Genomic DNA, 57,671 nt, shown 5'->3' with positions numbered 1-57,671 from the left:
GGTTGCCGCGCCGTCGCGCTGGCTGCAGCAGCGTGACAGCTGCCGGGAGGTCGATGCCCGGTGGGATCCAGCCGCTGGCTAGATCGGTGACCAGCACGGTGGTGTTATCGGCGCGGTCTCCGGCTGCCCAGGCCAGCCGAGGTTGTTGGCGGGCCACCGCGTTGATTAGCCGCTGCAGACGTGCCCGCGCGGTGGCGTCGGCCGAGGCAGCCCCGGCCACGGCCCCGGTGGCGGTGGCGGCGACGGTTTGGGCACCCAGGCTCGACGGTGCTGGCGTGGGTTTGGGAGGTGGGGTTTGCCGCACCACCGCGGGTTGACCGGTGCCGGCCTGCCCGGCCGACGGATGCACCGGCGCCGAACCGGGTGCCGCGGACATTGGTGGGCTCGGCGTCGCAGCCGGTGTGGTGGCCGCTGAGGTCGTAGGTCTCAGATCGGAGGCGTAAGCCGGTAACGGACCCGCGGGTGGGGGTGTAGCTGTCGGACCGGCTGGGGTGGGTGGCGCTGCCATCACGGGTGATGGTGGTGCCTCGGGGACAGGTACATGCTGCGCTGGCGGCGGAGTATCAAAGACCGGTGTGTGGACTTGGGCTGCTGTGGCCTGCGTCGTCGGTAGCGGCAGCGGCGTTTGTGGCTGCGTCGGTGACATCGGGGCCGGCGGTATCGCGTTGGCGGTTGTCGAGAGCGGCCCGCCGGCTTGCATGCCCTTGTCGAAGCTGTGCATCAGTTCGGTCGGGGTGAAGCTTTGGGTTGGGCTTGTTGGCGTGACCGGTGCGCTGGCTAGAGACGGCGTACCAGGAGGAGCAGCGCCAGCGTTAACTAGCCCCGAGGCTCGCGTCGGCGAGGTGGTAGAGAACGTCGATCCGGGTGGCGGCGGCGGGACGGGAACAGTTCGGGCAGAATTAGGGCCTGGTAGCACCTGGCCGCCCTGCAAATATGCTTGCGGTAGCACGGGTCCCGTTTGAGGGGCCGGCGTTGCAGCAGTTGCAGATTGGACTGGTGTTGGTAGTTGGCCCGCACGCAAAACCGCCGGTTCACTTGCTGCCGTTTGAGGGGGCGCAGTCTGATCAGGCGCGGGCTGGAGTCCTATAGGCGCTTTGCCCCCCGACCGGAAAGCTTGCGCTGAATCGGGACTGCCGAGCACCCTTCGTACCTGATCCTCGATTTCCTCTTGTCGATCTGGTTGTCGGAATATGTCTCCTGGGTCGATTCCTTGGGTTAGGGCGAATTGTCGGGCCGACTGCCCCGTTGCTTCGACGTCGAGGATCCTCTGCATCGCATCGAGCACGTTGCCGCCGTACTTTGCCGCGGCCAGACTAGACAGCGCTCGATGCTGATGTACCACGGCGACAATCTGTGACACTTTGGTTTCAAAGGGCTGTTCCGAACCTTGGATCTCTTTAATTTCTTTATTGCCCTCCTCGGCCAAACCGTTCAAATCCTGCTGGAGGTTTAACATGCTGTCGTAGGCGGTACCGTAAGCGCTCGCCTTGATTCCGTTCTTCTCGGCCACCCGCCGGGCCTGATTCTCGCCCTGGCGGAAGGTGCTGCGGAGATCATCGGCCGTATGGCCCTGCTGCCCGGTAAGCGGACCGGTGTGTGCGGCGTGCAGTACGTCCCCAAAATGGGAAAAGCCGGCCTCGATCAATCCACGATTGGCCTTGCTGTGCAATAGTGTGATCAAGTCATGGTCGTCGGGCCATTGATCACCGACAAGTAAAAGCGACCATTCGCCGGGAGGGAATATCACTTGCACATCCTGCTGACTTTCGAACCAGTAGTCTCAACGGCATGAAATGATGATTCAATTTCGGGATCGGTTGCTTCAGCCAGGTAGCCAATTGCGAGCTCTTGATATGCGCTCGCAAGCGCTCGCGTTGCCGCCGCGAGGTCAGCTGGGGTGGCGGGCTCCTGCGTCAACGTTTTCACCAGATATTCGCCGCCGTCGTACAGTGCGATCCGCGCGTTCGCAGCTACAGCGAGAGTTGCAGTAGGGTCGCTACCTCCGCTTCGACCTGTGTTGGCGAGGACGGCGTGATGTACCTTGTCGTACGTGGCACATACCTTAGTCTTTGCGTCGGCGACTTGTTGGTCGGTGTAGGTAGGTGGTGGGGGCGGTTTGTTGTTGGGCAAAGGCTGAAACCAGCCGAAGATGGCGACGCTGAGCGTCGCCAACAGGGCGACCGTCAGGACCGCGAACATCGGCCATTGTCGTCGCGGCGTGGGTGACATCGCGGGCGACGAGGCAGACGGCGCAGTTGGGGGCAGGGGCAAATCCGACACGGGCTGATCGTATCGCCCACTCGCAATTGCGGTAGTCACCCTCCATCGTTTGAACCTCGGTGCGCTGTCTGAAGTCGCTTAGCAGGCTCTGGCGAGAATGATCTAGATTTGCAAAGCGGGAGTTATTCATGATTCTTGCGTCATGTCGATATCGTATGCGACTTCCAGTCATTGACGGTGTGACCTCTATGAGTGGTGGCTTCAGCATCCCTAGTCGGTATTATGTCGATAAACACCGTAATCGACATGCTATACCGAAAAAGCTATTAAGCGCATCTGGCTGATTTTATATCAGTCTCTATTGATAATATCAATGATTGTGTCTGGCCTGATATGCTAGCCAGATTCCCGGCGCTTTACCAGAGTTCTCGGGAAGATGGCTAGCATAACTTTATGCACCACGATTTTGCGTTCACGTCAGGACTGCAATTAACGGCTTGAGTCAGCTCCGTCATCGTCGCGTTTCTGATCGGGCAGGAGGATGCGTCTCGTCGTAATCGGTTTGCCGTCAACGCGTTTGATCACCTCTGCTGTAGGAGGCGGCGTGGTGATACGGCCCTGCACCGGGGCGCCGTTCTTCACTGTCGGCGCGACGATGCGTTTGGTGTCGGGCTTGACGTCACTTCCCGTGCCCGCGGCACCATGCATCGCACCCGGCGGCACCATCGGCATCGCACCCATACCGCCCCTTGGCCCTGTCGTCGGTTCCGGTGCGGTCGGCGGCACAGGTGACGCGGTAGGCGACGAGGCAGGGACGGTTCCAGCCGACGGAGCCGGCAGCGGCCCGAGCATCGCGGTCGGTGTGGTGGTGCTGAGACCTCCGCTACCACCACCAGCCTCGCCGAGCTCACCCACGCCACTGTCAAGCCCACCTTCGGCGCCCAGCAGTTCACCGGGTGTCGCCATGCCGGTTTCTGTGGCGGCACTGGCACTTTGCTGCAGCAGACCCATTCCCATCTGCATGGCCTGTTGGCCCGCCTGGGCGACCTGCTGCGGGATCTGGCTCAGTGGTTGCAGTGCACCACCGAGTGCACCAGCGATTCCACCGGCGACGCCCGAGGCCATCTGCGGCATCTGTTGCAGCATCTCGGCCATCTGGCTTTGATTGCCGACGCCGGCCAACTGCGCGGCTGATTGATCCTCATTGGCTGGGAATTTGGTCAGTGCGTCGCCGATCTTTGCTCCGCGTTCGGCATGTCCGGTCTGCGAGTCGGCATTGTCAGCGGGATCGCCGCCGTTTGCTGCTCCGCCAAGCGCCCTCAGCAGCTGGCTGATGTTTGAGCGCCCTGTGGCTAGGGCATCAGGCATGATCACTGGCGGCGGTGGCAACCCAGCCAGCTGCGCAAGCTGGTCAAGGATGATTTTCAGCTCGTCGTCGCCGCTCACTATGGCCTCGCTGGCAAGGTGGCTGACCAGCACGGTTGTGTCGGCGGCAGCGCACAGGGCACGCCAGCGACAGCTGACGCAGGACTAACTCCAGCCGAGGGCGTATCCGACATCGGCTGATGGTATCGCCGATTGGCGATTGCGGTAATTCAGCCCTGTCGGGCAGAGACTGGCTCGAGGAGCCGTATGCCTGCGGCAGCCCGCCTCAACTCGCGCCCTACACCCAATACAGCACACTGAGCAGTGCGACAAAGACAAACACGCCAAAGAATGCAGCGTAGGCGCCCATCGAGAATGCAGTTGCACGTTGGAATGCCATTGTTACTCCACAAAGCATAAGGGGGCAGATGGGCGCGAAGAACCAGAGGTAGCCGAACGTGAGCAGCGTCGATAACACGCCGACAAACAGGCCGGCCAGGAGCTGAACCGGCCGTTTGCGCGCATAGTCGAAGGGGCCTTCGGGATTGGGCGACGTCATATCAGCGGGCCTGAGAAGGGAGAACGATGGCTATGAGACAGAAGAGCAAGATCGACCATCCGGTAAGCGGTGCGAGAATAATTCCGATCGCTGTGCTGCGCCAAAGGGAAGTCCTCGAGCAGAAATACAGGACAAGGCCAACGATGAGAACGCATAGCGATACCCAAGAAATGAAGGTAAAGGAGTATGGAGCTGGAAAATGTTCGTGCGTGATAACCGATATCACCTTTGCCATGACCGCCCACAATATTCCTCCAGATATTGCTCCAGTAAAGGCGGCTCGTATCCAGTCGATCGACTCTTTCATGTGAACCTCGCTAACGTCACTTATTTGGGCGGCAATAGCGGCAGCTTGACAACCGGATCATGCAGGCCTATTTGCGGCGGATGATCGACGGGCCCCAGGGGATAGGTGCCGGGTGGACTCGCAACAAGTGGCGGAGCGATGGTTATGGCCGCCATGGGGGCATGCGCGGAACCGGGCAGGGCCGGAATCCTCGGAGCCGGATACAAGTCATTGAAGTGCAGTTCAACGGCCCGATCTCCGATGGGTTTGTGCCACCACAATCCCGCTGCGGGCCCTAACGCGTCGTCTTTGAAGAGAGGCCACGCCTGTACAAGCGTTGTCGTTGGCGCACCGGGCCGCTCGCTGTAGATCTCGAGCGCTGGGAAATTCGTCGCGGTCCCACCCACGCGTGGGCCTCCCGCAGTCGGTTCGATGGCGATGGTGCCGTTCACATCAAACGAGATCGCCTTGGCTAGTCCTTCACCGCCAGGTGAGAACGGGTCGGCCGCGCTGTACTTGATCAGAACGGAGCCTTTACTTTGCTGCACGGCAGACACAGTGGGCGTCCCGGCTCGAATCTGACCGATGTTCTCGTCGATTGATGGGTTTTGCCGGGCAACGATGATGCCGTTTTCGTAATCGACATATATTGCGACCCTCGATGCCTCAGGATCAGCCGTGGGTGAGAAACCTCGGTTGTCACCGAGGTTATCGTGCACTGGCGGGAAGTCGAGCTGGGGGTCCCATACCGCGCGGCCCGGGATGAAAAGGTTTGTCCGCACCACGCCCTGTCCGGGTACCGGCTTGATTCGACCAAGGACGATATTAGGCTGCACACCACCGTTTTTGGGGTCGTAGCTGTGCGGATCGAGGGCAGCGGCTGTTTTCCAGTCCGACGTCGAACTTGGTCGTCTACCGAAAACTCGTGTGAATGCCTCGATTTGGTTCTGACTTCGCTTGGCTTCAGGTTCGGCCTTCGTCGGGGTTCCCGGCGAGTCAAGTCCCTGGATCGTTGCTGGGTCGCATCCGTCGGTGCGTAGGGTCGTCAGCAGTTTCTGTAATTGGTCCGAGTAGCCGCCGCGTATTGACTGGACGCGACCCAGGGTGGCCTTGGTGTCGTCAACGGCTTGATGCTCCATAGCAGAGATCAGTTGGGCGAGTGCAGATTTGTCATCGTCGGTGAGGCGTACATCTCTCTCAAGATCCAGTGCATCACCAAGTTCGTTGTCGATCTGCTTTAGCTGTGTTTCTAAAGTCGAGATGACTTGCCCACAGATGCGTTGCGTGGCAGCCAACGCAGCCGCGATTGTCTCCAAGTCGACGCTGACCTTGGGCAGTTGTGCGCTCTGAACGCCGAGCGACTGGGCGGCGCGTTGCACTTCGTCCCCATCGTTGATGGGGTGATCGCCGGTCTCTCTATTCCACGACGCCTCAAAGCGACGACGCGCTTCGGCGAATGCGGTGTTGGCCTCGGCGGTGCAACGCCCTGCACGGTGAAACGCCTCGGCCAGATCGGAAATCTGGGCTGGGCGACCACATTGAAGACTGTTATTGATTGCCCAAGGATCGCCGCCGGCTTCGGCGATCAGCAGCGGGATGCTTATGTGTTCGAGCCGCATTGCACCGCCTGCAGCCTTGTGGCATTGCGGTCATCCATGTCGGTGAACTCGGCGGCTGCCATCTGTGCCTTGCTGGCGATGGTGGCAAGCGTCTCCCGGTGGGCCTGCAAGCTTCTCGCGTGTCGAGCGCACGCCGCACCAATGGCGTCGTGAAACGCCTCAGCTACCGCGAAGTCGCCGAACATCCCCGATAACAGTGGTGCCCGTGAGAGGTGATCGGCCCCGACGTGTGCGTGGTCACTGGCGCGGTGCGACACGTTGGCTCCCGAATGCAACAGTCCGGTATCGACGAACATCGTTGTCCTTTCCGAGCTGTCAAGGTTCCGAGATCGTGCCTGTTGGTGAAGCTAGCCACAGCGTTGTTGGTGGTCAATTCAGCTGCGGGCGCGGCTAGGTCGCTCAATCCTTTTCGGCAAGGACTAGTGAGATCCGCCGACGGCCGTAGGATCAGGCGGTCTTGTGGCGGAACGCTTCGGTGAAGTAGCAGCTGGTACCCCCACCTGAGGCCTTCGCTTGGTACATCGCGATGTCGGCGTCGCACAGAATTTGGCTTCCGTCGCGGTGGTCCTCATCGTCGACCATCACAATGCCGATGCTCGCGCGTAAGGCGATCGCGTCATCGGCGATACGCATCGGCTCGGCCAACGCCGTCTGGATCCTTTTGGCGACTTCGTCGAGCTTAATAGCAGTGATCCGGCCCAGGATTAAAGCGACGAACTCGTCGCCACCTAGCCGGCCCACGACATCTGACGAACGTAACGCGACGCTTAGGCGTTTAGCTGCTCCCTGCAGCACCTGGTCGCCGACGTGATGGCCTAGCGAGTCATTAATGGGCTTGAAGTTGTCCAAGTCGATGAACAACACCGCGCCCAATGTATCTGTGCCGGTTGAGCCGAGGTGGTCGTCGATGCGGCCGACGATGTGCGCACGGTTGGGCAGCCCCGTCAGCGCATCATGGGTAGCGTCGTGGGCAAGCTGCTCGCGGGCCATGTGTTGGGCGGTTATGTCCGTCAACGAGATGAGCATCGCCGAATCATGGGGGTCTTCCGGATTGAGCAGTCTGGAGTTCGCCGACAGCCATCGCCGCTGGCCATCGGCGCGGCGATCAAAACTGAACACGTGGCCGGTTTGAGGCTCACGCAACCGAATAACGGTGCAAAGCTCGCGCTGCCCGCAGTCGATCGCTTGATCGTCGGATTCGCAGCGGGGAAACGTTGCAGCACAAGTGAAATGCTTATCCACAAGGTCTCGATCGTCGATGCCCAGCACACGCTGGGCCGCCGGGTTCACCGAACCAACGCGGCCGTCGCTGCCCACGATCATTACCCCCTCCTCTAGGGAGGCCACGACGGTTTGGAAGTGCTGTTCGGCTCGGCGCCGCGCTGTTTGGTCGCTGCACAACAGCACAAAACCCTTGTCCATTGCGGTCACTGATACCCGGACGGCCAAGGCAGCTCCATCTGATCTGTGGTGGGTGGTATCCAACAGACCGCCGTTAACGACGACCGCAAGGGGGTCAAGCGGCGCGCCGACAGCCTCGCGGACTGGCAGCCCCAGCGCTTCTGCCGCGGACCGGCGATAGATGACCTCTGCGGCGGGATTCCAGCTCGTCACGATGCCGTCGAATGTGGTGGCTATCACCGCGTCGCTGACATGGTCGACCAGAGCGGCCTGAAAGCGCAGTGTGGCATCGGCCGCTTTTTGGGCGCTCAGGTCACGAAGGATCACCTGATAGGCCGGATTGCCCTCCCACATGGTGCGTACGGAGACCGATTCCACGCAAAGCGGAGTAGCATCCAAGCGCAGCATCACCAGCTCAGCCGGGCTGGAAGCGTCCCCGATGTGGCGCAACGACGCGATGCGGTCCAACACCGCCGGAATCGAGTCGGAATGCACGAATTCGGTGATCGGGCGGCCGAGGAACTGCGCTTCCGACGTCCCACCTAGCGACCTGACCCCGGCCGGGTTCATATATACCCATCGGCCGCCTTGGTGCACACAGATCAAATCGGGGCAGTGGTCAATCAGTTGCCGGTATCGTTGCGTCTCCTCGGCCGCTTTATGGGCGCTCAGGTCACGAAGGATCACCTGGTGGGCCGGCTTACCCTCCCAGACTGTGAGCACGGAGACCGATTGCACGGAGAGTGAAGCGCCATCCAAGCGCAGCATGGTTGCCTCAGCGGAGTTGGTGGTGTCCCCAATGTGGCGAAGAGAGCCAATGCGGGCCAACATCGCCGGAACTGAGTCGGAGTGCACGAATTCGGTGACCGGGCGGCCGAGGAACTGCGCTTCCGACGTCCCACCTAGCAATGTGACCCCGGCCGGGTTCATATATACCCACCGGTCGTCTTGGTGGACACAGACTATCTCGGGGTAATGGTCGAGCAGTTGTCGATAACACTGTTCGACAAGATGGCCTGTACAGCAATGACCTTCATCCGGAAAATCAGGCATGTGCGGGCGGATTCTCGCACCGACATGATTTGCGCGCTACGTCCAAGCCCCCGCCACCCTGTTCGCTCGATGCTGTGACATCACCGAGTAGTCCCTGCCTAAGCAGGCTCAGTTACGAGATCGTACACGTCCGTCACAGTGCTATCGGGACGTGCCGTACAACCCTTATGGGGGGTATCCCTTCGAATGAAACAAATGAAAGGGTAAGGGAACACATGCTCGAACAAGCCACGGCAATCAGCGGGATCGGCGCGGTAAGCGGATACGGATGGGGCAAGCGCCACCTGTGGGAGGGTTTATTGAGCGGAAAACCTGCCGCCACGCTGGTACCGGGATATGGGCAGTACCGGGACGAAGATGCCTGGTTGGCTCTGGTGTCTGACGAGGGCGATCCTGCCGACGGGCCGAGCCGCTCGGCACGGGCCACGCGCGCTGCCGCCCGGGAAGCGATCAACGACGCGGCTTCCCGCGGATGGAGCCCGGGCCGGCAAGTGGGTGTGCTGTACACGTATTTCATGCACGAAATGGATGATTGGCGTCGCTTCTATTGCGACGATGGTGGGCACCGGCGAGTCCGTGGCTATCTAAACCTGATACCGTCCACCGCGGTCTCTCTGCTGATGCAGGAGTATGGCTTCCATGGTCCGGCAATGAACATCTCGGCCGTGTGTGCTTCAGGAAACGCCGGACTGATTACCGCGAAGATGTGGCTGGACTCCGGGATCGCGGACGACGTGGTGTTCGTCGCCACCTGCCTATCCGGGACTCCCGAGTTTGTGGACCACTTCGTGCGATTAGGAGTGACCGTCACCGATACCGAGCCGCTGGATGCGTGTCGACCATTCCAAGAGGGCAGCCGGGGATTTTCCTGGGGTGAAGCATCGGTGGCATTCGTGCTGTCACGCGGTAACGGCCAGCCATACGCCAACGTGCTCGGCGGGGCCATGTCTCACGACGCCTACCACGTAACATCGCTGGACCCGTCGCTCACCCACTTCACCGCATGCGTGCACAACGCACTCAGCAATGCCGGGATCGACGCTGGCCAGGTTCGCTACTTCAATGCCCACGGGTCTGGCACCCAACAATGCGACGTTACCGAAGCTGCCATCCTCGACAACGTTCTCGGCGAGCAAACGGAGGTGTACTCCGTCAAACCGCTCGCCGGGCACTGCCAAGGCGCGACGGGTGCCGTCGAACTGGCTGTTGCCGCACTCGCCTACGAATACGGGGTCATCCCGGCGTCGCCGCGCGTTGCGCCCGGACATCCGCGCCTGCTCGATGGCGCCACACCCATCGACGAGGGGATAACGCTCAAAACCTCGCTTGGCATTGGTGGCCACAACACTGCTGTGGTCCTCGGGGCACCGTAGTGGTGCACGCTTGGAGGGGCCCGAAAGTTATTCCCCGCCGCGGTCGAGCAGAGCAGCCGATCCGAGCACCCGCTCCACCTGGACTTCAATAACCACTCGTTGTGGGTTGGCCCGCGGAGTGCGGTAGCGCTGCGCATAGCGCAGCTCGGCGTCGCGGACGGCGTCGAGCTCGCTGTTCACACACGCCCGGCCCTCCAGCGACAACCATCGGGCGCCGTCGACCTGGCTGAGCACAGCGATCCCACCGCGGTCGGCGTTGACCGCCTTCTGGGAGCCGCCGGTAGTGATGACCCGTGCGATGTGCGTCTTGGGATCGAACGTGAAACCCACCGCCACTACATGCGGCGAATTGTCGGCCCGCAGCGTGGTCAGCATCGCCAGATGGCGTTCGGTGAGAAACGCCAGCGCGTCGTCGGTGAGCCGGGTGGTGGTATTCGCCATCGCTCCTCACGCTAGCGCAGGCAATAATCGCAGCCGTGGATGACACGGGCGCCGCTCCAGTAGTAATTCTGGGCGGCCGCAGCGAGATCGGCATCGAGCTCGCGCGGCGCCTGGCACCGGATGCGACGATCGTGCTGGCCGCGCGTCAAGCCGACCAACTCGCCGAGCACGCCGCCGCCCTGCGTGCCGCCGGGGCCGCGGCCGTGCACACCAGGGAGTTCGATGCCGACGATCTGGCCTCGCACGGCCCGCTAGTCGCCTCGATCGTCGACGATTACGGTCCCATCGGTACCGCGGTGTTGGCCTTCGGAATTCTCGGCGATCAGGCCCGCGCCGAGACAGACGCACAGCACGCGGTCGCCATCGTGCACACCGACTACGTGGCGCAGGTCAGCCTGCTTACCCATTTGGCGGCAGCCATGCGTCGGGCCGGCAGGGGGTCGCTGGTGGTGTTCTCCTCGGTGGCCGGGGTGCGGGTGCGCCGCGCCAACTATGTCTACGGCAGCGCCAAGGCCGGCCTGGATGGCTTCGCCAGCGGGTTGGCCGACGCGCTGCACGGCAGCGGAGTGCGATTGCTGATTGCGCGCCCAGGATTTGTCATTGGGCGCATGACGGCGGGCATGACGCCGGCGCCGCTGTCCAGCACCCCGGAGCAGGTGGCCACCGCGACCGCGCGGGCGTTGGCCAAGGGGCGGCGCACCGTCTGGATCCCGTGGGCACTCCGGCCGATGGTCGTCGCGATGCGGCTGCTGCCGCAGTGTGTGTGGCGACGGATGCCGCGATGATTGTCGTTGTCGGTATCGGCGCCGACGGCATGGCCGGGTTGTCGGCGACATCTCGTTACGAATTGCAAAGTGCCACAGTTATTTATGGGTCAAAGCGACAACTTGACCTGCTCGACGACACGGTGGTTGCACCGCGCCGGGAGTGGCCGTCGCCAATGCTGCCCGCACTGCAAAGCCTGCTCGACGGTTCGGCCAAAGACATCCACGTGCTGGCTAGCGGTGACCCGCTGTTGCACGGCATCGGCGGCACCCTGATTCGGCTCCATGGGCCTGACCGGGTCACCGTGTTGCCGCACGTGTCGGCCGTGACGCTGGCGTGTGCCCGGATGGGTTGGAACGTCCACGACACCGAGGTGATCAGCCTGGTCACCGCGCCGCCGCGCATCGCGGTACGACGCGGCGGCCAGGCGATCGTGTTGTCCAGCGGCCGGTCCACGCCGACGGCGTTGGCAGAGGTGCTTGACGCATACGGACGCGGCGACTCTGAGTTCAGTGTGCTCGAACAGCTCGGCGGCCCAGGCGAACGTCGCCGTGACGGCAGCGCGCGAGAGTGGGCCAGCGCGGCGCCCCCGGATGTCGACGATCTCAACGTGATCGCGGTCCGATACGTGCCCGATGAACGCACCTCATCGGTGCCTGACGACGCCTTCGTCCACGACGGCCAGATCACCAAACACCGGATCCGGGCGGTGACTTTGGCGGCATTGGCGCCGCGTCCTGGGGAGCGGTTGTGGGACGTCGGCGCGGGTTCGGGCAGCATCGCGGTCGAGTGGTGCCGAAGTTGGCGGACTTGCACCGCGGTGGCCTTTGAACGCGATGAGCGGCGCCGCGGCAACATCGCATTCAACGCCGCGGCCTTTGGCGTAGAAATCGCCGTACGGAGGGAGGCGCCACAGGCGTTTGACGGTGCCCCGGAACCGTCCGTCATCTTCCTCGGCGGCGGCCTCACCCAGCCCGGGCTCCTGGACGCCTGCCTCGACAAATTGCCCGCTAATGGACGTCTGGTTGCCAACGCTGTCACTGCGGAGTCTGAAGCCGTTCTGGTGCAGTCATATTCGCGGTTTGGCGGCCAGCTGCGACGCTTTCAGCATTATCGTGGCGAGCCGCTAGGCGGCTTCACGGGTTGGCGCCCGCAGCTGCCGGTCACCCAGTGGGCGGTAACAAAGTGACGGTGTATTTCATCGGCGCGGGGCCGGGGGCCGCCGATCTGATCACCGTCCGCGGTCAACGGCTCCTGGAAAGATGCCAGGTGTGCCTTTACCCGGGTTCGATCATGCCCGACGATCTGCTGGTGCAGTGTTCACCCGGCGCGAAGGTCGTTGACACTGGTCCATTGACGCTCGAACAGATCGTCACCGAACTCGCCGACGCTGACGCTGCCGGCCACGATGTAGCGCGCCTGCACTCGGGGGACCCGTCGCTGTATAGCGCGCTGGCCGAACAGTGCCGCCGGCTCGACGCACGGGGCATCAGCTACGAAATCGTGCCTGGTGTACCGGCTTTCGCCGCGGCGGCGGCCGCTCTGCAACGTGAGCTCACCGTCCCGGGAGTGGCGCAGACGGTGACGCTGACTCGGGTGGCGACCTTGTCGACCCCCATGCCGCCGGGCGAAGACTTGGCCACCCTGGCTCGGTCTGGTGCTACCTTGGTCCTGCACCTGGCTGCCGCGCAGATCGACGCCATCATCCCGCAGCTGCTGGCCGGCGGTTATCGGCCCGAAACCCCCGCCGCTGTCGTCGCTTTCGCGAGCTGGCCGCAGCAGACCGTACTGCGCGGCACGCTGGCTGCTATCGCCGACCAGATGCATGAGGCCCTGATCACCAAGACTGCCGTCATCATCGTCGGCGACGTACTGGCCGCCGAAGGATTCACCGACAGCTACCTGTATTCGACTGCGCGCCGCAGAAACAGCGCCCACTGATGCGGGTGTTGCTGCTGGGTGGCACTTCTGAAGGCCGCGCGCTGGCGAAGGCATTGCACCCGAAGGTCGAGATCATCAGCTCGCTGGCAGGCCGGGTGCCGGACCCGGCACTGCCGGTCGGCGCGGTACGCATCGGCGGGTTCGGCGGCGTCAACGGTTTACGGACTTGGCTGCGCGACGAGGGGATTGACGCCGTCGTCGACGCGACTCACCCGTTCGCGGCGACCATCACCGCGCATGCCGCCGAGGTGTGCCGCGAATTACGAGTGCCCCATCTGGTGCTGGTTCGTCCGCCGTGGGATCCGGGTGATGCTGTCGTCGTCGTATCAGATGTTGAAGCAGCAGAAACAGTTGCAGAGCAACGCTATTCGAGAATTTTCCTCACGACTGGCCGCTCCGGCGTGAAGGCTTTCACTGACAGCGGGGCGTGGTTTTTGATCCGGGCGGTCATGGCGCCGGACGCTGCGTTGCTGCCGCGTCATCACCAGGTGCTGCTGTCCCGGGGGCCGTATCGCTACGACGAGGAGTTCGAGCTGCTGCGTGAACACCGCATCGACGCGCTGGTCACTAAAAATAGCGGCGGTGACATGACCCGAGCGAAGTTGGATGCCGCTGCCGCGCTGGATGTCCCGGTGGTGATGGTGCAGCGGCCGCCACTACCGGACGGGGTGACGAACGTCGGCACCGTTCAGGAGGTGGCTGACTGGGTAGCCCGACTGTGCTAGCCGGTCAGATGGTCGTGTTCGGTGTCGGCCAGCAACGCGTCGCGGGCGCGGGCGACGCGGGATCGAATGGTGCCCACCGGGCAACCGCACACCGCGGCGGCATCGGCGTAGGGCAGCCCCAGAACCTGGGTGAGCAACAGGGCTTCGCGTTGTTCGCTAGTGAGGTTGGCGATCATCGTTGTTACTTCAACGAGGTCTTCAAATCCGCGGGTGTGGTGGTCGGCGTTGAGCGTGCGTTCGGGATAGGCGCCGAAGGTGGTGCGGGGCCGTGATTGGGCGCGGCGGATGTGATCGGCGACCACCCGACGCGCAATGGCCAGCAGCCAGGTTCGGGCGCTGGAGCGTCCGGAAAACCGCTCGATGGCGCCGATTGCCCGCAGGAATGTCTCCTGGGTCAAATCGTCGGCATTGCCCACATCCGACAAGTAGGCGACAAACCGCCACACATCTTGTTGGGTGGCTTTGATCAACGCCTCCAGCGCACGTTTGTTCCCGCGTGCAGCTGCTAGGGCGAGGTCGGTAACAGCCTCGTCGTCGCCAGACGCGGTCATAGGGATCCACCTTAAATGCGCGAGCTCAGTCAGTCTACGACCAGTTGTCGTAGACCGCTGGTGGGCCACTAACCGGGATAGTGTCGAGGGGTGAATACTCGGTCGCCGGAATCGGTTAAGTACCACTGGGTTTGCGAAGATCCGACGATTAATAGGCAGCTCATGTCGATGTCGGCAGGGTGTAGATCGGCCAGCCGCACCACGCGGACATCCTCGCCCATGCCCGGCACAGGGCCGGACACGTTGCGGCCGATCACCACCGGTGTGCCGGGTTCGCGATGGGCCAGCAGCACCTCCCGCATCGCACCGACCTGCCAGGTCCGCGTCTTCGAGGCCGGGTTGTAGATGGCCAGCACCAAGTCGGCGGCGGCCGCAGCGGCGAGGCGCTCGGCGACCACCTGCCATGGCTTGAGCCGATCGGACAACGAGATCACCGCATAGTCATGCCCCAGCGGAGCGCCGACCCGGCTGGCGACGGCCTGAGCGGCGGTCATCGCCGGAATCACCCGGATCCGCACTCCCGGCCACTGTTTTGCCTCTTCCAGAACGGCGGTGGCCATCGCGAACACTCCCGGATCGCCCGACGACACCACCGCCACCGCGTGGCCTTGCTCGGCCAGCGTGCACGCGAGTCGCGCACGAGCGGGTTCGTCGGTGTTGTCGCTGGGATGACGCCGCTGACCGTCCCGGACTGGGACGCGGTCTAGGTAGCGGCCATAACCGATCAGATCAGTCGCGGCGGCTAGCTCGCGTCGACTCTGCGGCGTCATCCAAGCACTGCCGCCGGGCCCCAGACCCACCACCGCGACGGTGCCGGTGCCAACGAGCGAAGAGCGCCGCTGCATCCGGCCGCCCGGCAGCATGGCCAGCGAGAAGTAAGGCACGCTGGTCTCGTCGACGTCAGCGGCGGGTAGGACGCGCTGTCCAGGGGTGCTGGCCCGCTCCACATAGAACGTATCGTCAAGCTGGCCGGACGCCGAAAGCGCTTCCCGCACAGCATGATACGAACGTCCTAGTTTGAGCACCACGGCCGCGTCGGCGTCAATGAGCCGGCGGGTCAGCTCGGCCACCGGCAACGTTCCCGGCAGCACCGTGAGAACCTCGTCGCCGGCTACCAGCGGTGTCGCGATGGCCGCCGAGGCGGCGCTCACCGACGTCACCCCCGGCACGATGACGGCGTTGAACTGATGTGTGAGCCGGGCGTGCAGATGCATGTATGAGCTGTAGAACAACGGGTCGCCCTCGGCTAGCAGAGCGACACCGCGACCGGCGTCTAGATGCGCCGCAATCCGTCGGGTGGCATCGGTGTAGAAGTCCTCCAGCGCACCGGCATAGCCGCCGGGATGGTCGGTCGCTTCGGTGGTCACCGGATAGATCAGGTGCTCCTCGATCTGGCCGGGCCGTAGATAGGGTTCGGCGATCGCACGTGCGATGCTGCGGCCGTGCCGGGCGCTGTGATAGGCCACCACATCGGCCTCGCCGATCACCCGGGCGGCCTTGACGGTTACCAACTCCGGGTCGCCGGGTCCCAAGCCGACGCCCCAGAGCGTGCCGCGAGTCGTCATTCGCGGTTGGTCGCGATCGCGTTGACGGCGGCGGCCGCCATGGCGCTGCCGCCGCGGCGGCCCCGCACCACCAGATAGGACATCCCGCGCGGGCGGTCGATGAGCTCCTGCTTGGCTTGCGCTGAGCCGACGAATCCGACTGGTCCGCCCAGCACCGCAACCGGCGCCGGAATCCCGTCATCGATCAATTCGAGCAGCCGGAACAGCGCGGTGGGCGCGTTGCCGATAGCGAGTACCGCGCCGGCCAGCCGATCGGCCCACAACTCCACACCAGCTGCCGAGCGAGTGGTGTGCCGGCGGGCGGCCAGCTCAGCCGCGCGCGGATCGGCGACCAGCGACACGATCTGATTGTTGGCGGGTAGCCGTGCGGTGGTGATCCCGGCGGCCACCATCGACGAATCGCACAGGACCGGGGCGCCGCTGTGCAGGGCGGCACTGGCCCGAGCTACCACGTCGTCGGTAAAGGCAACATGTTCGACGAGGTCCACCTGCCCGCAGGTGTGGATCAGCCGGACCACGACGTGCGCGACGTCAGCTGGGAACCGGGTTAGGTCGGCTTCGGCGCGGATGGCCGCGAACGATTGGCGATAGATTTCGGCCGCGTCGCGCAGGTAGTCGAGCACGTGCTCACCCTACGGCCGTAGCAGTCGATACCCATCGCCAGTAGCGAGCAGCACCTCACCGGTCTGCGGGCTGCCGCAGGCGCGTTCGCAGCCGACGAAGTGACGGTGGCCGGCCGCCGGCGCGTCCCGCGACAGTGCCGCGTCGGCCCGCACATCAGCGGCCGCATGCGCGCATCCAGGGCTGCCGGTGCAGGCGCTGACGTTGAGCCAGGGGGAGTTTTCGTCGAACACCAAGCCCAACGGAGCCAGCACTCGCAGCGCGGCGTCCGCCACCTCTTCGCTGAGGTCGCACACCAGCACCGAGCGCCAGGGTGTGATCACCAACGGGGCGTCGACTGCAGCGAGGTACGCCGCGACTCGTGCGGGCAGCACCCCTAGCGGCACCGCGGCGCCCAGCGCGATGCCGCCGCCGTCTTGCTCGATCCAACCCATCGGCGGCCGGGTGACGGCCGGTATGGCAGGACCCAGCTTCATCCCTGGCCACAGCGCAGTGACATCGGCTAATTCGCAAATCCGCCACGCTCTTCCGCGTACCTCGACGAACCGCATTGCAACGCTAACCAGCGCATTGACGATGTCGCCAGCGGCCAGTCGAACACCGGTGTCTCGTCCGGCCAGCAGCAGTCCTGCGCCGTCCTCGAAGATGTGCACACCGACATCTGCACCCAACCCGGACACGTCGGTGCGGCCGTCGTCGAGACTGAACCAGAACCGCCCGCCTAACTCCGCAAGCCTGGGCTCGGCGCAGATCGCCGCGTCGAGTTCACCCACCCAGGCTTGCACGTCGACGTTCCCGCCGACCCGGCCGGATAGCGGCGACGCGACGATGTTGCGGACCCGTTCATGGGTTGCCGACGGCATCAGCCCGGCTTGAGTCACCGTGTCGGCAACCGAGGCCGCGTCGGTAATCCCGCGCAGCTGAATGTTGCCGCGGGCGGTCAGCTCCAGTGTTCCGGAGCCCACTTGCATCGACGCCTGGGCCAGCGCGGCCAACTGCGCCGCGGTCAGCATCCCGCCGGGCAGCCGGACCCGCACCATCAAGCCGTCAGCGGCCTGGTGCACCTGCAGCGCGCCGGGGCAAGCATCAGCGTCACGGGCTCTGGTCACCGGTTCACGGTACGACGTGCGTCTAGAAGGGTGGTCGTTGGTTTCGTTCGGCGACGTCAACGGCGTTGAGTGCACGTTCGGCGTTGATGCGGCAGCTGCGGTCTTGTTCCCGAGTGCGGCGCCGTTTGGGCATCATTACCCCGCGAGCGTTGGGGGATCGGTCTTCGGTTGCGGCGGTGGGTAATTCGCCTGTGGGCAGGCACAGACTAGGAAAGAGCAGCCGACTGCCCGGACGGGTGATGTACATGTGTCCGGTCGGTGAGGTCCAAATGACCGTCCCGTCGGGTAGCTGTATGTCGCGCCATGCGGTCCAGAAGGTTTTGAGCAGGTGGTGCTTTCTGCAGAGGCATTTGAGATTTGAGGGATGCGTCCGACCGCGCGGATAGGGAACCGTATGGTCGACATCGCAGAAGTCGGCTGGCCGGTCGCAATTGGGGAATCGGCAAGTCAGGTCGCGGCACCGCACGAACGCGTCTAGCGCCGCCGACGGCCGGTAGCCCGACTCCGGTGCGACGTCACTGCCTGGGTGGCGCACCGGTCGGAGCAGCGCACCATTGTGGATCAGCTCGGCCAGCAGCGGCGCGGGTACCGCACCGCCACTGGTGATCACCGCGGTTGGCCGCGGCTGCGCTGGTGGCTCGGGTTCGGGGTCTGGGGCTAACGCCTCGCGCAGCGTGGTGTTTGAGCTGATGGTTGGTGGCGCGGTCTCGCCGGACATGTGCGGGTCGGATTGGCCACCAAGCGCCGAGGCTTCGGCGACAACGTGGATGACCACGCCGGCTGCCCGGTTGTTGCCATCAGCGCTGGCGGGGCAGTCCGCATGGTGACAGCCGCAGCTAAGTCGGGTGGCGCCCGCGGCCAGCGCGCCCAACGCGTCGGCGCGGCGCTGGGCGATCGTGCGTGGATCGTCATCGCACACGTCGTGGGCCATCTGCAATAGCCGCCGGTTTAGTACGGCGGCGTCCGTCGCGTATAGCCGGCCCCACAGCGCGGAGGTGCCGCAGTCATCCTTGGCCAGATCGATGACCACGTCGCGACTGCGCGCGGCGACGCGCGCGCGTCGCAGTGCGCCCGGGTCGTAGCGGTTCACCACTGCGTCGATGGCCTGGGCGGTCTTATTGACCGACAGCGGTCCGAACTGTGTCGCGTCCCCGGCGAGCGTCATATCGACCAATCGCAGCGTGTCCGGGTCTTTGATGAGATCGGTGTGCCACACGATCGTCGCCGCCAAGCGCGCGCTGATTGTGCCGTCAGCGAACAGTGCTGCCACCCGCGGCAGTCGATCACGCAATGCCACACCCAGATACATCTGACTCGACGCCATACCGTGGCTAATCCCTTGCGCTGCAGCGACTTCAGCGGCTACCGCATCCCAATTATCGCATGACCACTGGGCCCAGTCGGTGGGGCCATCAGCGCGGCGGCGGACTAGCTCGGCGATTGCCGCTAGCCGGCGCGAGGACGCGGCAGCCTCCGCCCGGGCCCACCCAGCGATTGCTGTGACCACCGTCGCATCATCGGCACTCGTCAGCGCCGCGCCTTCCGGCGGCAACTCATCGAACATACCTTCGAATAATAGTCTTTTGTGCCGGCGCCAGGCCGGAACCGACGGCGTCAAAAGCCTGTGGCTGTGGGCAAACATCCAACTGTGGATAACCCTAATGACAGTCAAGGGATGCCGGCCGATGGTGGTGCGTAAGCCCGAAATTTTGGACACGCCCGATGCGGCCAATTTTGAGTGAACCAACATGTGCTGGCTACGCTCCGCTGCATGGGTGATGCGCCACTGACAATCGAACCGGGCCTGGCTCAACCCGCTACGCCCCAGGGGAGTCGACAGCTGTCGCGGCAGTTGTCCAACCGTCACATCCAGCTGATCGCGATTGGCGGCACCATCGGTACTGGCCTCTTCATGGGGTCAGGCAAGGCCATCTCGCTCACGGGTCCATCGGTAATTTTCGTCTACTTGATTATCGGATTCATGCTGTACTTCGTAATGCGTGCGATGGGCGAGTTGTTGTTGTCTAACCTGCAGTACAAGTCATTCGCCGACTTCGCCGCCGACCTGCTAGGACCGTGGGCGGGCTTTTTTACCGGCTGGACTTACTGGTTCTGCTGGATTGTCACGGCTACCGCCGAGGTCATTGCCATCGCTGGATACGTGAGCTACTGGTGGCATGGCTTGCCGCTGTGGATAACCGCCCTGGTGGCAGTGGTGCTGTTGATCACGCTGAACTTGCCTACGGTCAAGGCATTTGGGGAAGCCGAATTCTGGTTTGCATTGATCAAGATCATCGCGATCATTTCGCTCGTCGTTGTTGGACTGGTGATGATCTTCAGCCACTTCACCGCACCTGGAGGAGCCACTGCGGGTCTGGCGAACTTGCACAACCACGGCGGCTTCTTCCCAACTGGTTCAATGGGTTTCGCCGCCGGATTCCAGATTGCGACTTTCGGGTTCGTTGGGATCGAGTTGGTTGGCACTACCGCGGCGGAAACCAAGAATCCGCAGCGCAATCTTCCGAAGGCGATCAACTCGATTCCCATTCGGCTGATGCTGTTCTATGTGGCAGCATTGACGGTCGTTATGGCAGTGACGCCGTGGCACGAAATCAGCGCCGAGCGTAGCCCGTTCGTTGCCATGTTCGGTCTTGCTGGCCTGGCGACCGCGGCGTCGGTGATCAACATCGTTGTGCTGACGTCGGCGGGGTCCTCGATTAATTCCGGAATCTATTCCACCACACGCATGGTTTATGGCCTGGCCCAGGGAGGTGACGCACCGCGTTGGTTCGGCAAGCTCACGGCACGGCGGGTACCGTCGCGTGCGTTGCTGCTCTCGGGGGTGTTCCTGCTGTCCGGGGTAGTGATGGTCGCCGTAGGCGGCTCGATCATCGAGCCGTTCACCGTCGTCACCACGATTTCCTCGCTGTGCTTCATATTCGTCTGGTCGATCATCCTGATCAGCTACTTGGTGTACCGCAAGCGCCGGCCGCACCTGCACCAGACGTCGACTTTTAAGATGCCGGGCGGGATCGCCATGTGCTATGCGGTGCTGGCATTCTTCGGATTCCTAGTGTGGGCGTTCGCCCAGAAGCAGGACACACTGCACGCCATGCTCCTGACACCGGTCTGGTTCGCCGTCCTCGGCATCGGTTGGCTGGTGTCGCGCCGCCGGTCGGGCAAGTTCGTTCGTGAGGCGGCCGATACGGTACGAATGGTGGGTGGCTGAGCCGACCATCGTGTTGTTGTCGACGTCGGACAGCGATCTGATCAGCGCTCGTTCCAGCGGCAAAAACTATCGCTGGGCCAACCCGTCGCGGTTATTCGAAAACGAGCTGCCCGACCTGCTGGCCGATGCGTCGATCGCAGTAGTCCGGATTCTCGGCGGCTACCGTGCTTGGCAAAGCGGCATCGACACAGTGATCGCCAGCGGGATCCCGACCGTGCTGGTCAGCGGTGAGCAGGCGGCCGACGCTGAGCTAACCGACCTCTGCACGGTTTCAGCCGGCATCGCCGTGCAGGCACACATCTACCTGGCTCACGGCGGTACGGACAACCTTCGTGAGCTGCACGCGTTCCTGTCGGACACCGTGCTGATGACCGGCTTTGGGTTCACGCCGCCGGTGGTGACCCCGACCTGGGGTGTGCTGGCCCGGCCAAAGCCTCGGAGCACCGAAGGCCCGACGATTGCGGTGCTCTACTACCGCGCGCAACACCTGGCCGGAAACACCGCATATGTCGAGGCGCTATGCCGTGCGATCGAGGATGCCGGCGGGCAGCCGCTACCCGTCTACTGCGCCTCGCTACGCACCGCCGAACCCGAACTGCTGGGGCGGCTTGGCGACGTCGACGCCATGGTGGTCACGGTGCTCGCTGCCGGGGGGCTGACGCCCGCTACGGCGGCAGCAGGTGGTCATGATGACAGCTGGAACGTTGAACACCTGGCGGCTCTGGACATCCCAATCTTGCAGGGTTTGTGCTTGACCAGCCCGCGGGATCAGTGGTGTCAAAACGACGACGGTCTTAGCCCACTCGACGTTGCCAGCCAGGTGGCGGTACCCGAGTTTGACGGCCGCATCATCACAGTTCCGTTCTCGTTCAAGGAGATTGATGGCGATGGGTTGATTTCCTATGTCGCCGACCCGGAACGCTGCGCGCGGGTCGCCGGGCTGGCGGTACGGCACGCGCAGCTGCGGCACATCGCCGCCGCCGACAAACGGGTGGCACTGGTGTTCTCGGCGTACCCGACCAAGCATGCCCGCATCGGCAACGCAGTTGGGCTGGACACTCCGGCTAGTGCGGTCGCATTGGTGCGGGCGATGCGTGAACGCGGATACCAGGTCGGTGACCTGCCCGGTGTCGAGGCCGCCGACGGTGACGCTCTGATGCATGCACTGATCGAACGCGGCGGGCAAGACCCGGACTGGCTCACCGATGGGCAACTAGCCGGCAACCCGATTCGGGTGTCCGCCAAGGACTATCGTGACTGGTTTGCGACTCTCCCCGCGGAGCTGGTCGAGGCCGTGCAGGACCACTGGGGCCCGCCGCCGGGGGAACTGTTCGTAGACCGCTCAAGCGATCCTGACGGTGAGATCGTTATCGCGGCAATGCAAGCGGGCAACCTGGTGCTGATGGTCCAGCCGCCTCGCGGTTTTGGGCACAACCCGGTTGCCATCTACCATGACCCCGACCTGCCGCCCAGCCACCACTACCTTGCCGCTTACCACTGGCTGGACGCGGGCTTTAACGCCGACGCGGTGGTACATCTGGGTAAACATGGCAACCTGGAATGGCTGCCGGGAAAGACGCTGGGCATGTCGGCGTCCTGCGGATCCGATGCTGCGCTGGGCAACCTCCCGCTGATCTATCCCTTTTTGGTCAACGACCCGGGCGAGGGAACCCAGGCCAAGCGGCGAGCCCACGCGGTACTCGTCGACCATTTGATCCCGCCGATGGCGCGCGCCGAAACTTACGGCGACATCGCACGTTTGGAGCAGCTGCTCGATGAGCATGCCACTGTCGCCGCGCTGGATCCCGGCAAGCTGCCGGCCATCCGCCAGCAGATCTGGACGCTCATTCGGGCCGCCAAGATGGACCACGATCTAGGGCTGGCTGAGCGGCCCGCGGAGGACTCATTTGACGACATGCTGCTGCACGTCGACGGCTGGCTGTGCGAAATCAAGGACGTCCAGATCCGCGATGGATTGCATATTCTTGGCCAAAAGCCAACGGGGGAAACCGAACTCGATCTGGTGCTGGCTATCCTGCGGGCTCGCCAGCTGTTCGGTGGTGAGCACGTTCTCCCCGGCCTACGCCAGGCGCTCGGCCTATCGGAAGATGGTACCGACGAACGCGCAGCGGTCGACCAGGCGGAATCGAAAGCCCGGGAACTGGTCGCGGCGCTGCAAGCCGCCGGCTGGGATCCCGACGCTGCCGTGCGGATCACCGACAATCCCGAGGTGACAAGGGTGCTGCGGTTCGCGGCCACCGAAGTGGTGCCCCGACTCGCGGGCACTGCCTTCGAAATTGAGCAGATATTAAGGGCTTTGGACGGTCGGTTTATCCCGGCCGGACCGTCGGGATCACCGCTGCGCGGCCTGGTTAACGTGCTGCCGACTGGGCGCAACTTTTATTCCGTCGACCCCAAGGCGGTCCCGTCCCGGCTGGCGTGGGAAGCCGGTGTGGCACTGGCGGACTCGCTGGTCGCCCGCTACCGGGAAGACCACGGGCAATGGCCGCAGTCGGTCGGGCTCTCGGTATGGGGCACCTCGGCGATGCGCACCGCCGGTGATGACATCGCCGAAGTGCTTGCGCTGCTGGGCGTGCAGCCGGTCTGGGATGAGGCGTCGCGACGGGTTGTCGGGCTGACGCCAATTCCGCTGACCGAATTGGGTCGCCCGCGCATCGATGTAACGGTGCGGATCTCTGGATTCTTCCGGGATGCGTTCCCTCATGTTGTGATGATGCTCGACGACGCGGTGCGGTTAGTCGCCGACCTCGACGAGCCCGCTGACGACAACTACGTGCGCGCGCACGCCCAGCTTGACCTGGCTCGGCACGGTGACCAACGTCGGTCCACGACAAGGATTTTCGGATCAAAACCGGGAACATACGGAGCCGGTCTACTGCAGCTGATCGACAGTCGCAATTGGCGGGATGACGCCGACCTCGCCCAGGTGTACACCACCTGGGGTGGCTTCGCGTATGGGCGCGGCCTTGACGGCCGCGAAGCGATCGACGATATGAATCGCCAGTACCGCCGCATCGCGGTAGCCGCCAAGAACACCGATACCCGCGAACACGACATCGCCGACTCCGACGACTACTTCCAATACCACGGGGGGATGATCGCCACGGTGCGGGCGCTAACGGGCCAAGCGCCGGCCGCCTATATCGGGGACAACACCAGGCCCGACGCGATCCGCACCCGCACACTCTCGGAGGAGACGGCGCGGGTATTTCGCGCCCGGGTGGTCAATCCCCGTTGGATGGCCGCGATGCGCCGGCACGGCTACAAGGGGGCATTCGAGATGGCGGCGACAGTCGATTACCTGTTCGGTTATGACGCCACTGCCGGAGTAATGGCCGACTGGATGTATGAACAACTCGCCCAGCGCTACGTGCTGGACCCGGAGAACCGGAAGTTCATGGCGGAGTCCAACCCGTGGGCGTTGCACGGTATGGCCGAACGTCTGCTGGAGGCAGTCGGCCGTCGTATGTGGGCCGATCCGCAACCGAACACCCTCGACCGGTTGCGCCAGGTGCTGTTGGAAACCGAGGGCGACCTGGAAGGTTAGCTACCGGTAGTTTTGGGACCATGACGCCCACATTTGCCGACCTAGCCAAGGCGCAGTACCTCCTGCTGACCACATTCACCAAGGACGGCCGACCCAAGCCGACCCCCATCTGGGCCGCCTTGGATAAGGAGCGCGGCGATCGGCTGCTGGTCATCTCCGAGGAAAAGGCGTGGAAGGTTAAGCGAATCCGCAATACCCCCCGGATTACGCTGGCCACCTGCACGATGCGTGGTCGCGCGACGAGCGAGGCCGTCGAGGGCACCGCCACAATCCTCGATAAGTCACAGACGGGCAGCGTCTACGACGCAATCGGCAAGCGGTACGGCATCCAGGGCCGGCTGTTTACCTTCGTCAGCAAGCTGCGTGGCGGTATGCAAAACAATATCGGTCTTGAACTCCGAGTGTCTGGACGTTGACCCCGACAAGTCGGCAGCACCGATGAGCACCGTATTGATCCCGATTCCAGATCGTGACTTCGACCCGACCGAGGTCGCCGTCAGCTGGCGGGTTTTACGCGACAATGGGCACCGGGTGGTTTTTGCTACCGAAAGCGGCACGGCCGGGGTGGCTGACGACATCATGGTCACCGGCCGGGGCTTGGACGTCTGGTCGGCGCTGCCGGTGTTGGGCGCCGTCCCAGTCATCGGGTTGGCGTTGCGGGCGAATAAGGACGGCCGCCGTGCATATCAGGACATGCTGCGAGCGGTTGAGTTTCAGCATCCCGTCCGCTGGACCCAGGCCACCGTCGACGGCATCGATGCGTTGTTGCTGCCCGGTGGCCATCGCGCCCGCGGGATGCGCAGCTACATCGACAGCGGCGTACTGCAGCGGCTGGTCGTGGACGCCTTTGCCGGTGGGGTGATGGTGGCCGCGATCTGTCATGGTGTGCTGCTGGCCGCCCGCAGCATTGATCCCGCGACGGGCCGCTCGGTGTTGTACGGACGCCGGACCACAGCGCTGACGTGGGCGCTGGAGCGCACCGCCTGGCAGCTGACCCGGGTCACACGCTGCTGGGATCCCAACTACTACCGCACCTACGTCGAGGAGCCCGGCCAGCCGCGCGGGTACATGTCGGTGCAGTCGGAGGTTACCCGCGCCCTCAAAAGCCCAACGGATTTCTGTGACGTCATCCGCGGAACGCCGCATTGGTTGCTCAAGACCTCCGGCATGGTGCGCGATTCGGTGACCGATTCGCGGCCGGCGTTCGTCGTCGACGACGGCAACTACCTGTCGGCGCGCTGGCCAGGTGACACTCACACCTTCGCGAACATGCTGTCGCAGAAGCTGCGCGCTTAACCGGGACGGCGGCCCGCTGGGCGTCTCACTCGGTGCGCAGGTGCTTGCCGAAGAACGCGAAGACGCGGCTCCACGCATCCTCGGTGGCGGCCTGGTTGTAGCCGAAACCCGCGATACGCAGTAGTGGCTGGCCGGGAATCTTGTTCGCGAAACTGTGCCCGGCGCCGGGGTAGACCTTGATGTCGGCGGCGATGTGCTGAGTCTGGGTCACTTGACGCAATCGCTTGGGCGCGCCAATACCCAGCGGGTCGCGGCCGCCGAAGCTCGCCACAATCGGGCATGCTCCGTCCAGCGTCTCGCTGAGGTTGCGCGGCAATGGAGTGCCGTAGAACGGCGCAGAGGCGCCAAAACCTTTGGGCGACATAACGAGTGCGAACTGACCGCCCATGCAGAAGCCCGCGATGCCGACACGCCCGGAGCATTCCGGCATGGCCAGCAAGTGATTGCGGGCAGCCAGAATGTCGTCAAGAGCGCGGCCTCGCTTGGTCAGTAGCTCACGCATGACTCGGATGATGCAGCGGGCGCGGCCACCGCGTGAGTACAAATTCGGCGTGAGCGCCAGGTAGCCCGCCGTGGCGATGTGGTCGTTGGTCGACTCCTTGTCCGGCTCATAGCCGATCGCGTCGTGAATCACAACGACGCCCGGCCATGGCCCGGGGCCCGGGGGGACGCTTAGTAGCGCCTCAATCGGTCCGTCGGGGGCGTCGATCTCAATCGTGGTCATAACGTCATCTAAGTGCAGCGCTCAGGTGCGCCTCCACGGAACTCGGCCATAGCCCGCGCACGTTGGCATCACATGGTGCGGCGGCTGTTCCTCATTTACGCCGTCGTCGAGCTGGCGGCGATTCTTGCGTTGGTGTCGACGATCGGGTTTGGCTGGACCCTGTGGGTGCTGTTGGCTGCTGTCGCGCTCGGATGGGGCCTGTTGGGTCCGGTTGGTGGGTGGCAGGTCAGTGCCCGGCTCGTGCAGCTGCGGTCGGGCCTCGCCGAACCGCGCACCGCAGTCAGCGACGGCGCGGTGGTCACTGCGGCCACGGTTCTGGTGCTGGTTCCCGGATTGGTCACCACGGCGTTGGGGTTGCTGCTGCTGATACCGCCGATTCGAGCGGTTGCTCGTCCCGGATTGACCGCGCTTGCCGTGCGTGGCTTCCAGCGACGGGTGCCACTGGTCACCGACATGACGGCTACCGGTGATGGCAGCGATTTCATCGAAGGTGAGGTCGTTGACGTGGCCGACGTCGAGGCGCCGATCTTGCCGCAACATCCAACCGTGGACCCCACGTAGTTTTACGGTGTGACTCAGACCAGGCTGCTGGTGAACGGCCGTGTGTACAGCCCCAGCCACCCAGATGCCACTGCGATGGCGGTGCGTGGCGACGTGGTCGCCTGGCTAGGCAGCGACGACGTCGGCCGCAGCCAGTTTCCGGACGCCGACGTGGAGGATCTCGATGGTGGATTCGTGGCGCCGGGATTCGTGGACAGCCATATTCACCTGAGCGCGACCGGTCTGATACTCAGCGGACTGGATCTGCGCTCGGCCGTCTCGCGCGCGCACTGCATTCAGATGGTTGCCGATTACGCGGTCGCCCACCCGAACCAGCCGGTGTGGGGGCACGGGTGGGACGAATCGGCGTGGCCCGACCACACCGCGCCGAGCACCAGCGATCTGGATGCGGTGCTCGGTGAGCTGCCCGCCTACCTAGCACGCGTGGACGTGCACTCCGCGCTCGCCTCGACTGGGCTGCGGCGGCTGGTCCCAGAGTTGGCGGCCGCGGCCGGTTTCGCGGCTCAGCAGCCGCTGACCGGCGACGCTCATCACCTGGCGCGCGCCGCCGCCCGTGACCTGCTAACCGCCCCGCAGCTAGCCGAAGCACGGACCGCGGCGCTGGCGGCGGCCGCCGCAGCGGGCATCGTCGCGGTGCACGAATGCGCCGGCCCCAACATTGGCGGGCTCGACGACTGGCGACAGGTTCGCGTCCTCGATCATGGCGTCGAAGTGATCGGTTACTGGGGTGAGCCGGTGACCACACCGGCAGCTGCTCGCGCGCTGGTGCACGAGACCGGGGCTCGCGGTTTGGCCGGTGACCTGTTCGTCGACGGGGCGCTGGGATCGCGTACCGCCTGGCTACACCAGCCGTACACGGACGCGCCGGATCGGACGGGCACCTGTTACCTCGAGCCCGACGCCATCGAAGCGCATCTGCGAGCTTGTACCGAGGCGCAGGTGACGGCGGGGTTCCATGTGATCGGCGATGCGGCGGTCTCGGCGGTGGTCACCGCCTTCGAAAGGGTCGTCGCGGATCTCGGGGTGCTTGCGGTGGCCCGGTGTGGGCACCGACTGGAGCACATCGAGATGGTGACCGCGGATCAGGCCGCAAAACTGGGCGCATGGGGCGTCATCGCCAGCGTGCAACCGAATTTTGATGCGCTCTGGGGCGGCGGCAGCGGCATGTACGCCCGTCGCCTTGGTGTGCAGCGAGGCAGCGAACTCAACCCGCTGGCGCTGTTAGCATCCCAAGGCGTGCCCCTCGCGCTAGGTTCCGACGCCCCGGTGACAAGTCTTGATCCGTGGGTCAGCGTGCGGGCAGCGGTCAATCACCACACTCCCGGAAGCGCGGTCTCGGCGCGGGCGGCGTTCGCTGCCGCGACCCGCGGCGGCTGGCGAGCCGGTGGTGCCCGCGACGGCAAGATCGGCACCCTGGTGCCTGGCGCGCCGGCCTCCTACGCCGTGTGGGACGCCGGGGCCCTTGACGTCAGTGCGCCGCGCGACGCCGTCCAGCGCTGGTCCACTGACCCGCGTTCGCGGGTGGCTGCATTACCGCGGCTGGGCCCGACCGACGCCGTGCCGCGTTGCCGCCAGACCGTGCACCGGGGTGCTGTGATCTATGGCTGATGAGACCATCGAGATCGACCCAGTCGATGACGACCCGGTGACCGAAGCCTTCGACGCGGCTGCCATTCCCGGCCGGGTCGTTCAGCTGAGCGCCATGGCGCGCCACGCGCTGGCGCCGATGGGTGTTGCGTTGCTGCCGCGTCTGCCACGGCTGGCGGTCGCCGTGGTGGCCGGTTTGCTGCTTTGCGCCAGCTTCCCGTCGCTGAACTGGTGGTGGGGCGCCGTCGTCGCCTTCGCACTGCTGGCTTGGGTCTTAACGCACCCAAACACGACACCGGTGGGCGGTCTGGGCTATGGATTTCTGTTCGGGTTGGCGTTCTATCTGCCGTTGTTGCCGTGGATCAGCAGTCTCGTGGGTGCCATGCCCTGGTTGGTGCTGGCGACCGCGGCCGCGCTTTTTCCCGGTCTCTTCGGCCTGCTCGCTGTCGTGGTGGGCCCGCTGCCCGGTTGGCCGATCTGGTTTGCGGTGGTGTGGGCGGCGCAGGAGTGGTTGAAGTCGGTCGTTCCGTTCGGTGGGTTTCCCTGGGGGTCGGTGGCCTTCGGCCAAGCCGACGGCCCGTTGCTGCCATTGGCCCAACTCGGTGGCGCTCCGCTGCTCTCGATGGCGACTGTGCTGGTGGGATGCAGCGCGACCGCGATCGCATTGGAAATTGTGAAGTGGTGGCCAAGCAGCGGCCAGTCGGGTAGAAGCGGTCCGCCTCCGGCGGTGGTGCTACCGGGTGTCTGCATATGCCTGGTGTTGCTGGCCGCCGTCGTCGTTTGGCCCCAGGTGCGGCATGCGGGTGCGGGATCGGGCGGCGAACCCGTGATCACGGTCGCGGCGGTACAGGGCAACGTGCCGCGGCTCGGTCTTGACTTCAACGCGCAACGCCGAGCCGTGCTGGACAACCACGTCCGCGAGACGCTGCGACTGGCCGAGGATGTGCGTGCCGGGATCGTCCCGCAACCTCAATTCGTGATCTGGCCCGAGGACGCCTCGGATATCGATCCGTTGGTCAATGGCGATGCCGGGCAAGAGATCGCGGCAACTGCCGCGGCGATCGGCGCGCCGATCCTGGTCGGCACCGTGCTTGATGTCCCAGGCCGCATGCAACGAGCCCCCGAATACACCAATACCGTGATCGTCTGGAATCCGGGCACCGGACCGGCCGACCGCCATGACAAGGAAATCGTGCAGCCGTTCGGCGAGTATTTGCCGATGCCGTGGCTTTTTAAGCATCTTTCCGGGTATGCCGACCGGGCTAGCCACATCGTGCCCCGCCAAAGCAGTGGTGTCGTGCGTATTGCGGGGGTACCTATCGGGGTGGCTACCTGCTGGGAAGTGATCTTCGACCGCGCCGCGCGAAAAGCGGTCCTCAATGGCGCTCAGTTGCTGGCGGTGCCCACCAACAACGCCACCTTCAACAAAACGATGAGTGAGCAACAGCTGGCCTTCGCCAAAGTCCGAGCCGTGGAGCACGACCGATATGTGGTGGTTGCCGGCACCACCGGGATCAGCTCGGTGATTGCGCCGGATGGCAGCGAACTGGTCCGCACAGACTTCTTTGCGCCCGCCTACCTGGACATGCAGGTGCGCCTTAAGACGAGGCTGACGCCAGCAACTCGTTGGGGTCTGACCTTGCAGTGGATCCTCGTCGGAGCGGCCGGAGCGGTCGTGCTGATCGCCATGCGGCACAATGGATGGTTCCCGCGTCCTGCAGACGCGGGTGCGCCAGGCGAATCTGAGGGCGGCGTTGACACTGGTGACTACACTCCGCTCCACAGGGGCGGCCGACAGCCGCGTTATTTCGGGCGACACAGAGGAGCTAAATGACCACCGGCCAGCCTGCGCGCCAGACATCGGGTAATCGTCCCAGTCAGCGCGTCCTGGTGATCATCCCCACTTTCAACGAGCGGGAGAACCTGCCGGTGATCCATGCGCGGTTGAAGGACGCATGCCCAGGGATACACGTGCTCATCGTGGACGACGGCAGTCCTGATGGCACCGGCAAACTCGCCGACGAGCTGGCGCAGGCCGATCCGGGTGGTACGCACGTGATGCACCGCACCGCCAAGGATGGCCTGGGTGCGGCATACCTGGCAGGGTTTGCCTGGGGTATGAGTCGGGACTACTCGGTGCTGGTGGAGATGGACGCGGACGGAAGTCACGCGCCCGAACAGCTGCACCGTCTGCTCGACGCCGTCGACGCTGGAGCCGACCTTGCTATCGGTTCGCGCTATGTCGATGGGGGGACGGTGCGCAATTGGCCGTGGCGGCGCCTGGCTTTGTCCAAGACGGCCAACACCTATTCGCGGTTGGCGCTCGGCATCGACGTCCATGACATCACCGCCGGCTATCGCGCCTACCGCCGCGAAGTGCTCGAGGCAATCGACCTTGACGGTGTGGACTCCAAGGGCTACTGCTTCCAGATTGATCTGACTTGGCGCACCGTGAGCAACGGGTTCGTCGTCATCGAAGTGCCGATTACCTTCACCGAGCGTGAGCTTGGTGTGTCCAAGATGAGCGGATCCAATATTCGCGAGGCGCTGGTCAAAGTCACTCGATGGGGCATCGATGGGCGGCTCCAGCGCGCTCGAACGGCGCGCACGCGTAACCGCAGCTAGTCGGCGCGAGCCCGGTCAGCCGCGGCGGCGCGACCGGATCAGATCGAGGCGCTCCTTGAGCAGCTCTTCAAGTTCTTCGACCGTGCGCCGCTCCAGCAGCATGTCCCAGTGCGTGCGCGGCGGCTTGACCTTCTTGGGCTCGGGTAGGTCACCCTCGATCAGCGTGCCTTCCATGCCGTTGCGGCACAGCCAGGTGCCGGGGATATCAGCGTCGTCAGCGAAGGGAACCTCGAACTCCTCGCCGTTGTCGGTGCGGTACCGCGCTATCTGACGTGGCGCGAGGTCATGGTTGCGATCGGTCTCGTAGCTCACGGCGCCGAGGCGACTGCCTCTCAGGACTCGATCAGCCATCGGCGTACTCCTTTAGTGCGGTGAGCTCTTGGCTCCTGTGCGGGTGATTCTCTTCGCTTGCCAAACGTTACGACGGCCCGGGTAGTTCCCGGGCTGGCACGCAGGGCACGCGACGTGACCATCAATGATACCGGGGTCGCGGACGCTAACGGGCTAGCGGACTAAAGTCGGCAGGCGTGACGCGTCGTTCCCGGCCCCAACCATGCCGCTGGTGTGGTCGAGATGTGACCGATGTCGGGATGGGTCGGCGCCGCCAGTACTGTCGGCAGTCTTGCCGGCAACGCGCATACGAGCAACGGGCCTTGATAAACCGCGGTGAGGCCGGGGCTGTGCCAGCGGACGCGGTTGTGCTGTCGGCCGATGATGCGGCCGACCTGTCGGATCGCGTGTATCAGGTGCGATGCGCAGCGGAGGATGTTGCCACAGCACTCGATGAAGGAGCCGGCGCGATCGAACTGCGCGAACTGTGTGCGGCGCTGATCCAGGCTGCCAGGGCTGCCGACGGGTGGCGACGAGTAGGTGTCTAGGGTGTCTGGCCGCACCGTTTCGCGCCGGCGTAGGCGCCGCGGCAGTTCGATGCATGGAAACTGGGAGTATCCGACGTTTTGAAATCCTGCCGGAGTTGGCCATACTCACCAGCGATATCGGTCGAAGAAACAACGCGGGTCGAAGCAACAATGAGGTCGCTTCGTGCAGCACCTTCAGCACCTTCTGTGACTCGGCGAGCGCGCATCCGGCGTTCAGAGACGACCAATGTTAGGCGAGGATAGTAATGGTTGATCAACTCCAGCATGCGACTGAAGCGTTGCGCAAAGCGCTGGTCCAGGTTGAACGCCTAAAGCGCACCAACCGGGCGTTGCTGGAGCGGTCGAATGAGCCGATCGCGATCGTGGGCATGTCGTGCCGATTTCCCGGTGGGGTGGATTCCCCGGAGGCCCTGTGGCAGATGGTCGCCGAGGGCCGGGATGTGATGTCAGAGTTTCCGACCGATCGCGGCTGGGATCTGGACGGGTTATTCGACCCGGACCCCGACGTACGGCACAAGTCGTACGCGCGTACCGGCGGTTTCGTGGACGGGGTTGCCGACTTCGACCCCGGGTTCTTTGGCATCGCGCCCAGTGAGGCGCTGGCGATGGACCCCCAGCACCGGATGCTGCTGGAGCTCTCGTGGGAAGCGTTGGAGCGGGCGGGGATTGATCCTGCGGGGTTGCGGGGCAGTGCCACCGGGGTGTTCGCCGGGCTCATTGTCCAGGGCTACGGGATGCTCGCCGAGGAGATCGAAGGCTACCGGTTGACCGGCATGACCTCCAGCGTGGCGTCGGGTCGGGTGTCGTATGTGCTGGGGTTGGAGGGCCCGGCGGTGTCGGTGGATACGGCGTGTTCGTCGTCGTTGGTGGCGTTGCATATGGCGGTGCAGTCGCTGCGTTCGGGTGAGTGCGATTTGGCGCTGGCCGGCGGCGCGACCGTCAACGCCACACCGACGGTCTTTGTGGAATTCAGCCGGCACCGCGGGCTGGCGCCGGATGGCCGGTGCAAGCCGTACGCCGGGGCGGCCGACGGCGTCGGCTGGTCTGAGGGCGGCGCCATGTTGGTGGTGGAGCGTTTGTCGGATGCGCGGCGGTTGGGGCATCCGGTGTTGGCGGTGGTGCGGGGCAGCGCGGTGAATCAGGATGGGGCGTCGAATGGGTTGACGGCGCCGAATGGTCCGTCGCAGCAGCGGGTGGTGCGTGCGGCGTTGGCTCATGCGGGGTTGTCGGCGGTCGAGGTTGATGTGGTGGAGGGCCACGGGACTGGGACGACGTTGGGTGATCCGATTGAGGCTCAGGCGTTGTTGGCGACTTATGGGCAAGGCCGCGGTTCGGGTGAGCCTTTGTGGTTGGGGTCGATTAAGTCGAATATGGGTCACACGCAGGCTGCTGCGGGGGTGGCTGGTGTGATCAAGATGGTGCAGGCGATGCGCCATGAGGTGTTGCCGGCGACGTTGCATGTCGATGTGCCGAGTCCGCATGTGGATTGGTCGGCGGGGTCGGTGGCGTTGTTGACCGAGGCGCGGCCTTGGAAGGATAACGGTCAGGTGCGCCGGGCCGGGGTGTCGTCGTTTGGGATTAGTGGCACTAATGCGCATGTGATCATCGAGGCTGCACCCGTCGAGTGCGAGCGCGTTGTGGAGCGTCCTCAAGTGCCGGTGGTGCCGTGGGTGGTGTCGGCGAAATCGGCGGCGGCGTTGGGTGCTCAGGCGGCTCGGTTGGCGGCGCATGTGCGGGCTCATGGTGAGCTTGGTGTTGCCGATGTGGGGTGGACGCTGGCGGGTCGTTCGACGTTTGAGCATCGGGCGGTGGTGGTTGGTGGTGATCGGGACCGGTTGCTGGCCGGGTTGGATGAGTTGGCCGCTGATGAGCCCATGTCGGCTATTCGGGGTTCCGCTACACCTGGGGGCAAGACGGTGTTCGTCTTCCCCGGCCAAGGCTCTCAATGGCTCGGCATGGGCATCGAATTACTCGACACCGCACCGGTATTCGCACAAAAGGTCGAAGCCTGTGCGGACGCCTTCTCGGAGTTTGTGGACTGGTCGCTGACCGACGTCCTTCGTGGCGTGCCGGGCGCTCCGGGTCTGGATCGGGTGGACGTGGTGCAGCCGGTGCTGTTCGCGGTGATGGTGTCGCTGGCTGAACTATGGAAATCGGTCGGGGTACGTCCAGATGCGGTGATCGGCCATTCTCAGGGTGAAATCGCCGCCGCGTACATCGCCGGTGCGCTGTCCTTGCGAGATGCCGCAAAGGTGGTCACACTACGCAGTAAACTGCTGACCGGGCTGGCCGATCCGGGCGGCATGGTAGCCATTGCATGCGAGGCCCGGCAGGCACGGGAGTTGCTGGCGCCCTTTGGCAATCGGATCAGCATTGCCGCCGTCAATGGCCCGTCGGCGGTTGTGGTGTCGGGTGAAGTGGCCGCTCTAGCGGAATTAGTCCAGCACTGTACCGATCAGGATCTGCGCACCCGCCGCATCGACGTGGACTACGCGTCGCATTCGGTTGAGGTTGAGGCCATTCGCGGTGACCTCGCTGTTGCTTTGGCCGGCATCGAGTCACGGTCCTCGCGTATCGCCTTCTTCTCGACGGTGACTGGATGTCGTTTGGACACAGCGGATTTAGACGCTGACTACTGGTATTGCAACATTCGGCAGACCGTAGAATTTGACCAGGCGGTGCGCAGCGCATGTGAGCACGGCTACCGCACATTCATCGAATCCAGTCCACATCCCGTCCTGATCGCCGGAATCGAGGACACCGCCAACGATTGCGTCGGCGGGGACACCGAGCCTGTCGTTGTTCCCACGTTGGGTCGTGAAGATGGCGGACTGGAGCGGTTCCTGACGTCGGCCGCGGCCGCGTTCGTTGCGGGCGTGAGCGTGGATTGGCGTGCTGCGTTGGACGGGGCTGGCTTCGTCGAGTTGCCGACGTATGCCTTTGAGCGGCGGCGGTTTTGGCTCTCTGGCGATGGTGTAGGAGCCGATGCTGCCGACTTAGGGCTGGCCACTAGTGAGCACCCGCTGTTGGGCGCGGTGGTGGAGCTGCCGGCCTCGGGTGGGGTGGTGCTGACGGGTCGATTGGCGCCCAGTATGCAGGGTTGGTTGGCTGACCACGCCGTATCCGGTGTGGCGATGTTCCCGGCCGCGGCGTTTCTGGAGCTGGCGATTCGCGCCGGCGACGAAGTCGGCTGTTCGGTGGTCGACGAGCTGACGTTCCAGGCGCCATTGCTGTTGCCGTCCGGGAATTCTGGGCTGGGCGCGGTTGCGATGCAAGTAGTCGTGGGTCCTGCCGTGGGGGCACCTCCCGCTTGCGGGGGAGAATCAGGTCACCGCAGTATTTCGATCTTTTCGCGGACCGACGCCGGTTCCGGGTGGGTATGCCACGCTGAGGGCGCGTTGAGCTCGGGGTCGGTCGAACCGAGCGTGGACATGTCGGTGTGGCCACCAGCGGGAGCGGTCGCGGTGGACACGACGGACGGCTATGAGCGGTTGGCGGCTCGTGGATACGGCTACGGTCCGGCATTTCGCGGCCTGACCGCGATGTGGGCCCGCGGCGACGAGCTGTTCGCCGAAGTGAAGCTGCCCGATGCCGCCGGCGGTATCCGCGGGTTCGGCGTGCACCCGGCATTACTAGATGCGGCCCTGCATGCCGTACTCATGGCCAATCAGACGGCGGAACTGGTATTGCCGTTCTCCTGGCAGGGTGTTTCGTTGCATGCCGCTGGTGCGTCGGCGGTCCGGGCGCGGATTGCGCCGGCGGGTCCGGTCGGAACTTCAGCGGTGTCAATCGAGTTGGCCGACGGGTTAGGGCTGCCGGTACTCTCGGTGGCTTCGCTGGCAGCCCGCCCGGTGAGCGAACAGCAATTGCGGGCCGCAGTGTCGGGCTCGGGCCCCGACCGGCTGTTTGAGGTGGTCTGGTCACCGGCGACACCAACCACATCGGCGGGTTCAAACCTGACACCGTCGTACGAACTGTTCGAATCTGTTGCAGCTGACGAAGATCCGGTGACTGCCACCCATGAGCGCACGCGCCAGGCGTTGGCAGCCGTGCAGTCGTGGTTGACCGAGCGTGACTCTGGAGTATTGGTGGTCGCTACCCGCGGCGCAATGGGATTGGCGGGGGAGGAGGTCGCCGATTTAGCCGGCGCCGCGGTATGGGGGCTGGTGCGATCGGCCCAGTCTGAGCATCCCGGCCGGCTCCTACTCGTTGATTCCGAGGCGCCACTCGACGATGCGGCAGTCGCCCTGGCCTTGGCGGCCGGCGAGCCGCAGGTGCTGCTGCGGAGCGGACAAGTGTATGTCGCGCGGGTGCATGGCAGCCGCGCGGTTGACGGCGTCTTGGTGCCGCCGGGTGACGGGCCCTGGCGGTTAGGTATCCGTAGTGCCGGCACCTTTGAGAATCTGCAGCTGGAGCCGGTTCCCAACGCTGACGCGCCGTTGGGGCCAGGCCAGGTTCGGGTAGCCGTCCGCGCGATTGGCGCGAACTTCCGCGACGTCATGATCACTCTCGGCATGTTCCCCCATGACGCGCTGCTCGGCAGTGAAGCAGCCGGCGTGGTGGTGGAAGTCGGCCCGGGAGTTACCGAGTTCGCCGTCGGTGACCGGGTGATGGGGCTCTTTCCGGAAGGTACCGGTACGCTAGTCGCCGCCGACGTCCGGCTGCTACTGCCAGTGCCCGCTGACTGGTCGGACGCAGAAGCCGCCGGTATGTCAGTGGTTTGCGCCACTGCGTATTACGCCTTTGTGCACCTGGCCGACGACAAGCCGGGACAGCGGGTGTTGGTGCATGCCGCCACCGGTGGGGTGGGGATGGCGGCGGTGCAGTTGGCACGGCATCGCGGGTTGGAGGTTTTCGCCACCGCCAGCCGAGGTAAGTGGGACACCTTGCGGGCCATGGGCTTTGACGACGATCACATCTCTGATTCGCGGAGCCTGGAGTTCGAGGACAAGTTCCGCGAGGTTACCGGCGGGCGCGGCATGGATGTGGTGCTGGACTCGCTGGCCGGTGATTTCGTGGACGCATCGTTGCGTCTGGTTGCCCCCGGTGGGGCGTTTTTAGAGATGGGCAAGACCGATATCCGCGATCCCGGTGTCATCGCCGAGGAATACCCCGGCGTGCGTTACCGCGCCTTCGACCTATTCGAGCTCCGACCCCGGATGCAGCAGTACATGGCTGAACTCGCGGAGCTGTTTGACGCTGGAGTGTTGCGGCCATTGCCAGTAACGACATTTGATGTGCGGCGGGCGCCCGCCGCGTTGCGCTATTTGAGCCAGGCACGTCATGTCGGCAAGGTCGTGATGATGATGCCGGACGCATGGGCGGCGGGCACGGTGTTGGTCACCGGCGGTACTGGGATGGCGGGTTCGGCGCTGGCTCGCCACGTGGTGGCGCGTCACGGGGTGCGTCATCTGCTGTTGGTGAGTCGGCGCGGTACGGACGCCCCGGGTGCCGCGGAGCTGGTGGCCGAGTTGGGCGCGGCTGGTGCGCAGGTGCAGGTGGTGGCCTGCGATGCGGCGGACCGGGAAGCGTTGGCGAACGTGATTGCCGATATCGCAGTGCAGCATCCGTTGTCGGCGGTGATTCATGCCGCCGGGGTACTCGATGACGCGATGGTGACGTCGTTGACTCCCGAACGGCTAGATGGCGTGTTGCAGGCCAAGGTGGAGGCGGCCTGGAACCTGCACCAGTTAACCCGCGATCTGGATGTGTCGGCGTTTGTCATGTTCTCGTCGATGGCCGGGTTGGTGGGTTCCCCAGGCCAGGCCAATTACGCGGCGGCCAACACCTTCCTCGATGGGTTGGCCGCGCATCGGCGCGCCCACGGGTTGCCGGCGATCTCGCTCGGGTGGGGGTTGTGGGATCAGGCCAGCGCCATGACGGGCGGCATGGACGCCGCCGACCGAGCGCGGCTGGGCCGCGACGGTATCCTGGCCTTGTCTACGGAAGAAGCGCTCGAACTATTCGATACGGCAATAATTGTCGACAAGCCATTCGTCGCGCCCGTCCGTATCGATCTCACCGCACTGCGGGCCCACGCCGATGCGGTGCCGCCAATTTTCAGCGATCTGCTCAATGTACCGACCCGGCGGCAGGTCGACGATTCGCTGGCCGCCGCGAAATCGAAATCGGCTTTGGCGCACCGCCTGCACGGGCTGCCCGAAGCCGAACAGCACGCCGTCCTGGTGGACCTGGTGCGATCCCACATCGCCACCGTGTTAGGTAACACCACGCCCGAAGCCATCGATCCGGACAAGGCATTCCAGGAGTTGGGCTTCGATTCGCTGACCGCGGTCGAAATGCGCAACCGGCTCAAAGCCGCCACTGGTCTATCGCTTTCACCCACCCTTATCTTCGACTACCCAACCCCCAGTGGACTGGCCAAGTACATGCGCGCCGAACTTGCCGGCATCCCACAAGAAATCAAGCACACACCCGCGGTTCGCGCCGCCACCGACGATCCGATCGCGATCGTTGGTATGTCGTGCCGCTATCCCGGGGGGGTGAACTCTCCTGACGACCTTTGGGACATGTTGGTCGAGGGACGTGATGTGCTCACCGAATTTCCGGCTGATCGCGGCTGGAGCCTGGCCGAGTTATTCAACTCGGATCCCGATGTTCCGGGCGCTTGCTACACCCGCACCGGCGGGTTCGTAGACGGTGTGGCGGACTTCGACCCTGCTTTCTTCGGGGTCGGGCCCAGTGAGGCGCTGGCGATGGACCCCCAGCAACGCATGTTTCTGGAGCTCTCGTGGGAAGCGTTGGAGCGGGCGGGGATTGATCCTGCGGGGTTGCGGGGCAGTGCCACCGGGGTGTTCGCCGGGGTGATGACCCAGGGCTACGGCATGTTTGCCGCAGAGCCAGTGGAAGGCTTCCGGTTGACCGGTCAGCTATCGAGCGTGGCCTCCGGGCGGGTGTCGTATGTGCTGGGGTTGGAGGGCCCGGCGGTGTCGGTGGATACGGCGTGTTCGTCGTCGTTGGTGGCGTTGCATATGGCGGTGCAGTCGTTGCGCTCGGGTGAGTGCGATTTGGCGCTGGCCGGCGGCGTCACCATCAATGCCACACCCGACATCTTCGTGGAATTCAGCCGCTGGCGCGGCTTGTCGCCGGACGGACGCTGCAAGGCATTCGCCGGGGCAGCCGACGGCACCGGGTTCTCCGAGGGCGGCGGCATGTTGGTGGTGGAGCGTTTGTCGGATGCGCAGCGGTTGGGGCATCCGGTGTTGGCGGTGGTGCGGGGCAGCGCGGTTAATCAGGATGGTGCGTCGAATGGGTTGACGGCGCCGAATGGTCCGTCGCAGCAGCGGGTGGTGCGTGCGGCGTTGGCCAATGCGGGTCTGAGCGCGGCGGATGTGGACGTGGTGGAGGGCCACGGGACTGGCACCACGTTGGGTGATCCGATTGAGGCTCAGGCGTTGTTGGCGACCTATGGGCAAGGCCGCGGTTCGGGTGAGCCTTTGTGGTTGGGGTCGATTAAGTCGAATATGGGTCACACGCAGGCTGCTGCGGGGGTGGCTGGTGTGATCAAGATGGTGCAGGCGATGCGCCATGAGGTGTTGCCGGCGACGTTGCATGTCGATGTGCCGAGTCCGCATGTGGATTGGTCGGCGGGGTCGGTGGCGTTATTGACCGAAACGCAACCCTGGCCGGCGAATGGCCACATCCGCCGGGCCGGGGTGTCGTCGTTTGGGATTAGTGGCACCAATGCGCATGTGATCATCGAGGCTGCACCCGTCGAGTGCGAGCGCGTTATGGAGCGTCCTCAAGTGCCGGTGGTGCCGTGGGTGGTGTCGGCGAAATCGGCGGCGGCGTTGGGTGCTCAGGCGGCTCGGTTGGCCGAGTATGTGCGGGCTCATGGTGAGCTTGATGTTGCCGATGTGGGGTGGTCGTTGGCGGGTCGATCGGCCTTTGAGCATCGTGCCGTCGTGGTGGCGGCTGATCGAGACCGGTTGCTGGCCGGGTTAGACAAGTTGGCCACTGATGAAGTCGGGTCGGTCGTACGGGGTACGGCAACACCCGGGGGCAAGACGGTATTCGTCTTCCCCGGCCAAGGCTCCCAATTGCTGGGCATGGGAATGGGATTGCACGCTGGATACCCGGTGTTCGCCGAGGCGTTTAACACCGTGGTGGGCGAACTGGACCGGCACCTGCTGCGGCCACTGCGCGAAGTCATGTGGGGCCATGACAAAAATCTTTTGAACACAACTGAATTCGCGCAGCCGGCGTTGTTCGCTGTGGAAGTGGCCTTGTTCCGGTTGCTGGAATCCTGGGGTGTGCGTCCCGATTTCGTGATGGGTCATTCGGTGGGTGAGTTGTCCGCCGCGCACGTGGCAGGTGTGCTCTCACTGGAGAACGCCGCGGTGCTAGTGGCCGCCCGCGGCCGGTTCATGCAGGATCTGCCGGTAGGCGGGGCGATGATCGCCGTGCAGGCCGCCGAAGAGCAGGTGCGGCCGCTGCTGAGCGCCGAAGTGGGTATCGCGGCGGTCAACGGGCCAGCCTCGGTGGTGATTTCGGGCGCCCAGGATGCTGTGGCCGCGGTGGCGGACGAACTCCGCGCCACTGGCCACCGACTGCACCAACTGGCCGTCTCCCACGCGTTCCATTCCCCGTTGATGGACCCGATGATCGACGAATTCGGAGCGGTCGCTGCCGGGCTCGCGATCGGGCGGCCCACCATCCCCATCGTGTCGAATGTGACTGGGCAGCTAGCCGGCGACGACTTCGCGTCAGCGGCATATTGGAAACGGCACGTTCGAGAAGCGGTGCGATTCGCCGACAGTATCCGATTCGTGCACTCGGCAGGCGGAAATCGCTTCCTCGAAGTGGGGCCTAGTAGCGGCCTGACCGCATCGATCGAAGAGTTGCTGTCCGATGCACGGGTGATCACGATGTCTGCACTGCGCAAGGACCGCCCCGAGCCGGCAACGCTGATCAACGCCGTCGCGCAAGGGTTCGTCTCGGGCATGGACGTGAATTGGCGCGCGGTGCTGGGCCAGGCCAACTTCGTAGAATTGCCCACGTATGCCTTTGAGCGGCGGCGTTTTTGGCTTGCCGGCGACGGCGCAACGGCTGACGCCGCCGGTTTGGGACTGGAAGCCAGCGAACATGCGTTGCTGGGCGCGGTGGTGGAGCTGCCCGCCTCAGGCGGCGTGGTGCTGACCGGTCGGTTATCGCCCCGCGTGCAGGGGTGGTTGGCCGACCATGCCGTTGGCGGCGTGGTGCTGTTCCCCGGGGCGGGATTTGTCGAGTTGGCGATTCGCGCCGGTGACGAAGTGGGCTGCGGTGTCGTCGACGAGCTGAATCTGGCGGCCCCGCTGGTCCTGCCGGACTCAGGGTCGGTGGCGGTGCAGGTGGTGGTCGGCGGCGCGGATGACTCGGGTACCCGTGCCGTGTCGGTGTTTTCGCGTGCCGATACTGGATCGGCCTGGCGTTTGCATGCCGAAGGCGTACTGCGAGCCGGGTCGCCCGCGCCGACTGCGGATTTGTCGGTGTGGCCGCCGGTGGGAGCGGTCCCGCTGGACCTCGGCGACGGATACCAGCGTCTGGCCGAGCGTGGCTACGGCTATGGTCCTGCCTTCCGAGGCTTAACCGCGATGTGGCGGCGCGGCGATGAAGTGTTCGCCGAGGTGACGTTGCCCGCCGATGCTGGGGTATCAGTGGCCGGCTTCGGGATTCACCCGGTGCTGCTGGACGCAGCACTGCACGCGGTAATGCTGGCATCCGATAGTGCCGAGCTTGCCGAGGGTTCGGTGCTGGTGCCGTTCTCCTGGCAGCAAGTGTCGTTGCATGCCGCGGGCGCGGCGGCAGTACGAGCACGAATCGTTCCGGTGGGTCCGTCGGCAGCGTCGATCGAGTTGGCGGACGGACTGGGCTTGCCAGTGCTCTCGGTAGCTTCGATGGTGGCCCGGCCGGTGACCGATCAGCAGTTACTGGCCGCGGTGTCGAACTCGGGTCCAGACCGGCTCTTTGAGGTGGTCTGGTCGCCGCAGCCCGCAACCACGCCAACACCGGTGTCGGTGTGTGCTTGGGGCGCCATGGCTTTGGGGGAGGCAGACGCCAGCGAAGCTACGCCGACGGCACTACTGTTCGAGTCGGTGCCAGTCGCCAGTGATGTCGTGGCGGAGGTATACGCCGCTACCCGGTCCGTGCTCGGAGTATTGCAGTCATGGTTGGCCTCCGACGGGGTGGCGACGTTGGTGGTGGTGACCCGGGGCGCCGTCGCGTTGCCGGGGGAGGACGTCACCGACTTAGCGGGCGCGGCGGTGTGGGGGTTGGTGCGGTCGGCGCAGACCGAGCATCCCGGCCGGATTGTGCTTGTCGACACTGATATCCCCCTGGGAGATCTAGCTGCTGAGGCGGTAGCTGCGGCCTTGGCAGCCGGCGAACCGCAAGTGCTGCTGCGCGGTAAAACGGTGCATACCGCCAGAGTGCATGGCAGCCGCACAGTTAATGGTGTCTTGGTGCCGCCCGGGGACGGCCCCTGGCGGTTGGGTATGAGCAGTTCGGGCACCCTAGAGAATCTGCGGCTGGAGCGGATTCCCGACGCTGATGCGCCGCTGCAGCCCGGGCAAGTCCGGGTTGCTTTGTCGGCCATCGCCGCCAACTTCCGCGACGTCATGATCGCGTTGGGTCTGTATCCCGACGAGAATGCGGTCATGGGTGTCGAGGCGTCGGGCGTCGTCTTGCAAACTGGCCCGGAAACTGGCTCCGAAACCGCCTCTAACGATGGGCGTTTCGCGGTCGGCGACCGGGTGATGGGCCTGTTCCCCGAGGGCACCGGAACGATCGCGATTACCGACCAGCGGCTGCTGGTCAAGATGCCGACGGGATGGTCATTCACCGCCGCGGCGACCACTTCGGTGGTTTTCGCCACCGCTTATTACGCGCTGATGGACTTGGCCGCCATGAAGTCAGGGCAGCGGTTGTTGGTGCATGCCGCCACTGGTGGGGTGGGGATGGCGGCGGTGCAGTTGGCTCGGCATTTGGGGTTGGAGGTGTTCGCGACCGCTAGCCGAGGTAAGTGGGACACCTTGCGGGCCATGGGCTTTGACGAGGATCACATTTCTGATTCGCGAAGCCTTGAGTTCGAGGACAAGTTCCGGGAGGTTACCGGCGGGCGCGGCATGGATGTGGTGTTGGACTCGTTGGCCGGTGATTTCGTGGACGCATCGTTGCGTCTGGTTGCCCCCGGTGGGGTGTTTTTGGAGATGGGTAAGACCGATATCCGTGATCCAGCAGTGGTCGCCCAACAGCACACCGGTGTGCGCTACCGTGCTTTCGACCTCTTCGAAGCCGGGCCAGAGCGCATTGCGCAGATGCTCGCCGAATTGGCCGCGCTATTTGACGACGAGGTGCTGCGGCCGTTGCCGGCGACAACGTTTGACGTGCGACGTGCGCCCGCCGCGTTACGGTATTTGAGTCAAGCGCGCCACGTCGGCAAGGTCGTGATGACGATGCCGGATGCGTGGACGGCGGGCACCGTGTTGATCACCGGCGGGACCGGGATGGCGGGTTCGGCGCTGGCTCGCCACGTGGTGGCGCGTCATGGGGCACGTCATCTGGTGGTGGTGAGTCGGCGCGGTCCGGACGCCCCGGGCGCCGCGGAACTGGTGGCTGAGCTGAGCGCGTCCGGTGCCGAGGTGCAGGTGGTGGCGTGTGATGCCGCGGATCGGGCGGCATTGGCCAAGGTGATTGCCGATATCGGAGTGCAGCGGCCGTTGTCGGCGGTGATCCATGCGGCCGGGGTGCTTGACGATGCGGTGATTTCGTCGTTGACGCCGGAGCGGGTGGATGTGGTGTTGCGGGCCAAGGTGGATGCGGCCTGGAACCTGCATGAGTTGACCCGCGACTTGGATGTGTCGGCGTTTGTCATGTTTTCGTCGATGGCCGGGTTGGTGGGTTCGTCGGGTCAGGGCAACTACGCGGCGGCTAACTCGTTCCTTGATGGGCTGGCTGTGCATCGGCGGGCCCATGGGCTGCCGGCGATGTCGCTGGGGTGGGGTCTGTGGGATCAGGCCAGCGCGATGACCGGGGGACTGGGTGTCGCCGACCGGGCCCGCTTCGGTCGGGACGGAATTGTCGCGATGTCCTCGGATCAGGCGCTGGAATTGATGGATACCGCGATGATTGTCGACCAACCATTCCTGCTGCCTGCCTACATCGACTTTGCCGCGTTACGGGCCAAGTTCGATGGGGGCACGCTGCCTCCGATGTTCGTCGACTTGATCAACGCGCCGACTCGGCGACAGGTCGACGACTCGCTAGCTGCGGCGAAGTCGAAATCGGTTCTACTGCAACGCCTGGAAGGGCTGTCCGAAGACGAGCAACACGCGGTTCTGTTGGATCTGGTGCGTTCTCATATCGCCACCGTGCTGGGCAACTCCAGCCCCGAGGCGATCGACCCCGACAAGGCGTTCCAGGAGTTGGGCTTTGACTCGCTGACCGCGGTCGAAATGCGCAACCGGCTCAAAGCCGCCACCGGTCTATCGCTGTCACCGACGCTCATCTTCGACTACCCGAACTCGGCCGCGCTGGCCGGCTACATGCGCCGAGAACTCGTCGGTGCCGTGCAGCACGGCACCCCGGCCGCGGCGCCCGGGGAAGCCGAAATCCAGCGGGTCGTGGCGTCCATTCCGGTCAAGCGTCTTCGACAGGCGGGAGTGTTGGACCTGTTGCTCGGGTTGGCCAATGACGCCGACGGCAACGGGCAGGTCCCGGTCGGCGAGCAGACCACGGAAAAAGACATCGCGGACATGGACCTCGATGACCTGGTCAACGCGGCCTTCATGAACGATGACGATTAGGCAGCAACAGTGAGAATCGCGGTCACTGGGGCAAGCGGAGTGCTCGGCCGCGGCCTGGCAGCCAGACTGCTCAGCCAGGGCCACGATGTCGTGGGGATTGCTCGTCACCGGCCCGAAAGCTGGTCGAGTGCAGCCGGTTTCGTCGCAGCGGACATCCGGGACGCGGTCGCGGTTGGGCGTGCCGTCAGCGGCGCGGACGTCGTCGCGCACTGCGCCTGGGCGCGCCGCCCACAGGACCAGGTCAATATCGAGGGTGCACGCAACGTCCTGGACGCGATGGCCAAGACAGGAGCCAGACGCATCGTTTTCGCTTCCTCGGCGCACGTCTATGGTGCGGCAACGGCGCCGGCAACCGAGGACGATGCGATGACATCGGCCAGTACCGACGGCCTCCACAAGGCCCGCGTTGAGGAGATGCTGGCGGCCTCCGGCGTGCAATGGGTTGCGGTCCGCTCGGCGCTAGTCGTCGGCCGAGGAGTTGACAACTGGGTGCGTCGGGTGCTGGCCTTGCCGATGATTCCCGACATCGGCGCCGATCGCGCCCTGCAGGTGATCCACACCGGCGATGCGCTTCGGTTGTTCATCCGCGCGATCATGGACACCGAGATCGATAGCGGCCCAGTCAATCTCGCGGCACCGGGTGAGACGACGCTTCGTCAGATCGCCGCCACACTCAGGCGGCCGATCGTGCCGCTGGGCTCGCGGTTGACGGTACTGCGACGCCTCAGCTTATTGGCCGAGCTAGAACTCCTGCAGAGCGCACCATTGATGGATACTTCACGGCTGCGCGACGAGTGGGGATTCGTGCCGGCCTGGAACGCCGATGAATGTGTCGACGACTTCGCATTGGCGGTGCGCGGCCGGGTTTCGTTGGGTGAGCGGCTGGTGTCAGTGCCCTGGCGATTGGCCAATATCCAGGACTTGCCTGCCGTCGACGTGCCGTCTGAAGACGGGGTGGTGCCTAGATTTGTTGGCCCAGAAGGAGATAACGGCGAATTCGACACCCCAATCGACCCGCGTTTCCCAACCTTCCTGGCCACCAATTTGTCCGAGGCCCTGCCCGGCCCGTTCTCGCCGTCGTCGGCGTCCGTGACCGTGCGTGGCCTGCGCGCCGGCGGCGTGGGCATTGCCGAACGATTGCGGCCCGGTGGCGTGATTCAGCGGGAAATCGCCATGCGCACCGTCGCGGTGTTCGCCCACCGGCTGTATGGGGGCATCACGTCGGGGCATTTCATGGCCGAAACCGTTCCATTCGCGAAACCCGCAACCATCATCAGCAACAGTGGATTCTTTGGGCCCAGCATGGCGTCGTTGCCGATCTTCGGTGCGCAACGTCCGCCTTCTGAATCCAGCCGAGTCCGAAAGCAGCTGCGTACCCTCCGCAACATCGGGGTCTTCGGCGGCAACCTCATTGGCCTGAGCGCCGGTTCACCCCGAGACACCCGCGACTACATCGATGATGTCGATCGTCTGGAACATCTTGCCGGCGTTGATGTCACCCAACTCGACGATCGCCGGTTACTGAGTTTGATCTTGTTGGCACGTGATCACGTCGTGCACGGCTGGGTGTTGGCCTCGGGGTCATTCATGTTGTGCGCTGCGTTCAATGTGTTGTTGCGGGGCCTGTGTGGGCGAGATGCCGCGCCACAGGCTGGGCCGGAATTGGTCAGTGCGCGATCGGTGGAGGCGGTGCAACGACTGGTCAGCGCGGCGCGGCGCGACCCGAACGTAACACGCCTGCTGGCTGAACTCGGCAAGCGCCTTGATGTGTTGGCTGTCCAGGCTCCTGAGTTTCATGCTGCGGTACTGGCCGAACTGGCGCTGATCGGGCATCGAGGTCCGGCCGAGGTTGAGATGCTGTCGACCAGCTACGCCGACGATCCCGAATTGCTGGTCCGCATGGTGGCCAAGGCATTGAGCGCGCCTGCTGCGCCGCCGCCCCAGCATGCGCGGATTCCGTTGCGGGCCAGACCTGTTGCGTTGCTGGCCGCGCGCCAACTCCGCGACCGCGAAGTCCGCCGCGACAAAATGGTGCGCGCCATCTGGGTGCTGCGCGGTCTGCTGCGTGAGTATGGGCGCCGGCTGACCGACGCCGGTGTTTTCGGCACCGCCGATGACGTGTTCTACCTATTGGTCGACGAGCTCGACGAACTTGACCGACTGCCGGCGGACGTTGCGGGACTGGTTGGCCGACGCCGAGCCGAACAACACAGGTTGGCAGCCATCGTTCCGCCGACAGTATTCAGCGGCAGCTGGCAGCCATCGACCACGTCGTCGAGCTCGTTGGGCGTCGGGGACACGCTGCGCGGTGTCGGAGTCTGCGGCGGACGGGTCCGCGGCCGGGTGCGGATCGTGCGGCCCGAGACCATCGACGACCTGCAACCCGGCGAGATTCTGGTCGCCGAGGTCACCGATGTCGGCTACACCGCGGCCTTCTGCTACGCCGCGGCTGTGGTAACCGAGCTCGGCGGTCCAATGTCACACGCCGCCGTGGTGGCCCGCGAGTTCGGGTTCCCCTGTGTGGTTGACGTCCAGGGCGCCACTCGCCGTCTCCCGCCCGGTGCGCTTGTCGAGATCGACGGCAGCGCGGGGGAGATCCGCGTGCTCGACATGGCTGCTGAAGACATCTCGCCGCTTCCGGTCAGTGACCAGAGCCGGCACGTCGACCGCTCATAAACCTGTGCCGCCGAGTGGTGGGCGTGGGTCAGCTCAGTTGACCCCGCCCACGAAAACGGCGATCAGCCTCGCCGCCCGGCCCGCTCGGCGAACGCGTCGAGCGCGGCGAGCACTTCAGGGGAACGCCACACTCGGTTGCGGGGTCCACTGGTCGTCTCAACGAGGATTCCCGCCTCGGTGAGCGGGTTGAGGTAGCGGTGCGCGTTGGTGGACTCGATGCCCAGCTCCTGCGCCAGTAGCGCAGCGTTCACGACCGGACGGCGAGTCAACAAATCCGCGACCTTCCACACCGCCGAGTCGGACCGCGCGGTGATCACGCCGTTCCAGGTCTCCCGAATACCGTGAAGGTCGGCGACCAGTTGACGTCCGTTCGCGATAGCCAGGACGCTGGCCTGCGAGAAGCACTCGACAATCGGCCCGGCGTCACCATCGCGGTAGGTGGTCAGTGCGGCGAAGTAAGCGCCTGTGTCGGCAAGCAGCCCGGCCGAGACCGGCACCGTCACCTGGCGGGTCAGGCCTTTGTTGCGCAGCATGGCTTGTACCAATGCGCGTCCCGTGCGCCCGTTCCCGTCGGTGAAGGGGTGAATGGTCTCGAACTGTGCATGGCCCACCGCGATCTGCGGCAGCGTGGGAACGTCGGTGCGCTGTGCGAAGGCGATTAGGTCGCCAATCGCGCCGGGGACCACTCCGTGGCGCGGGCCGACGAATGTTGCGCCGATGGGGGTGGAGCCGCCGCCGATCCACACTGGCTCGGTGCGGAATTCTCCTGGCGTATGGCGTGGCTCGTTGACCGTCAACGCGCGGTGTATCGCCAGAATGGCGTCGGCATCAACGGTGTCGGACAGGGCGACCGCTGCTTGCATCGCAGCGGTGTTGGCGACGATCATCTCAGCGTTGCGCTTGGCCTTGCCACCGGGCAGCTCGGCCTCGGCGATAGCGCGGGCTGATGCAGTCAAGTTCTCGATCTGCGAGCTTGCGGCAGATTCCGACCGCAGCAATACGGCGGCAAACGGTGCGATGTCGCCTCCGAGTTCGGCATCGAAACGTATGATCTCGTGGCTTGCGGACTCGGCGTCTGCGAACACGGGCGGTGGCAAGTCCAGGACCAGGTCAGCAATGTTAGCCGGCACAGCGGGGTGGTAGGTGCCGTACTTGGGCAGCGCCGCGCTCGCGTACCGCCTCCCCTGTGGTTTCCAACGAACGTTCTCGTAGGTGACGGGGCGAAGTGAAGTCATTGCCCCAGCTTAGCCTCACTTACATGTCTAACTGAAGTTATCGGTCGGCCAGCGTACGCATACCGATCTTCTTCTCGTTGAGGTCGTGGACGAGATTCAGCACTTCGCGAAGGTTCCGGCCGAGCCGGTCGAGGGTGTAGGTCACGATGGTGTCGCCGGGGCGTGCGTACTCGAGCAGTTTGGTCAGGCCGGGCCGGGTTGACGGTCGCGCCGGTGCTCTTGTCGACGTAGATCCGTTCCTCGGGTAGTCCGGCCTTGGCGAGGGCGTCGAGTGACGTTCCAGACTCTGCTTGTTGGTGGAGACGCGGGCGTAGCCGAGTTCGAGTCCGTCGGCGGGGTGTGCTGGTGTGCTCACCATGCCTGACATGTACCGGAATTCGTTAACAGATTGGGACTTTTAGAAACCGCAGCAGCAGAGCAAGCTTCAACCGGGTTACACCCTGCTTGCCCGAAACTAACTCCAGCTCATCGCCGACAAGCGTCCACCGGTCGATCAGCCCGTCCTGATCCAAGTCCCTCGTCACGCGCGGAAGCTACACTGCAAACCACGCCCATCACCAATGCTTGTTCGCGGCTGGTGACACGATTCTTACCGGCGCACCCCACTACGGCCCACCCGGTTGGGATCTCATCACGCTGAACCCCTGGTGGCAACAATGCCAACACCTCAGCCTCTAACTAACGAGAAGGAACCATTCGACTGGGTCTTCCCGGTGTAAGCGATGTTTGGCTAGCCTCGCCCAATGTTGCTGGCCGGTGCCCCCGGGCGAGGGGGCCGCCGTGCTCGCAGTTTGCAACGAGACGTCTGGCGACTCCGATGATTTAGACCCAGGCATGATGTCATCATGCGGGAAGTCGAAGCGGATCTAGCGAGTCGTTGAGTAGCGCGTTGGCGACATCGCAGACTTGCTGCAGGTAGTAGCGTGCGTGTTCACTAGGGGTGAGATCTTTTGGTGGCCAGTGCAGTTCGTGCCATCCTCTGGTCAGGCCGACCAACTGCTGGCGGCCAGCGGCATTATTGAGTCGCACGAGGTATCCGGCACCGCTATCGTGGACGTTGAGTTCGATCGCGGGGTCACCGACGAGCACACCAGCACTGAGCGCCTCATAGACCAAGTCCGACAAGGCCGAACCGGCACAGCCATCACTGGGGTCGGGAAGTTCGCCTCCCGGCTCATCGCTTTCGTTGCCGACCCAGGCAGCGAACACGTCGTCATCGATGCCAAACGGTGTGCGGGTGACCTTGGCCGTAACCACGAAAGCAGTCACGTCGTCTGTGACACGATGTGTGGGCATCATTGAGCTCCAATTCGCTGGTTGTATTTGTTTGATTCATTCCGGACCAGTCGCGCGCGTCCGAAAGACCCACGAGTGTCAACCCAGAACACCACGGTTATATCAGTGTCATTGATGACATGCGAATTTTACTGAAAAATACGTAATTACAACGTGTGCACGTACGTAGACTGCTGTTGGCCAGCGCCTCACCGGATCGCACCGATTATGTAAGTATTAATACGTAGGTCACGAAATCCGCTGACGTATACGCCTGTGGTGACTTGCTAATCTTGAGCGGCGGGGCGTCGATGGGTTTGGCGCGGATCGGTTTGCGTGGTAACAATCAGTATCCAATGGGCAGCAAGTCGGCGAAATGGGAGTGCATTGCGTACCGGTGACACACCAGGCGGCGCAGCGGCCGATGGTGGTGCTGCGACTAGTTCTGACCTGGCCGGCAAACTGAACAAGCTATTCGAAATCATGCGTAAGCCGTCTGAGCCACCGTTGTCGAATGTAGCTGCGGCCGAGGCGATCACGCGAAAAACCGGAGTGTCGATCAGCCAGGCTTACATGTGGCAGCTGCGAAACGGGGCAAAGACCAACCCGACGGTGCAACATCTGCGTGCGATCGCGGACTTCTTCGGTGTGCCAGCCTCGTACTTGATTGATCGCGATACTGACCCGAAGATCGACGCCCAGCTCGGGCTGCTGCAAGCGCTTCGCGACAGCGGGGTACGGGATTTGGCGATGCGTGCATCGGGGCTGACTCCGGAAGCGATAACGAGCTTGGCGACCATGGTCGACGAGGTTCGCAAACTGCAGCAGTTGCCTCCAATCGCTCCTGGGGGATGGTCGGGGCTAGATGGCTGTATCGAACGCTGACATGCTCGCGTTGGCGCGCGAGCTGCCCATTCCTGTCCCATGGGATAGAAACGTCTTCATCGACAATCTGGCCCGTCAAAGAAGGCGGCCTATCCGGTTGATGCCTAGCGATACCTCGGCGTTCACCGAAGGCCCCTGTGGATTGTGGTTGATCTTTGATGACGAAGACGTCATCCTTTACGACGCTGGGACCTCGGACTACCACATCGATCAAATCGTCTGCCACGAGGTCGGGCACATGGTGTTAGGGCACCGCAGTCACCAAGGCAGCACCGACAAGACGCCTAAACTCGAACTATTCAGCAAAATGCTACCCGACCTCGATCTCACCACCATACAAAATGTCCTGGGCCGGAAATCCTTTGCGGACGATCAAGAGCTCGACGCAGAGAATTTTGCACACACCTTGATGTGCGCATCAGCAAAAGCGGGAGCCGAAAAGTCAGTGATGCGCAGCGTCTTCTTCCGATCTAGATGACCTCAGCCGTACCAGGATTCCTCGTCTGGCCGGGGCTAGCATTCATGCTAGCGGTCTTGGTCGTACGGTACACCTTCTTCAATACCAGCCTATTCGAGGTGTATCTAAACAATTCGATTGGGCTTTTTCTCGTCTGCAACCTGTTGCGCGAGAAAACTATTGAGGAATTCTTTGCCCGTCATCACTTAATGACCGTCACCACCGCACAGGAGCTGTCATGGGTGGCGATCGTGTTACCGTGCGCAGAGTTCATGGGTTTCATTGCACTGTGGTCAGGATTGCCGCCGCAGGAAACTCGCCACCGGCAACGGTATCACCGATCAGCTGCGATCATCTTGTCAGGAGCCTTCTTGATCGCCGCATCCCGCGCTCGCGCTGCCGGACAGATCCTTGAGCTCGCCCATGGATGGGACATCGTGCTCGCCTGGTTCTTGTGGACGATCGTTCTCGACGTGTTGGGCATTCAGATGATGATCATGAGCGTCACGGAATGGCGACGCACTGCGAAGTGGCAAGAACGGCTCATCGCCGGGTGTACTGTTATGGTCGGCGGTTTCGGTGTAATGATTTGCATCGGAAGCTTATGCTATAAGTTCTTTGAGCAGCTAAGTGGGGTGCATAACAGTCACTTCGTCAGCTTCCTGATTGCAGTAAACAGCCGATATTGCTTCTGGCAGTCACTCGTCCTCTACGCGCTCGCCGCGGTCCCTGCTGTCGGGACACTGCGTGCCCGCGCTGGCCTCGACGGGACCAGCCGCGCCTGGCATGCCCTTCAGGGACTTCGAGAGACCCTGACGGCTGTCGTTCCTGAAAGTGTATTTGAATGGAAGCCCGCCTCGACGAGTCGCCAAAAGACGGTCTTGGAACTGCACCAGACCATCATTGAAATACGCGATGCAATACTGCTTCTAAGGCCCTACTTTCGTGAGATCTCCCTGGAGGAGGAAGCTCGGTTTGTCGACCGATACGTGGTGCCCACCGGTCAGCGTGACGCAGCTATCCAGGCGTTGCAGATCGCTAAAGCGGTCCACGCGAAAGGAACTGGGGCTAGACCAGAGCCGATAGACGCGGCGATGGTCCGTATGTCATGCGCGACCGACCTTGGCCAAGAGACAGCGGAGCTGATACAACTTTGTCAATGGTGGCCGAGTGCCCAGGCCGCGATTCATCAACCCATCGTCGAACATCCTGAAAGAGTAAGTGGTTCATGATGACCAAAACTAGCCCCACGGCTCTGTCCTGCCGCGTCCACGGTTCCGGCTACCCGTAGGCCGTCCACGGTCATAGCCATCACGGTGCGCAGAGAGTCAGCGTCACGAGACGGGAAGGTTGCCATCGACCCTGATCCGATCGATCACCTGGGATCAGGGCTTCGAAATGGCCCGACATACCGACATCACTGTAGATTTCGGCGTGCCGGTCTACTTTTGAGACTCCCGCTCACCGTGGCAGCTGTTGTCCATCTCACCGTGACAACGTGGCCGCAACGAGAACGCGAAAGGTCTTCTGCGCCAGTACTTTCCCAGGGGAACCAGCCTGACACCTACTCACCCGACTATCTGCGCGCTGTCGAACACGAGATCAACAACCGACCCCGCCGCACCCTCGAAGACCGCAGCCTCGCCGAACTATTCGCCGCGCTGCTAACCTCAGCAGACCATCAACTGTTGCGACGTTGACTAGAAGCCACCGAGCCAATCTATGGCGCTGACGACCACGATGCCGCCGGCACGGGCATAGTCGAGCATGACAGCCACCTGCGCACGAGCCCTAACTGGAAGACGACAACGCCGCCATCCGGCGAATCCCTCCGCTACTTTGCACCTCCGGTCAGCTTCGGGAGTACGCGGCCTAGCCGCCGCACGCCGGATTTAGCCGCTGCGCGCGCACTACGTCCGTGGTGTCGGCTACCGTCGGGTTATGCACGAGCGCACCATCCGCGCACGCACCCGCGCCGGCACCGTCGAGGGGTTCACCCGCGACGGCGTGCACCGCTGGCGATCCATCCCATATGCTCAGCCGCCGCTGGGGCACCTGCGGTTCCGGGCGCCGCGGCCCGCCCAGCCCTGGTCGGGGGTGCGGCACTGCCACGGCTTCGCCAACTGTGCGCCTCAGCAGCGTCGCTACACCATGCTCGGTATCGGTAAGTACCAACCGATGGGCGAGGACTGCCTGACGCTCAACGTTGTCACGCCCGAAGTCGCCAGCGGGGAACCACTCCCGGTCATGGTCTTCATCCATGGCGGCGGGTACATCTTGGGCAGCTCGGCGACCCCGCTCTACGACGGCGCCGCGTTGGCGCGCCGCGGCTGCGTGTACGTTTCGGTCAACTACCGGCTCGGCGCGTTGGGATGTTTGGACCTGTCATCGCTGTCTGGGCCGGATATCACCATCGACAGCAACTTGTATCTGCGCGATCTGGTGCTGGCGTTGCACTGGGTGAAAGACAATATCGCCGAGTTCGGCGGCAACCCAGGTTGTGTCACCATTTTCGGCGAAAGCGCGGGCGCGTGCATAATTGCCACGCTGTTGGCGGTGCCTGCCGCCGAAGGCCTGTTCACTCGAGCGATTTCGGAAAGCCCGGCGTCGGGCATGGTGCGGTCGAAAGAGATTGCCGACGAGTTCGCGACGCGCTTTGCCAAACTACTTGGTGTGCGCGCACCGGATGCCGGCGCTGCGCTGATGCAGGCATCCCCAGCCCAGCTGGTGGCAACACAGCATCGCCTGATCGAGCAGGGCATGCGAAAAAAGCTGGGCGCCTTCCCGATTGGTCCCGTCGTCGGCGACGACTGTCTGCCCCTGGACCCAGTCGAAGCGATGCGGACCGGTCGCGCGCATCGGGTGCCGCTCATTGTCGGTACCAACGCTGAAGAGGGCCGGTTATTCACCAGGTTCCTCAAAATGTTGCCGACGAATGAATCGATGATCGAAGAGTTGCTGACCGACACGGAACCGGCTGCGCGTGAACGTATTACCGCCGCCTATCCGGACTACCCGCAGCGATCAGCCTGCATCCAGCTCGGTGGCGACTTCGCCTTCAGCTCGGCGGCCTGGCAGATCGCCGAGGCGCACGGCAACCATGCGCCCACATATATGTACCGATACGACTACGCCCCGCGGATGCTGCGCTGGGCCGGTTTGGGAGCAACCCACGCCACCGAGCTATTGGCCGTATTCGATATCTATCGCACCAGGTTCGGCGCGTTACTCACCGCGGCCGCCGATCGCCACCATGCGCTGCGGGTCAGCAACGAGGTGCAACGACGCTGGCGATGCTTTGGCCGCACTGGGGTCCCTGGCGACGACTGGCCCGCTTACACCCGCGCCGACCGTGCCGTCATGGTGTTCGACCGCAAGTGCCGCGTCGAGTTCGATCCGCACCCGCACCGGCGGATGGCATGGGACGGCTTCTCACTGGCACGCTGACCCTCATGGCCCGCGTACCCATCGTGGTGATGGGCGTCTCTGGATCAGGCAAGACGACGGTCGGAGTGGTGCTCGCGCAACGGATGCGGGTGCCCTTCCTAGACGCCGATACCCTGCACCCGCCGGCCAACATCGCCAAGATGACCGCCGGCGAACCGCTCCATGACGACGATCGCCACCCCTGGCTGGAGAGGGTTGGCGAATGGCTGGCCAGCCATCGCGGCGGCGCAGTGGTGAGCTGTTCGGCGCTCAAACGCGCGTACCGCGACCAGCTGCGTGCGCACTGGCCGCATACTGAGTTCTTGCATCTGCGCGGATCACTGGAACTCATCAGCCGCCGGCTAGCCGCTAGGTCCGGCCACTTCATGCCAGCCGCCCTACTGCGCTCGCAATTTGACACCTTAGAACCGCTTGGCGCCGACGAACTTGGTCTTAGCGTCGATATCGACCAGCATGACCAGGATGTCGCTGCCATCGTCGATACCTTCCTCGCCTTCCTGGCCGGCTCGGCGCGACAGAACCCGTAGGCAGCGCACCGATGTACGAAACTGTGGTCGCGTTAGTGGTCGCGTTGCACGTCGTCTTCATCGGTTACGTCGTTATTGGCGGTTTCCTCGCCGTGCACTGGCGGCGCACGATCTGGCTGCACGTGCCGGCGGCGATCTGGGGGATCGGCATCGCCACCAATCGTGTTGACTGCCCGCTAACTTGGTTGGAACGGTGGGCTCGGGCGAGGGCCGCAATGGCGCCGCTGCCGCCGGACGGATTCATCGCCCACTACATCACCGGGGTGATCTATCCGGTCAGTTGGCTGGGCGGTGTGCAGATCGGCGCCTTTGTGGTGGTGGCGGTCTCCTGGGCGGTGTTTTTCTGTCCTGGAATCAGAAGGCGCCGGCAATGCCGGCCAGCGGCGCGCTCTTTTCGGCTGCGGTAATGGCCAGCTCGCGGCCACGTTCGGCGCAGCGGCCGCACAATTTTGCGGATCAACAGTCAGCGACGGCAATGTGCCGCGACGGCGGATATGGTGGACTGAGTGCGAGCGTTGATCATTGTCGACATGCAGAACGATTTCTGCACGGGTGGCTCAGTGCCAGTGGCCGGCGCGGATGCGCTACCCCACGCGATCAACGCTTACCTGGCCCAGCATCCCAGCTATCAGCACGTCGTGGCCACCAAGGACTACCACATCAACCCTGGTGAACATTTCTCCGACACACCGGACTATGTGTCATCCTGGCCGCCGCACTGCGTGGCGGGAACCTCCGGCGCCGATTTTCACCCTGATCTCGACACGAGCCCGGTGGAGGCGGTCTTCCGCAAAGGCGCTTACAGCGGGGCGTACAGCGGTTTCGAGGGCGTTGACGAGACGAAGACACCGCTGCTCGACTGGTTGCTTCGGCACGAGGTCAACGAGGTTGACGTGGTCGGTGTCGCCACCGATTTCTGCGTGTGCAAAACCGCCCAGGACGCGGCCCGGGCGGGCTTTACGACGCGGGTATTGCTAGACCTGTCGGTGGGGTCCAGGGCGCAGTCGACCATGGAGGCGCTCGACGAGATGCGCAAAGCCGGCGTCGCCGTGGTCTTGAGCTCCTGATGACGACACCGAGCCGCCACGAGCTGCTGGCCGCGGTGGAACGGTCGCCTCAGGCGGCCGCCTCGCACGACCGTGCCGGCTGGGTTGGGCTATTCACCAGTGACGGCCGAATCGAAGATCCAGTGGGCTCGCAGCCGCATGTAGGGCACGCACAGATCGGCCGCTTTTACGACACCTTCATCGGCCCGCGCGACATCACATTCCATCGCGATGCGGATATCGTCGTCGGCCCGGTCGTCATACGCGATCTCGAACTCGAGGTGGCGATGTCTTCGGCCGTGACAATGTACATTCCCGCATTCTTGCGCTACGACCTCCGAGAGGCTAACGGCGAGTGGCGGATCGCCGTGCTGCGGGCCTACTGGGAGCTGCCAGCGATGATGCTGCAGTTCCTGCTAACCGGGTCGCGAGCAGTATCGCCCGCCCTGCAACTGTCCCGAAGCCTATTGGGCAACCAGGGATTGCGCGGCACCGCCGGTTTCATGACGGGTTTTCGTAGGGCCGGCACACGCCACAAGAAGCTGGTGGCAACCTTTCTGCACTCGGTCTCGCAACGTGACAAGTCTGCCAGCTGTCATGCGCTGTCACCTACTGCCGCAATAACTTTGGGCGACAACGATCCCCTCGACGTTGCTGAACTCGTCGAACGGCTCAACGGGGACAGCTGGGCCAAGATGAACAGCGCGGGATCCACCGTTGCGGTCTCGCTGGCCGGTCATGAGCGCGGCATCATGTTCGCCGACGTGGCCCGGCGAGGCAACGAGATCAACCGGGTTCGATACTTCCCGAGCTGACACGGCGTTTGTTCAGTGCACAACCGGGCGCTGGCGAGTCGCCGGACTGCGCCGAGATTGCCGTCAAGGTTGTGATTGAGGCGCCGATAGCAACCATGGTGGCAATCTCGGCGGAGTTGGCCCCGTGCGGCGAGCCGCATGGCCGCGGTGCGCGATGCGGCGCACAATCGATAGCGTCATGATGCTGGTCTCCTTTGCGGCACAGAGTTCAACGGGTGCCGTCATCTTCTTGACGACTGAAGGCCAGCCGCTCGGATTTCAGCGCCGTCGACAACCTCACCGGCTGGTTAGCGCAGATCCTCTCCGCGCCGGCCGACGAAGACGCGCTACTGGTCGTTTTCGACTGGCTCTCACCGGCCCGTGGGCGAGCCCTGCCGCCCAACCGCAGGCCGATCAGGTACCAAGGACATCAGACACAGCCGCAGGATCGGCCGGCACCGGGC

The 57,671-nt window shown here is 64.1% G+C and carries 43 protein-coding genes and 1 pseudogene (1 of these 44 cut by a window edge); 25 read left to right on the top strand and 19 right to left on the bottom strand.

Annotated elements, in window-relative coordinates; genetic code table 11:
• From B586_RS11595 to B586_RS11580, 4 genes are all read right to left on the bottom strand, one after another.
• Positions 1 to 376: the start of a DUF5631 domain-containing protein gene (locus B586_RS11595; protein ID WP_082607598.1), read on the bottom strand. It extends 434 nt beyond the left edge of the window; 376 of the gene's 810 nt are visible here — the first part of the coding sequence; the start codon lies at positions 374 to 376; its stop codon lies off the left edge, out of view.
• A 1,367-nt stretch (positions 377 to 1,743) separates the two neighbouring features.
• Complete coding sequence (locus B586_RS11590) at positions 1,744 to 2,199, bottom strand: hypothetical protein (protein WP_054879877.1); 456 nt, start codon at positions 2,197 to 2,199, stop codon at positions 1,744 to 1,746.
• Between the two features lie 510 nt (positions 2,200 to 2,709).
• Positions 2,710 to 3,666: a hypothetical protein gene (locus B586_RS11585; protein WP_236971274.1), complete on the bottom strand. Its 957-nt coding sequence runs from the start codon at positions 3,664 to 3,666 to the stop codon at positions 2,710 to 2,712.
• 217 nt (positions 3,667 to 3,883) lie between these two features.
• A complete protein-coding gene (locus B586_RS11580; RefSeq protein WP_054879878.1) occupies positions 3,884 to 4,144 on the bottom strand; it encodes a hypothetical protein in 261 nt (86 codons plus the stop codon).
• A gap of 32 nt (positions 4,145 to 4,176) precedes the next feature.
• Between B586_RS11580 and B586_RS11575 the strand changes: the two genes are divergently transcribed.
• Positions 4,177 to 4,455 (top strand): hypothetical protein, encoded by a 279-nt coding sequence (locus B586_RS11575; protein WP_156406761.1) that lies wholly within the window; start codon positions 4,177 to 4,179, stop codon positions 4,453 to 4,455.
• A gap of 16 nt (positions 4,456 to 4,471) precedes the next feature.
• On the opposite strand, the gene B586_RS11570 is transcribed toward B586_RS11575, so the two are convergent.
• The 3 genes from B586_RS11570 to B586_RS11560 form a co-directional block, all read right to left on the bottom strand.
• Positions 4,472 to 6,049 carry a putative alpha/beta hydrolase gene (locus B586_RS11570; RefSeq protein ID WP_054879880.1) on the bottom strand — a complete coding sequence of 526 codons (1,578 nt, stop codon included), beginning with the start codon at positions 6,047 to 6,049 and terminating at the stop codon, positions 4,472 to 4,474.
• Positions 6,031 to 6,345 carry a DUF2563 family protein gene (locus B586_RS11565; protein WP_054879881.1) on the bottom strand — a complete coding sequence of 105 codons (315 nt, stop codon included), beginning with the start codon at positions 6,343 to 6,345 and terminating at the stop codon, positions 6,031 to 6,033. Before B586_RS11565 ends, B586_RS11570 begins: the two co-directional genes overlap by 19 nt.
• 151 nt (positions 6,346 to 6,496) lie before the next feature.
• Positions 6,497 to 8,503, bottom strand: coding sequence for a sensor domain-containing protein (locus B586_RS11560; RefSeq protein WP_082607596.1), 2,007 nt, complete (start codon positions 8,501 to 8,503; stop codon positions 6,497 to 6,499).
• Between the two features lie 215 nt (positions 8,504 to 8,718).
• On the opposite strand from B586_RS11560, the gene B586_RS11550 reads away from it, so the two are divergent.
• Positions 8,719 to 9,876 carry a beta-ketoacyl synthase N-terminal-like domain-containing protein gene (locus B586_RS11550; protein ID WP_054879882.1) on the top strand — a complete coding sequence of 386 codons (1,158 nt, stop codon included), beginning with the start codon at positions 8,719 to 8,721 and terminating at the stop codon, positions 9,874 to 9,876.
• Between the two features lie 27 nt (positions 9,877 to 9,903).
• Here the strand turns inward: B586_RS11550 and B586_RS11545 are convergent, their stop codons facing one another.
• Entirely contained in the window at positions 9,904 to 10,317 is a 414-nt protein-coding gene (locus B586_RS11545) for a F420-dependent biliverdin reductase (protein ID WP_047316363.1), read from the bottom strand.
• Between the two features lie 35 nt (positions 10,318 to 10,352).
• On the opposite strand from B586_RS11545, the gene B586_RS11540 reads away from it, so the two are divergent.
• From B586_RS11540 to B586_RS11525, 4 genes are read left to right on the top strand one after another with little or no spacing between them, the layout of a single operon-like run.
• Positions 10,353 to 11,102, top strand: coding sequence for an SDR family NAD(P)-dependent oxidoreductase (locus B586_RS11540; protein WP_054879883.1), 750 nt, complete (start codon positions 10,353 to 10,355; stop codon positions 11,100 to 11,102).
• A complete protein-coding gene (locus B586_RS11535) occupies positions 11,099 to 12,271 on the top strand; it encodes a bifunctional cobalt-precorrin-7 (C(5))-methyltransferase/cobalt-precorrin-6B (C(15))-methyltransferase (protein WP_054880947.1) in 1,173 nt (390 codons plus the stop codon). Before B586_RS11540 ends, B586_RS11535 begins: the two co-directional genes overlap by 4 nt.
• Entirely contained in the window at positions 12,268 to 13,023 is a 756-nt protein-coding gene (cobM, locus tag B586_RS11530) for a precorrin-4 C(11)-methyltransferase (protein ID WP_054880948.1), read from the top strand. Before B586_RS11535 ends, cobM begins: the two co-directional genes overlap by 4 nt.
• The gene (locus tag B586_RS11525; RefSeq protein WP_054879884.1) at positions 13,023 to 13,748 is read left to right on the top strand and encodes a cobalt-precorrin-6A reductase; all 726 of its coding nucleotides are present in this window, start codon (positions 13,023 to 13,025) and stop codon (positions 13,746 to 13,748) included. The genes cobM and B586_RS11525 overlap by 1 nt, the downstream gene beginning before the upstream one ends.
• Here the strand turns inward: B586_RS11525 and sigC are convergent.
• From sigC to B586_RS11500, 5 genes are all read right to left on the bottom strand, one after another.
• A complete protein-coding gene (gene sigC / locus B586_RS11520; protein ID WP_047316367.1) occupies positions 13,745 to 14,299 on the bottom strand; it encodes an RNA polymerase sigma factor SigC in 555 nt (184 codons plus the stop codon). The two genes, B586_RS11525 and sigC, sit on opposite strands and share 4 nt — an antisense overlap.
• Positions 14,300 to 14,367: 68 nt before the next feature.
• Positions 14,368 to 15,864 (bottom strand): precorrin-2 C(20)-methyltransferase, encoded by a 1,497-nt coding sequence (locus B586_RS11515; protein ID WP_054879885.1) that lies wholly within the window; start codon positions 15,862 to 15,864, stop codon positions 14,368 to 14,370.
• Positions 15,861 to 16,487, bottom strand: coding sequence for a precorrin-8X methylmutase (locus B586_RS11510; RefSeq protein WP_054879886.1), 627 nt, complete (start codon positions 16,485 to 16,487; stop codon positions 15,861 to 15,863). The genes B586_RS11515 and B586_RS11510 overlap by 4 nt, the downstream gene beginning before the upstream one ends.
• 9 nt (positions 16,488 to 16,496) lie before the next feature.
• A complete protein-coding gene (gene cobG, locus B586_RS11505) occupies positions 16,497 to 17,594 on the bottom strand; it encodes a precorrin-3B synthase (RefSeq protein ID WP_054879887.1) in 1,098 nt (365 codons plus the stop codon).
• 22 nt (positions 17,595 to 17,616) lie between these two features.
• A complete protein-coding gene (locus tag B586_RS11500) occupies positions 17,617 to 19,158 on the bottom strand; it encodes an HNH endonuclease signature motif containing protein (RefSeq protein ID WP_054879888.1) in 1,542 nt (513 codons plus the stop codon).
• A gap of 207 nt (positions 19,159 to 19,365) precedes the next feature.
• On the opposite strand from B586_RS11500, the gene B586_RS11495 reads away from it, so the two are divergent.
• From B586_RS11495 to B586_RS11480, 4 genes are read left to right on the top strand one after another with little or no spacing between them, the layout of a single operon-like run.
• Positions 19,366 to 20,823, top strand: coding sequence for an amino acid permease (locus tag B586_RS11495; RefSeq protein WP_211141482.1), 1,458 nt, complete (start codon positions 19,366 to 19,368; stop codon positions 20,821 to 20,823).
• Entirely contained in the window at positions 20,816 to 24,391 is a 3,576-nt protein-coding gene (cobN, locus tag B586_RS11490; RefSeq protein WP_054879889.1) for a cobaltochelatase subunit CobN, read from the top strand. The genes B586_RS11495 and cobN overlap by 8 nt, the downstream gene beginning before the upstream one ends.
• 20 nt (positions 24,392 to 24,411) lie before the next feature.
• Positions 24,412 to 24,807 (top strand): PPOX class F420-dependent oxidoreductase, encoded by a 396-nt coding sequence (locus B586_RS11485; RefSeq protein WP_054879890.1) that lies wholly within the window; start codon positions 24,412 to 24,414, stop codon positions 24,805 to 24,807.
• Entirely contained in the window at positions 24,782 to 25,687 is a 906-nt protein-coding gene (locus B586_RS11480) for a type 1 glutamine amidotransferase domain-containing protein (RefSeq protein WP_236971273.1), read from the top strand. The genes B586_RS11485 and B586_RS11480 overlap by 26 nt, the downstream gene beginning before the upstream one ends.
• 25 nt (positions 25,688 to 25,712) lie before the next feature.
• Here B586_RS11480 and B586_RS11475 read toward each other — a convergent pair whose 3' ends face one another.
• Positions 25,713 to 26,411 (bottom strand): dienelactone hydrolase family protein, encoded by a 699-nt coding sequence (locus B586_RS11475; RefSeq protein ID WP_047316375.1) that lies wholly within the window; start codon positions 26,409 to 26,411, stop codon positions 25,713 to 25,715.
• Between the two features lie 72 nt (positions 26,412 to 26,483).
• Here B586_RS11475 and B586_RS11470 point away from each other — a divergent pair, with 72 nt between their 5' ends.
• From B586_RS11470 to lnt, 3 genes and pseudogenes are all read left to right on the top strand, one after another.
• On the top strand, positions 26,484 to 26,972 hold the full coding sequence (locus B586_RS11470; RefSeq protein WP_054879892.1) for an FxsA family protein: 489 nt from the start codon (positions 26,484 to 26,486) through the stop codon (positions 26,970 to 26,972).
• A gap of 75 nt (positions 26,973 to 27,047) precedes the next feature.
• The gene (locus tag B586_RS11465; protein WP_082607741.1) at positions 27,048 to 28,580 is read left to right on the top strand and encodes an amidohydrolase; all 1,533 of its coding nucleotides are present in this window, start codon (positions 27,048 to 27,050) and stop codon (positions 28,578 to 28,580) included.
• Between the two features lie 94 nt (positions 28,581 to 28,674).
• Positions 28,675 to 31,184 (top strand): annotated as a pseudogene (gene lnt / locus B586_RS11460) (apolipoprotein N-acyltransferase).
• 15 nt (positions 31,185 to 31,199) lie between these two features.
• Here the strand turns inward: lnt and rbpA are convergent.
• Positions 31,200 to 31,535 (bottom strand): RNA polymerase-binding protein RbpA, encoded by a 336-nt coding sequence (gene rbpA / locus B586_RS11450; RefSeq protein ID WP_047316379.1) that lies wholly within the window; start codon positions 31,533 to 31,535, stop codon positions 31,200 to 31,202.
• Between the two features lie 176 nt (positions 31,536 to 31,711).
• Here rbpA and B586_RS21615 point away from each other — a divergent pair, with 176 nt between their 5' ends.
• The 3 genes from B586_RS21615 (at position 31,712) to B586_RS11435 (ending at position 47,541) form a co-directional block, all read left to right on the top strand.
• Positions 31,712 to 32,062: a hypothetical protein gene (locus tag B586_RS21615; protein WP_082129618.1), complete on the top strand. Its 351-nt coding sequence runs from the start codon at positions 31,712 to 31,714 to the stop codon at positions 32,060 to 32,062.
• A 245-nt stretch (positions 32,063 to 32,307) separates the two neighbouring features.
• On the top strand, positions 32,308 to 44,865 hold the full coding sequence (locus B586_RS11440; protein WP_054879895.1) for a type I polyketide synthase: 12,558 nt from the start codon (positions 32,308 to 32,310) through the stop codon (positions 44,863 to 44,865).
• A gap of 9 nt (positions 44,866 to 44,874) precedes the next feature.
• On the top strand, positions 44,875 to 47,541 hold the full coding sequence (locus B586_RS11435; protein WP_054879896.1) for a sugar epimerase family protein: 2,667 nt from the start codon (positions 44,875 to 44,877) through the stop codon (positions 47,539 to 47,541).
• A gap of 62 nt (positions 47,542 to 47,603) precedes the next feature.
• Here the strand turns inward: B586_RS11435 and B586_RS11430 are convergent, their stop codons facing one another.
• From B586_RS11430 to B586_RS11420, 4 genes are all read right to left on the bottom strand, one after another.
• Positions 47,604 to 48,776 (bottom strand): Fic family protein, encoded by a 1,173-nt coding sequence (locus B586_RS11430; protein ID WP_054879897.1) that lies wholly within the window; start codon positions 48,774 to 48,776, stop codon positions 47,604 to 47,606.
• A gap of 37 nt (positions 48,777 to 48,813) precedes the next feature.
• A complete protein-coding gene (locus B586_RS11425; protein ID WP_168162529.1) occupies positions 48,814 to 49,134 on the bottom strand; it encodes a recombinase family protein in 321 nt (106 codons plus the stop codon).
• Positions 49,135 to 49,156: 22 nt separating this feature from the next.
• Positions 49,157 to 49,300, bottom strand: a complete 144-nt coding sequence (locus B586_RS20920) for a hypothetical protein (RefSeq protein ID WP_156406760.1) — start codon at positions 49,298 to 49,300, stop codon at positions 49,157 to 49,159.
• 319 nt (positions 49,301 to 49,619) lie between these two features.
• Positions 49,620 to 50,045 carry a hypothetical protein gene (locus tag B586_RS11420; RefSeq protein WP_236971272.1) on the bottom strand — a complete coding sequence of 142 codons (426 nt, stop codon included), beginning with the start codon at positions 50,043 to 50,045 and terminating at the stop codon, positions 49,620 to 49,622.
• A 489-nt stretch (positions 50,046 to 50,534) separates the two neighbouring features.
• Here B586_RS11420 and B586_RS11415 point away from each other — a divergent pair, with 489 nt between their 5' ends.
• From B586_RS11415 to B586_RS11380, 9 genes are all read left to right on the top strand, one after another.
• Positions 50,535 to 50,936, top strand: a complete 402-nt coding sequence (locus tag B586_RS11415) for a helix-turn-helix domain-containing protein (RefSeq protein WP_236971271.1) — start codon at positions 50,535 to 50,537, stop codon at positions 50,934 to 50,936.
• Positions 50,917 to 51,414, top strand: coding sequence for a hypothetical protein (locus B586_RS11410; protein WP_054879899.1), 498 nt, complete (start codon positions 50,917 to 50,919; stop codon positions 51,412 to 51,414). The genes B586_RS11415 and B586_RS11410 overlap by 20 nt, the downstream gene beginning before the upstream one ends.
• Positions 51,415 to 51,512: 98 nt before the next feature.
• Positions 51,513 to 52,625, top strand: coding sequence for a DUF6545 domain-containing protein (locus tag B586_RS11405; RefSeq protein WP_156406759.1), 1,113 nt, complete (start codon positions 51,513 to 51,515; stop codon positions 52,623 to 52,625).
• A gap of 234 nt (positions 52,626 to 52,859) precedes the next feature.
• A complete protein-coding gene (locus B586_RS22050) occupies positions 52,860 to 53,093 on the top strand; it encodes a hypothetical protein (protein ID WP_418001103.1) in 234 nt (77 codons plus the stop codon).
• Positions 53,094 to 53,334: 241 nt separating this feature from the next.
• Complete coding sequence (locus B586_RS11400) at positions 53,335 to 54,840, top strand: carboxylesterase/lipase family protein (protein ID WP_054879901.1); 1,506 nt, start codon at positions 53,335 to 53,337, stop codon at positions 54,838 to 54,840.
• A 5-nt stretch (positions 54,841 to 54,845) separates the two neighbouring features.
• The gene (locus B586_RS11395; protein WP_054880951.1) at positions 54,846 to 55,367 is read left to right on the top strand and encodes a gluconokinase; all 522 of its coding nucleotides are present in this window, start codon (positions 54,846 to 54,848) and stop codon (positions 55,365 to 55,367) included.
• An 11-nt stretch (positions 55,368 to 55,378) separates the two neighbouring features.
• A complete protein-coding gene (locus B586_RS11390) occupies positions 55,379 to 55,774 on the top strand; it encodes a DUF2784 domain-containing protein (RefSeq protein WP_047314042.1) in 396 nt (131 codons plus the stop codon).
• A gap of 99 nt (positions 55,775 to 55,873) precedes the next feature.
• Complete coding sequence (locus B586_RS11385) at positions 55,874 to 56,434, top strand: isochorismatase family protein (RefSeq protein ID WP_054879902.1); 561 nt, start codon at positions 55,874 to 55,876, stop codon at positions 56,432 to 56,434.
• On the top strand, positions 56,434 to 57,228 hold the full coding sequence (locus tag B586_RS11380; RefSeq protein WP_054879903.1) for a ketosteroid isomerase family protein: 795 nt from the start codon (positions 56,434 to 56,436) through the stop codon (positions 57,226 to 57,228). The genes B586_RS11385 and B586_RS11380 overlap by 1 nt, the downstream gene beginning before the upstream one ends.
• The last annotated feature ends 443 nt before the right edge of the window (positions 57,229 to 57,671 follow it).

Origin of the sequence: Mycobacterium haemophilum DSM 44634 (genome assembly GCF_000340435.2) — a bacterium.
GTDB classification, from domain to species: domain Bacteria; phylum Actinomycetota; class Actinomycetes; order Mycobacteriales; family Mycobacteriaceae; genus Mycobacterium; species Mycobacterium haemophilum.
Note: the sequence above shows the minus strand (reverse complement) of the source record. Positions and strands in the feature narration are given on the sequence as shown.

What these genes read in the sequence shown, in the direction of transcription:
- B586_RS11550 (WP_054879882.1), top strand. Translation starts at nt 8,719, where the DNA reads ATGCTCGAACAAGCCACGGCAATCAGCGGGATCGGCGCGGTAAGCGGA.
- B586_RS11500 (WP_054879888.1), bottom strand. Translation starts at nt 19,158, where the DNA reads ATGTTCGATGAGTTGCCGCCGGAAGGCGCGGCGCTGACGAGTGCCGAT.
- B586_RS11565 (WP_054879881.1), bottom strand. Translation starts at nt 6,345, where the DNA reads ATGTTCGTCGATACCGGACTGTTGCATTCGGGAGCCAACGTGTCGCAC.
- B586_RS11575 (WP_156406761.1), top strand. Translation starts at nt 4,177, where the DNA reads ATGAGACAGAAGAGCAAGATCGACCATCCGGTAAGCGGTGCGAGAATA.
- B586_RS11395 (WP_054880951.1), top strand. Translation starts at nt 54,846, where the DNA reads ATGGCCCGCGTACCCATCGTGGTGATGGGCGTCTCTGGATCAGGCAAG.
- B586_RS11430 (WP_054879897.1), bottom strand. Translation starts at nt 48,776, where the DNA reads ATGACTTCACTTCGCCCCGTCACCTACGAGAACGTTCGTTGGAAACCA.
- B586_RS11425 (WP_168162529.1), bottom strand. Translation starts at nt 49,134, where the DNA reads ATGGTGAGCACACCAGCACACCCCGCCGACGGACTCGAACTCGGCTAC.
- B586_RS11400 (WP_054879901.1), top strand. Translation starts at nt 53,335, where the DNA reads ATGCACGAGCGCACCATCCGCGCACGCACCCGCGCCGGCACCGTCGAG.
- B586_RS11475 (WP_047316375.1), bottom strand. Translation starts at nt 26,411, where the DNA reads ATGACCACGATTGAGATCGACGCCCCCGACGGACCGATTGAGGCGCTA.
- B586_RS11390 (WP_047314042.1), top strand. Translation starts at nt 55,379, where the DNA reads ATGTACGAAACTGTGGTCGCGTTAGTGGTCGCGTTGCACGTCGTCTTC.
- B586_RS11590 (WP_054879877.1), bottom strand. Translation starts at nt 2,199, where the DNA reads ATGTTCGCGGTCCTGACGGTCGCCCTGTTGGCGACGCTCAGCGTCGCC.
- B586_RS11485 (WP_054879890.1), top strand. Translation starts at nt 24,412, where the DNA reads ATGACGCCCACATTTGCCGACCTAGCCAAGGCGCAGTACCTCCTGCTG.
- B586_RS11495 (WP_211141482.1), top strand. Translation starts at nt 19,366, where the DNA reads ATGGGTGATGCGCCACTGACAATCGAACCGGGCCTGGCTCAACCCGCT.
- B586_RS11545 (WP_047316363.1), bottom strand. Translation starts at nt 10,317, where the DNA reads ATGGCGAATACCACCACCCGGCTCACCGACGACGCGCTGGCGTTTCTC.
- B586_RS11465 (WP_082607741.1), top strand. Translation starts at nt 27,048, where the DNA reads ATGGCGGTGCGTGGCGACGTGGTCGCCTGGCTAGGCAGCGACGACGTC.
- B586_RS11415 (WP_236971271.1), top strand. Translation starts at nt 50,535, where the DNA reads ATGCGTAAGCCGTCTGAGCCACCGTTGTCGAATGTAGCTGCGGCCGAG.
- B586_RS11380 (WP_054879903.1), top strand. Translation starts at nt 56,434, where the DNA reads ATGACGACACCGAGCCGCCACGAGCTGCTGGCCGCGGTGGAACGGTCG.
- B586_RS11515 (WP_054879885.1), bottom strand. Translation starts at nt 15,864, where the DNA reads ATGACGACTCGCGGCACGCTCTGGGGCGTCGGCTTGGGACCCGGCGAC.
- B586_RS11410 (WP_054879899.1), top strand. Translation starts at nt 50,917, where the DNA reads ATGGCTGTATCGAACGCTGACATGCTCGCGTTGGCGCGCGAGCTGCCC.
- sigC (WP_047316367.1), bottom strand. Translation starts at nt 14,299, where the DNA reads ATGACCGCGTCTGGCGACGACGAGGCTGTTACCGACCTCGCCCTAGCA.
- B586_RS11470 (WP_054879892.1), top strand. Translation starts at nt 26,484, where the DNA reads ATGGTGCGGCGGCTGTTCCTCATTTACGCCGTCGTCGAGCTGGCGGCG.
- B586_RS11440 (WP_054879895.1), top strand. Translation starts at nt 32,308, where the DNA reads ATGGTTGATCAACTCCAGCATGCGACTGAAGCGTTGCGCAAAGCGCTG.
- rbpA (WP_047316379.1), bottom strand. Translation starts at nt 31,535, where the DNA reads ATGGCTGATCGAGTCCTGAGAGGCAGTCGCCTCGGCGCCGTGAGCTAC.
- B586_RS11535 (WP_054880947.1), top strand. Translation starts at nt 11,099, where the DNA reads ATGATTGTCGTTGTCGGTATCGGCGCCGACGGCATGGCCGGGTTGTCG.
- B586_RS11570 (WP_054879880.1), bottom strand. Translation starts at nt 6,049, where the DNA reads ATGCGGCTCGAACACATAAGCATCCCGCTGCTGATCGCCGAAGCCGGC.
- B586_RS11580 (WP_054879878.1), bottom strand. Translation starts at nt 4,144, where the DNA reads ATGACGTCGCCCAATCCCGAAGGCCCCTTCGACTATGCGCGCAAACGG.
- B586_RS11525 (WP_054879884.1), top strand. Translation starts at nt 13,023, where the DNA reads ATGCGGGTGTTGCTGCTGGGTGGCACTTCTGAAGGCCGCGCGCTGGCG.
- B586_RS11560 (WP_082607596.1), bottom strand. Translation starts at nt 8,503, where the DNA reads ATGCCTGATTTTCCGGATGAAGGTCATTGCTGTACAGGCCATCTTGTC.